The organism is Pseudomonas sp. 3JA, from assembly GCF_036961705.1.
GTDB classification, from domain to species: domain Bacteria; phylum Pseudomonadota; class Gammaproteobacteria; order Pseudomonadales; family Pseudomonadaceae; genus Aquipseudomonas; species Aquipseudomonas fluorescens_Q.
In genome coordinates this window covers 1-47,681 of the sequence record NZ_JBAMDJ010000045.1, presented here as the reverse complement: position 1 = coordinate 47,681, position 47,681 = coordinate 1, and the positions used below count along the sequence as shown (strand labels likewise).

Here is a 47,681-nt window from a genome sequence, read left to right as displayed (position 1 = left end):
ACGGAGCAATGCCTGCGTTCGGGCATGCCGAGCCCTAGCGAGGCACCGAGTGGTGGGGCTAAAGCGTTTTGCTTACTTTTGCGCTTTTCAAAAGTGAGACGCCGTCAGGGCGGAACCCTAAGTAGCCGTTACCGCAGCAACGGATATGTACCCAATCAAAAAACCAACCGCCCCGCCGGCGCATAAGGCGCAGGATCAATCACCGCCTCCCGCCCCAACATCAGGTCCGTAAACAACCGACACGAAGCCGGCGCCAACACCAACCCATTGCGATAATGCCCACAGTTCAACCACAAACCGCCAACCCCCGGCACCTCGCCGATATAGGGAATGCCCTCTGGCGACCCAGGCCGCAGCCCAGCCCAATGCCCAACCACCTCAGCCCCCGCCAGCGCCGGAATCAACTGCTGCGCCGAAGCCTTCAGGCTGTCCAGGGCAGCATCGGTCGGCGTCTTGTCGAAGCCGTCACGCTCCAGCGTACTGCCAACCAGGATATGCCCATCGCGACGCGGGATCGCATAACGCCCCTTCGCCAGGACCATGCTCGACAGAAAATCCGACGCACACTTGTACAAAATCATCTGGCCCTTGACCGGCTCGACCGGCAACTTCAGCCCCAGCGTCTTGAGCAACTCACCGCTCCAGGCACCTGCGGCCAGCACCACCTGGTCGCCACGTATCGGGCCCGCCGAACTGTCCACCCCGATAACACTCGCACCCTCGCGAATGAACCCACTGACTTCACAGTGCTCATGAACCGTGACGTTGGGCAGCGCCAGCAAGGCCGCCTTGAGGGATTTCACCAAGCGAGGATTACGCACGTTGGCCACATCGGCCATGTAGATCGCCCGGGAAAAACCAGGACCCAGTACCGGCACGGCATCATGAACAGCGGAGATATCCACAGCTCGCAGCGGGCGCCCTTCCCGCTCAGCCCAGGCCAGCGCCTCATCCTGATCGTCCAGGTCCAGCCAATACAGACCGGTGACATGCACTTGCGGATCAATCCCGGTCGCCGCGAATAAACGCTCGCCCAGCTGTGGATAAAAATCCTGCGACCAATGGGCCAGCGCCGTGACTGCTGGGCTATAGCGCCAGGGATACAACGGCGACACGATACCGCCGCCGGCCCAGGACGACTCCTGGCCGAGACTGGAACGGTCCAGCAACACCACACGCTGCCCTTCGGACGCCAGATTGAACGCCGTCAGCAGGCCAATGACTCCGCCGCCGACAATCACCACTTGCTGTTGCCTGGTCATGTTCTGATTCGACTCATAAGACAGAGGGCGCAAGGCTGCGCCCGAAAAAAGAAACTCAACGGCCCCAGCAATCCTTGGCGGTCATCCCGGCGGCGGTGTTTTCCACAGTTCGTGCGCCGGTATTGGTGATTCTGAAGTCACCGCATTTATCCGTGGCCATGGACGAGCCGCTCCTGCGCACAGCCGTCAGGATGAAGCTCTGATCCGTCAAAGTCTGGGTAATGGTATAGAAATCGTTGCCGCCGCTCAGGCCAGTCGCATCGGTGTAGCGGTTGTTCTTCGAGTAGTAGCGCTCGAGAATTTGCGCCTGCTCCGATAACAGCCCGGCAATTTCAGCCCGTCGGCCCTTTTTCATGTATTCGGTCAGGCTCGGATAGCCGACGGTGATCACGATACCGATGATCGCAATCACGATCATGATTTCGATCAAGGTGAAACCTCGGTTGGATCTGCGCATGCCTTGCCTCTTCATTGTATTTGTCGCCACATGATGCGGCGGCTGCCGCCCACGGATTTTTCCAGCAGCTCGGTGATGTTGCCGCTGGAGTCGTTGACGATCATGTTGGTGGCCCCGCTGGCGCTGACGACAGCGCTCAAGGTCGGGATTCCCCCCGTGAAGACCACTCCGCTGGAAATCGTGTCGGAGCTGTTGATCGTGCCATCGCCGTTGGTATCGAGCACCGCATAGTTGAGCATCTTACCGTTGAACGCATCCAATTCGATCAGTTTGCCGGTACCGAAGCTGGCACAAGGGTCGGTAGTGTCCACGGCGGCCGTGGTAAAGACCACGCGGCCGCTCACCAGATTGGCCGGGTTGATCACCCGCTCCCCGGTCAGCGCATTGTTGTACACCAACGGCAGGTACCAACCCTTTTTCGTCGGGTAAGCCACGTCGGTCTGGCTGGTCGTCACGAACTGCCCCGTGCTGCCCGAGAACACCCCCGTGATCGACTGGGCTTGCAGGTTCGACACGGTGATTTGCCCGGCACCGCCGGTGGCGTCCCATATCGAATAGAACCCTTGCAGGTCCTTGTTGAGTTTATCCGCCGTTTCGTTGAACTTGCCGGTGCCGAAAAACACCTGGGTACCGCCCTGCGGGTTGTCCGCCAGCAGCGGTTGAACGGTGATCGGCTGAGTCGCGCCACCGGAGGTGGTGAACAATGGCTGGCCGGCAAACGCCACCCCCCAAGCAGTCGGGGAAGTACCACTGAGGTCGAACTTCCACAGCCGCCCTCTCAAGTCGCCCCCGTACGCGGCCTGCACCACGTTCTGGGAGTTGACCCGCAGCTTGACCGACGACAAGCCATTACCGGTCTCGCTGCTGTTGATGACGATTTTCCTGATCAACGAGCCGTCGCGGATATCCACCACGTACAGCGCCGCGACACCGCTATTGCTGCCGTAGCCGTTGGAGATGAACGCCGCCCAGCGCCCATCCGCCAGGCGGGCGACTTCGGGGCGGGCGTAGGCGTAGCCCAGGTCATTGAAAGCGTTGGCGGTGTTGGCAACGGTTGGCGCACTGATTTCCCACAAGGCCCGCAACACATTGCCCGCCGTCGCATCGAACAGCTGAACCGCATAGAACGTCTTGCCCCCAGCACCAGTGCCGCCCAGGGCCACCGTCTTCCAGACACTTCCCGATTGCGTATCGAATACGCCGACCTGCCCATCCACCAAAAACTTGTGGCTCACGCCATTGACGTAGTTGGTGTCGGCAATGTTCTGCAGCGATGGCAGCACGTTCGACGGCATATAGGCATATCGTCGCGTACCGTTCGCACTGTTGATGACGCTGAAAAAACCGTCGTTGGCGTTCACCACCAGGCTGGTATTCATGTTCGCCGCCTTGGTCGTCAGATACGTGCTGTAGCTGGTGTCGTTGAGCAAATCCGCGGCGGTCTGCTCATTGGGTGAGGCCAGCACCAACGGCGAGTTGATGATGTCCCCCAGCAACACATTGCGCACCTTCAAGCCGGTTTTATTGACGCCCTTGCTCCACTCCACCAGATCGTTGCCGGTGATTCCCGTAGGCAGGTTCTGGCTGAGGCTGGTTTGCTGGACGGGTGAAAAGTTAGCGTAGGCCAGGGTGACCGGCACGTTGGTCGCGGTATTCCACGACTGATAAATCGGCGCCGTGGCGCCGGGCACAATGGCCGTGTCGGTGGTCCATTGCACCGCGGCCCTGTTGACCGTGCCTGCCGAGGTGAAGCCGAACGCGCGGATGGTGCCGCGCCAATCCTTGGGGTCATACGTGGTCTGGTAGTAACTGGAGGTGCTGGACAACGTGGCGGCATTGGTCGTGCCAGCGCCCCCGGACCCGGCCTTGGAGGTGATGTCGCTCAGGGCAGAGGCCAACGCTGAGTTGAGGCCTTCGCTGTCGGTCGCCGGATAATACTTACCCGCGCCGTAACGGGCGGCGTCGGACAGCATCGGATTGGTGACGGCAAAACCCACGGTGTAGGTATTGAGGTACTGCCGGGGAAAATCCGTGGCGTTCCAGCTCTGGCCGGTGGCGTCGGTGCCGGTGGAGCGCATGTCGATGTCGAAGGCGAACTTGGCGATGTCGTCCAGGTAAAGCGTGTCGCCCTCGCCGTTACCACTGAGATCGGCGCCATCGTTGTTGATACCATCCCAGTTCGGCAGCCGGGCCAAGCCCTGCGGGTCGTTGGTGGGGAACGTCCGGTCATAGGTGGGCAACCCGTCGGTGATCACCACGCCGAAATTTTTCTGGCAACGGTACTGGATCGGGCTGGTGTAGGTGGTCGGTGTGCTGTTGTAGTACGGTGCCATGCCCCTGAAGTAACGGGTGACTTCGTAATAGCTTTCGGCCAGCGGCGTATTCGCGACGGCACCCAGGGCGTTGATGGCATTGATCAGGGCGCTGTAGTTACTGTTGGCCTGGGTCTGGGTCACGCTGCCGCTGACCGGTGACAGGTCGCTGATGGCGCGGGCGATGTAGCCCCCGGGCCCGAAATTGCTGCTGTTGGGCGGGTTGAACGTTGCGAGGCCGATACGCAAGGCACGATTGCTGGCAACCAGGTCGTTGGAGACATCCCGTGCCACGTTGATTCGATAATCGTTGGGAATCGAGCCGGTGGTGAAATCCCGGCTCGATCCGTTGGCCAGGGTTACCAGATACGCCAGGTACTTACCGGTATAACGGGTATTGCCGCCTCCCACAGGGTCTGGCAACCGAAGGCACACCCGCCCAATGCTGGGTCGATAGAAACCGTACCAGCCAGACGAGCAGCCGCCACGCAACAGACCTACCAACAGGATGTTCGAATCTTCCAGGTCCAGCTCATACCTGTCGTTACAGTTGTTACTGGCACTGCAGGCATAAGTGCGCGTCTGCGTCGCCGCCGGATCAAACCCCGCCGCCCAGATAATGTTGTTCATGCTCCCCGAATCATCGATCAGCAGCATCACGTTCGGCGTAACCGCAGCCGCACTCAACAGCGGCGAATCCGAGGGCGTGAACGCATAGGCCGGGGCCGCCAGGTAAAGGCTGAGCAACGCGCCCCACAGCGCCTGCCTCCAATTGCGGCGCACCTTAGTACTTCGCATAAATGCTCTCCACCACGCTGCGCTGGTTATTGCCCACCACCGCCACCGCCGTGATCCGGTACAACGTCGCCGAGGTATTGACCGGCACGTTGACCGCAGCAAGCGTAGTACCGATGTTCTGCACGCCATAAAACCCGCCGGCAGCGGCAACCCAGAGCACTCCCGACGACGAATTGCGCCCCGCCGCCGTGATGGTCGCCGACTCGGCCGGCGGCGCGCATTGAGTCGCGGTGGTACAGACCGCCAGTGAATAGGTCTCGACCTGCACCGCACTCTCACCCATCCTCAACGCAGCCTCGGCGATCTGGAAGGACTGGTTGCGTTGCATGACGCTGCTGGTCATCTTTTCCTGGAGCGTGGCGCTCTGCATCGACGACAGGCCGATCAGCGTCAGCAGCAACAGGAACACCAGGCTGACCAGCAGTGCCATGCCATGCTGGCGATGCTTGAGATCCATCGAACTCATCGATCGCCCCCTCATAGAAGCCGGTTGCGCAAGGCGGCAACTACATTGAAGGTCTGCTCGCGTACCGTGTTCCTTGGATCAAAGAGCGTCAGGCTCAGGCGCACGCTGCGGATCAGTGCCGGGTCTGCCGGGTTGCCGGTGTAGCTTGACGCTGCGATGTCCGTGGCGCTGGCAGCCACGCCAAACGTCACGTCGAATGCCCGAACGTTGTCCACCAGCACCGACAGGGTCGGCGGATTGGCGGTGCCGCTGCCCAACAGCAATTGGTTGTTGTTGAAGCTGTAGACCAGCCGACGGATCGGGAAGGCCAACTGCCCCGTCGCCGGCACCCGCGCGTTCGAGTAGGCCGTCGCCGAGGTACGGCAATCGGAGACGACGGTCCAGGTCGGCGCGCTACCGCCATTCCCAATGTCCGCGGTGACCAGGGTCAACCTCCGGTTGGCGTTATCCCAACGGATTGGAGTGGTCTGGCTGGCAGCGAAACTGTTATCCGTTGAGGCATCGATGATGGTCGCCACGCAACCGAACATGCCCACCATGCGAATTTCCTGGACCATTTTGCTCAAGGCAAACCGCGCATCCTCCTGAATCACCGCGGCGGCATTCTGGCTGACGTAGGTATTTTTGGCGGCAATGAAAATCTGCACGACACCCAGCACGACGATCAGGCTGAGCACCAGCGCGATCATCAACTCAATCAGGCCGAATCCCCGGCAATGCCGGTTCATGGCGGCGTCCCCACCGGATCGACGGCGACGCGGCTGGTCAGCACAAAGCTGCGTCGCGCCTCGGCCGCGTCGGTGGTGTTGGCGGCCCGGGCGTCGTCCCAGGAAATGGTGATGGTGTAGACCCGCTGGTTCAGCGCAATGGTGCCCGTGGCTGTGGCGCCGCCGAAGGCAACGATGTTGGTCTTGAAATCGTAGAGGTCCTGGTCCCGGGCCACGTTGAGGTTCGGCGAGCTGGGCGGTGTGATGGTGTAGTCGGCGCCCGAGTTGGCGCGAATGCGGTCCAGCAGGTCGTAGGCAATGAAACTGGCCTGGCTGGTCATGCGCGAACTGTCGGTGTACTTGAGCGCATTGAGCTGGATCATCGCCGCCCCCAGCAAACCCACACCGAGGATCAGCACCGCCACCAGCACTTCGATCAGCGTCATGCCTGCCTGCGCCCTGTTACTGCAACCCTTCATCCGCAACTTCCACCCAATACGATTCGTCCATTGAGGCAAACATTCAGCGTCCGGCTCTGCGCCCCCCTTACATAATTGAAACTCACCGGTGTGGCCGGGGCCGACAACCCACCGAGGTTGTTGAAATCAATATTGCTCACCTCTGAGGTTAGCGTCAGAGTCGCGCCGCTGCTCATCGCTGGAACAACCCGCAATACAGTGGGCGACGAGCCAGTACTGTCGTACACCGTGAGTTCGCTGCTCCAGGCCGCGCCGTCGACCGTGGGGCGAATTCGAGTGGTGGTACCCCGATCGATCGCCTCCATCCGGGCAAAGTTCAGCGCCCGGCGCAAGTCATCAACCTCAGTGTCGGCCTTGGTGCTCTGCAGCGAGCCGGTGAATGACGGCACCGCCATGGTAATCAGGATCAGAAGCACGCCAAGGGCCACCAGCACCTCGATCAGCGTGAAACCTTTTGTACGAAGATCCATCGGTGCCCTCCGTTGCCGTCGGCTATACCTGCCTCTACACGCTAGAACAAACCACTGCCTGTGGCGAGGGAGCTTGCTCCCGCTCGGGCGCGTAGCGGCCGCTATTTTGGGGCTGCTGCGCAGCCCAGCGGGAGCAAGCTCCCTCGCCACAACATGCTTCCTGCAACACTGAGTGTCTTGCACTATCGCACCGTTTCATATTCTCCAGGGAGGAGATGTCATGCACCAACAGGGCTTCAGCCTCATCGAACTGCTCATGGGACTGGCGATTGCGGCAATTGTTCTGCCGTGGGCCAGCGCAAGCTATACAGCGCTGGTCGAAGCCACCGAGCGCAAAGACGCCGCGCAGTTGCTGGCCAGTGGTTTGCGCATTGCCCGCAGCGAAGCCATCACGCGCAGCCGGACCGTCGTGATCAGGGGGATAGACAACGATTGGGGCCGAGGCTGGCGCATTACCCTGGACGATAAGGAGAAGACCTTGCTGATGGAGCGCAGCGGTCGCGCGCGAGTGATAGGCAACCGGCCGGTGAAGCGTTCGGTGAGGTTCGGCAGTCAAGGGCAAGCGTTACTGCCCAGTGACGCATTCCAGGCCGGCACACTGCATGTCTGCGCCAAACGCGAGCCGGTCAGTCACCATCAAGTGGTGCTGGCGCGTAGCGGACGCATCAGCCTGCGCAGCGAGAAAGCCGAGCAGGCATTGTGCGAAAAAGGCTTAAAGCAGGGAGCGAACGCGTAGTTCCTTGGGCATGGAGAACGTGATGTTCTCCTCGCGACCGGCCAACTCATCGGCCCCGGTGGCGCCCCAGGCCTGCAATTGCTGGATCACACCGCGCACCAATACTTCCGGCGCGGAAGCGCCAGCGGTGATGCCGATGCGCTCGACTCCATCGAACCAACTGCGCTGCATGTCCTCGGCACCGTCGATCAGGTAGGCCGGGGTGTCCATGCGTTCGGCCAGTTCACGCAAGCGATTGGAATTGGAGCTGTTCGGGCTGCCGACCACCAGCACCACGTCGCACTCGTTCGCCAGTTGCTTGACGGCATCCTGACGGTTCTGAGTGGCGTAGCAGATGTCGTCCTTGCGCGGACCACCGATGGCCGGAAAGCGCGAGCGCAGGGCATCGATCACACGGCTGGTATCGTCCATGGACAAAGTGGTCTGGGTGACAAAAGCCAGGCTCTCAGGGTTGCGAACCTGCAGGGCTGCAACGTCCTCCTCGTCTTCGACCAGGTAGATCGCACCGCCGTTGCTGGCATCGTATTGGCCCATGGTGCCTTCGACTTCCGGATGGCCTTCATGACCGATCAGGATGCATTCACGACCATCACGGCTGTAGCGCGCCACTTCGATGTGCACCTTGGTCACCAATGGGCACGTCGCGTCGAAGACCTTCAGGCCGCGGCCGGCGGCTTCGGTGCGTACTGCTTGGGAAACCCCGTGGGCGCTGAAGATCACGATGACGTCGTCGGGCACCTGGTCCAGTTCCTCGACGAAAATCGCCCCACGGCTGCGCAGGTCTTCGACGACGAATTTGTTGTGGACCACTTCGTGGCGCACGTAGATCGGCGGTCCGAAGACTTCCAGGGCGCGATTGACGATTTCGATCGCCCGGTCCACACCGGCGCAGAAGCCACGGGGGTTGGCGAGTTTGATTTGCATGCTGTGCCTCGTGTCTTGCGCGCAAGAAATTGAATCAGTGCAATCCAGTGTGGGAACGAGCTCGCTCCCACACTGGATCGGGTGGCAGCAGAAGCCGCCCGTCAAATGTTAAACCGCCTTGACCTCAAGGATTTCCACTTCGAAGTTCAAGGTCTTGCCGGCCAATGGATGGTTGAAATCCACGGTCACCTGGGCGTCATCGAACGCCTTCACCACACCTGGCAGCTCGGTATTGGCCGCGTCGTTGAAGATCACCAGCAAGCCCTGGGACAGTTCCATGTCCTGGAACTGGGAGCGTGGCATGGTCTGCACGTTTTGCGGGTTGGGCTGACCAAAGGCGTTTTCTGGCGGTACGACCACGGTGCGCTTGTCGCCGGCCTTGAAGCCGAAGATCGCCGCTTCGAAGCCTGGCAGCAGGTTGCCATCACCGACCTTGAACACCGCCGGCGCCTTGTCGAAGGTGCTGTCGACGGTGTCACCGTTTTCCAGGTACAGGGCGAAGTGAAGCTTCACTTCAGTGTTTTGAGCGATACGCTGCTCAGTCATGGACGGCTTCTCCGGTTTTCTTGCTCTTGAACATGTCCAGGGCGAGCATCACCGCGCCCACGCTGATGGCACTGTCGGCAAAGTTGAACGCCGGGAAATACCAGCGGTTCTGCCAATGCACCAGGATGAAATCGATCACATGGCCCAGAGCAATCCGGTCGTAAAGATTGCCCAGTGCGCCACCGAGCACCAACGCCAGTGCCACGGCCAGCCAGGTCTCGTCGCGGCCCAGGCGTTTGAGCCAGACCACGAGCACAGCGCTGACCACGACAGCGATCAGGGCGAACAGCCAGCGCTGCCAGCCCGAGCTGTCGGCCAGGAAGCTGAACGCTGCGCCAGTGTTGTAGGCCAGGGTCCAGCTGAAGTAGTCAGGGATGACCACGATCTGCTGGTACAGGGTCAACGAGCTTTCGAAGTAGAACTTGCTGGCCTGGTCGATGACCAGTACCAGCACGCTCAACCACAGCCAGCCCAGCCGTCCGAAACGGCCCGCCGTGTTAGGCATAATGACGAACCTCACCGCTGCCGCTGATGTTGTCGACACAACGACCGCAGATCTCTGGATGCTCCGGGTTCACGCCGACGTCTTCGCGGCAGTGCCAGCAACGGGCGCACTTGGTGTGGTTCGACTTGACGATCTTGAGCTTCAAACCGCTGACCTCAGTGGTCACCGCATCGGCCGGCGCCTGCACGAAAGGCGCGACGCTAGCGGTAGAGGTGATCAGCACGAAGCGCAGTTCGTTGCCCAGTTTGGCCAGGTCGACGTCCAGGGCTTCTTCGGCGTAGAGGGTCACCTCGGCTTGCAGGTTGCCACCGACGGCCTTGGCTGCGCGCTGGATCTCCATTTCCTTGTTGACCGCTGCCTTGACCGCCATGATCCGGTCCCAGTAGGCGCGGTCCAGCTCGAAGCCCTGGGGCAACTCGGTGAGGCCTTCATACCAGGTGTTGAGCATCACCGATTCGTTACGCTCGCCCGGCAGGTATTGCCACAGCTCGTCGGCGGTGAATGCCAGGATCGGTGCGATCCAGCGCACCAGCGCCTCGCTGATGTGGAACAGCGCGGTCTGGCACGAACGACGGGCCTTGCTGTTGGCGCCGGTGGTGTACTGGCGGTCCTTGATGATGTCGAGGTAGAAACCACCGAGCTCCTGCACGCAGAAGTTGTGGATCTTGGAGTAGACGTTCCAGAAGCGGTATTCGCCGTAATGCTCCTGCAATTCGCGTTGCAGCAACAGGGTACGGTCCACGGCCCAACGGTCCAGCGCGAGCATTTCTTCGGCCGGCAGCAGGTCGGTGGCCGGGTTGAAACCGGTCAGGTTGGAAAGCAGGAAGCGCGCGGTGTTACGGATCCGCCGGTAGGCGTCCGCGCTGCGCTGCAGGATCTGCTCGGAAACGGCCATCTCGCCGGAATAGTCGGTGGACGCCACCCACAGGCGCATGATGTCGGCACCCAGGGTGTCGTTGACCTTCTGCGGCGCGATCACGTTGCCCAGAGACTTGGACATCTTGCGGCCAGACTCGTCGACGGTGAAACCGTGAGTCAGCAGCTCGCGGTACGGCGCGTGGTTGTCGATGGCGCAACCGGTCAGCAACGACGAGTGGAACCAGCCACGGTGCTGGTCCGAACCTTCCAGGTACAGGTCGGCGCGCGGGCCGCTCTCGTGGCCCATCGGGTGCGAACCGCGCAGCACGTGCCAATGGGTGGTGCCGGAGTCGAACCAGACGTCCAGGGTGTCGCTGATCTTGTCGTACAGCGGCGCTTCGTCACCCAGCAGCTCGGCGGCATCCATCTTGAACCAGGCTTCGATGCCTTCGACTTCGACGCGCTTGGCCACGGCTTCCATCAGTTCAACGGTGCGCGGGTGCAGCTCACCGCTTTCCTTGTTCAGGAAGAACGGGATCGGCACGCCCCAGTTGCGTTGGCGGGAGATGCACCAGTCTGGACGATTGGCGATCATCGAGTGCAGGCGCGCCTGGCCCCAGGCGGGCACGAACTGGGTCTCTTCGATGGCCTTGAGCGAACGCTGGCGCAGGGTGTCGCCAGTGGTGGGCTGCTTGTCCATGCCGATGAACCACTGCGCGGTGGCGCGGTAGATCAGCGGGGTCTTGTGGCGCCAGCAATGCATGTAGCTGTGTTCGATGACGGTGGTGTGCAGCAGCGCGCCGACTTCGGTCAGTTTGTCGACGATGGCCGGGTTGGCTTTCCAGATGAACTGGCCGCCAAAGAACTCCAGCGACGGCACGTACACGCCATTGCTCTGCACCGGATTGAGGATGTCGTCGTTGACCATGCCGTATTTCTTGCAGGTCACGAAGTCGTCGACGCCATAGGCCGGCGCGGAGTGAACCACGCCAGTGCCAGCGCCCAGTTCCACGTAGTCGGCCAGGTACACCGGCGACAGGCGGTCATAGAACGGGTGACGGAAATTGATCAGTTCCAGTGCCGACCCCGGGGCGGTGGCGACCACCGAGCCTTCGAGGTTGTAGCGGGCCAGGCAGGATTCGACCAGTTCTTCGGCCAGCACCAGCAGCTTGTCGCCGACATCGACCAGGGCGTAGTTGAATTCCGGGTGGACGTTCAGCGCCTGGTTGGCCGGGATGGTCCACGGGGTGGTGGTCCAGATCACGATCGACGCCGGCTTGGCCAGCTTGCCCAGGCCGAACGCGGCGGCGAGCTTGTCTTCATCAGCGACCGGGAACGCGACATCGATGGTCGAGGACTTCTTGTTCTCGTACTCGACTTCCGCCTCGGCCAGGGCCGAACCGCAATCGAAGCACCAGTTCACTGGCTTGAGGCCCTTGAACACGAAGCCGCCCTCGACGATTTTCGCCAGGGCACGGATTTCGCCGGCTTCGTTCTTGAAATCCATGGTCTTGTACGGGTTGGCGAAGTCGCCCAGCACGCCGAGGCGGATGAATTCGGACTTCTGCCCTTCGATCTGCTCGGTGGCGTAGGCACGGCACAGCTCGCGGGTCTTGTCCGCGCCCAGGTTCTTGCCGTGGGTCACTTCCACCTTGTGCTCGATCGGCAGGCCGTGGCAATCCCAGCCCGGGACATAAGGTGCATCAAAACCCGACAGGGTCTTGGAGCGGATGATCATGTCCTTGAGAATCTTGTTCAGCGCGTGACCGATGTGAATGGTGCCGTTGGCGTACGGAGGACCGTCGTGCAGGACGAACTTCGGACGATCCTTGCCAATTTCGCGCAACTTTCCGTACAGGCCAATGCTGTCCCAACGCTGCAGAATCTGTGGTTCGCGCTGAGGCAGGCCGGCCTTCATTGGGAAGGCGGTGTCCGGAAGGTTTAGCGTGGCTTTATAGTCGGTCATTTAAGGCTCTTCATTAGCGATTGGCGCTGGTTGCGACAAGGGCACGGGCGGCGGCGATATCTGCATGGATCGCCGTCTTGAGCGCCTCCAGAGAGGCAAAACGCTGCTCTTCACGCAGCTTTTGGTGGAAAACCACCGTCAAACGCCGGTCATACAGATCGCCGGCAAAATCCAGAACATGTACTTCGAGGTGGGCCTTGCCATCCCCTTGGACCGTGGGCCGTACGCCGATATTGGCGACACCGGGCCAGGTCTTGCCGTCGATCTCGACACTCACCAGGAACACCCCGGTCAGCGGCACACGACGACGCTTGAGTTGCACGTTGGCCGTCGGCGTGCCCAATTGGCGCGCCAGCTTCTGCCCGTGCAGGATCCGTCCGGCAATCCGGTACGGCCGGCCGAGCAAGCGCTCGGCCAATTCGAAGTCGGCAGCCGCCAGGGCATTGCGGACCTGGGTGCTGCTGACGCGCAGGCCATCGATCTCGACCGTCTGCGCTGCTTCGACGGTGAAGCCTTGGACGATACCGGCCTGTTGCAGGTAGTCGAAATCCCCCGAGCGGTCACAGCCGAACCGGAAATCATCGCCGACTTCCAGATGCTTTACGCCCAGACCGTCCACCAGGATCGTGTCGACGAACTCGGCGGCGCTGAGCTTGCTCAGGCGCTGGTTGAAGGCCAGGCACAGGACCCGGTCGACGCCTTCGGCGGCCAGCAATTGCAGCTTATCCCGCAACCGGGCCAGACGGGCCGGGGCGGTGTCCGGGGCGAAAAACTCCCTGGGCTGCGGCTCGAAGATCACCACGCAGCTCGGCATACCCAATTCCAGCGCACGCTCGCGCAGCCGCGCCAGGATAGCCTGGTGGCCACGGTGAACACCGTCAAAGTTGCCAATAGTGGCGACACAGCCCCGATGTTGGGGGCGCAGGTTGTGGAGGCCTCGAACCAGCTGCATAACGCGCTTCTTGCTCATAAAGTGGCCGATTATAACCACACCCGGCGGCCGACGACAGGCAACACCGCACCCCAAAGTGATCGAACCGACAAAACCACTGCCCGCCCCGGGATTATCGAGGGCTTGCCCTCAGCTCAAGGCCTTGCGGTTGAAGTCACGCAGACGGAACCCCATCAGCAGCAACATGCCGAAATACGCCACCACGCCGACAACCACCAGCGCTCCCAGGCGCAGGAAACGCGCGAGCATCTGCCCTTCGCCCCAAGCCGGCATGAAATGCATCGCCCCCAGCAAAACCGCCGACATCACCGCCACGGCCACCAGCAGCTTGAGGCCGAACTTGCCCCAGCCCGGCTGCGGCTGATACATCTTTTGCTTGCGCAGTTGATAAAACAGCAACCCGGCGTTGAGGCACGCGCCAGCGCTGATCGCCAGGGCCAGGCCGGCGTGAGCCAACGGGCCGATGAGCAACAGGTTGAACAATTGGGTCATCACCAGCGTGAAAATGGCGATTTTCACTGGCGTGCGAATGTTCTGCTGGGCATAGAACCCCGGCGCCAGCACCTTGATCACGATGATCCCGAGCAGGCCCACTGAGTAAGCAATCAGCGCACGCTGGGTCATCAGGGCGTCGAAGGCATTGAACTGACCGTACTGGAACAGCGAAACGGTCAACGGCTCGGCCAGGATCCCCAGGGCCAGGGAACAGGGCAAGACCAGCACGAAACACAGGCGCAGGCCCCAGTCGAGGATGCGCGAATATTCCTGGCGGTCCTGACTGGCGTAGGTCTTGGCCAGGGTCGGCAACAGGATCGTACCCAGGGCCACACCCAGCACGCCGGACGGCAGCTCCATCAAGCGGTCGGCGTAATACATCCACGACACCGAGCCGGCCACCAGGAACGAGGCGAAGATGGTGTTGATGATCAGGGAAATCTGGCTCACCGACACCCCGAGGATCGCCGGCAACATCTGCTTCATCACCCGCCACACGCCGCTGTCGCGCAGGTTCAGCCGTGGCAGGACCAACATGCCGATCTTTTTCAGGTGCGGCAGTTGATAGAGCAATTGCGCCAGGCCACCCACCAGCACCGCCCAGCCGAGGGCCATCACCGGCGGATCGAAGTACGGCGTCAGGAACACCGCGAACACGATCATGCTGACGTTGAGCAGGGTCGGCACAAAGGCCGGCACGGAAAAACGGTTCCAGGTATTGAGGATCGCCCCGGCCAGGGACGACAGGGAAATCAGCAATATATAAGGAAAGGTCACCCGCAGCAGGTCGGAGGTGAGCTGGAATTTTTCTGGCGTATCAGTGAAGCCCGGGGCCGTGGCCCAGATTACCCATGGCGCGGCGAGCATGCCGGCCGCCGTGACCAGCGCCAGCACCAACGTCAGCAGGCCGGTGACGTAGGCAATGAATGTGCGGGTCGCTTCGTCGCCCTTCTGGCTTTTATATTCCGCCAGGATCGGCACGAAGGCCTGGGAGAACGCCCCTTCGGCGAAGATCCGCCGCAGCAGGTTGGGCAACTTGAAGGCGATGAAGAAGGCGTCGGTGGCCATTCCGGCACCGAATATCCGTGCGATCAGTGTGTCGCGAACGAACCCCAGGACACGGGAAAGCATCGTGATAGAGCTGACGGCAGCCAACGATTTGAGCAGATTCATGAAAAGAGTATTTGCCTGTCGATAAACAGCAGGCGAACAACGCGCCCACTTGTGCGATACTCCGCGCCGCTAAACAGTGCAGAGCCAAAGCCCGCGAGTTTACAGGTCGCACGCCGGAAAGAAATCCTTCGGTGCGTTGCACCTGCCATTCAGCGGAACGCGTCACCCGCCCTTGACAAGACCTCAACTCATCGGCATGATTCGCGGCCTATTTTGTTTGCTATTTCCTAAAAAGTCTTTCGAGGAGCTCGACGGTGGCCAACACACCTTCCGCCAAAAAACGTGCAAAACAGGCTGAGAAGCGTCGCAGCCACAACGCCAGCCTGCGTTCCATGGTCCGTACCTACATCAAGAACGTAGTTAAGGCCATCGACGCAAAAGACGCTGAAAAAGCTCAAGCTGCTTACGTTCTGGCTGTGCCAGTTATCGACCGCATGGCCGATAAAGGCATCATCCACAAGAACAAGGCTGCTCGCCATAAGAGCCGTTTGAATGGCCACGTAAAGGCCCTGAACGTTGCCGCTGCTGCCTAAGCGACGCGCTCGTTAAAAAACCGACCTCAGGGTCGGTTTTTTATTGCCCGCAATTTACCCCCCTTGCGGGAGCAGTGAATCAGCTTGCCTTGATACTGAATGCACCACCACATCGCGAGCAGGCTCGCGATGGCGTCAGTGAAAACAGACATCTCCACTAAAGCCCTGCACTATTCCCCAAAATTGAAAACCACCGGCTTGGGCGGAGGACAACCACCAGGCGGCGGGAAATTCTGCACACCCGCCTCGTCGTATCCAGTGTAACAACCCACTATCTTGTCATCCTTGAAGTTCATGCGACGCTCAACCACACCCGTCGGGTAGTAGTAGACCGTCTCACCTTCGCGCCTGGCGTACGAGTAGTCCTTGTATTCGCGCCCCTCGACCGTTATCAGGCGAAAGCCCTGCTTGGCTTCAGAGTACTTCAACCGGCCATCGGGGTAGTACTCGTTGTGAGTCACGCGATCATCAGGCCCCAACAGCACCTCCCGGACCTTGCGCCCCTCCCGGGTGTGGCGGGCACTTTGCTCATTACCGAACAGGTAATCACTCTCCGAGTCGAAATGCCCGTTATTGAAAGCCCCGCGCTGCTTGCCGCAAAGCTTGATACGGGTGTATTTCCCATCAGGCACGTAGCAATAGTTCCTGTCCGCTATCAACACCCCAGTCGCATCAAATGACTGCACGTTACCAATGGGCTCATCCCCCTCGTACGTTGCCACCGTATCGGGCTGACCATTGGGGTGATAGAGACGCAAGGCGCCCTCTCGCGAACCATGGCGCCACGAGATATCCGAAAGCAGCACGGCACCGTCATCGGTGTAGGTCAGCGCCCGCCCCTCGATCTGGCCGTTGGCATAGCTGGCCGAATAGTTGAGCTTGCCATTGGCCGCGTAGGTTTCTCTCAATCCATCCAGGACACCCGCGCGGTAGTGCTCGACGAGCCGCAACACACCTGCGGCATCCACTTCGCGCAATTCGCCGTGCTTCTTGTCGGCAACAAAATCCACAACCTGGACACCACCGCCGTCCATTCTCAAGGTCCAACGGCCTTCCCGGACGCCCTGCGCATAACGCCCCTCACCCCAGGGCATTATCCAGTCTCCGTGCTGCTGCCCCGCCACGAAATCGCCGCGCTGGACAACCTCACCATGACGCATGCGCTCGGAAGGCCCGTCGAGATCACCATGTTTGTAAGTATCGAAGCCGGACATCTGCTCCTCATCGTCACGCGCCTCGATCGTCCAGCGCCCCTCATAGAAATCGTCGACGATCATGCCCTTGGAAACCGCACCCCCATCACTGACGAGCCACGGCCCCTGGCGCAGTCCATCCACATAGGCGCCGGTGGACGCGTAGCCCGACTCGTCGAACTCCGCCCACTGGCCCGACCTCTTGCCCTGGACATAAGCACCCAGCGCCCAGAGCCGCCCATTACCCAAGACTGCCCAGGCCCCATCCTCGGAGCCCTGGTACACCGCTGGATCGGTTTCCCAGGCCATCCTGCTGACACGATAGGCAGAGCCCACATCCTCGTCCCGAGGCGGCACGCGCGCATAAGTCAGCGTGAGCCAGCGCCCTTCGCGCTGCTGGAAAGTCTTTTTGTAGGTGTCGCGATGAGGGTCCTCTGGCGGTTGCCCCACTGACGCCGGGACACCGTCGACGCCGAAGTACCCCACCAGCGTGCCACCCGCAGGCTCCAGCGTGTCGAACTCGGCGATACCGGTCTTGGGCAACACGGCGCTGTAATCGTAGGGCGGCAACTTGCCCAGCTCTTTCTGGACCAGCGCAGCAGTGAGGACCTTGCGATCAGCGGCGATACGATCCAATACCGGCTGCAATGTCTCGAGCCGGCGATACCCGCCGGCGAACGGCACGAACCGATAACCCTGAAGAGCGTACCGCCCCTTTGCCCGTGACAGCACGACCAACGTCTGGAGATCACTGTCGAGGCTGGCGTAGAACACCGACTCGACACTCGCATCGCCATACCTGTCGAGCACTTGCGGGACGCCATCCGGGGAATCACACAGGCATGAGTAGCCTACGACACCCTCGGCTTCGCGGATAAATGCCAGCGTCGCCCCACTCTCCTGGGAAGTTTTTATCAGCGGATGGGCCAGGGGTTTTTCGCTATAAAACGGCTCGGCCAAAGCCCCGACGGACACCGAACAACCCAATATAAACAGCAGCAAAAACGCACGCATACGAATCCCTTCGCGCCAAAAGCACAACACATCCATGGAGATAAAAAAGCGAGCCGATCGGCTCGCCCGTCATTCGCTACTTAACGCCAAGGCAAGATCGGAATCGCCGTCACCGCGTTCTGCGGGCTGCCCTCGATCACGCGATCGCTGTAGACCAGGTACACCAGCGTATTGCGTTTCTTGTCGAGGAATCGCACCACCTGCATGGTCTTGAACACCAGCGAAGTGCGCTCACGGAACACCTCTTCGCCGTCCTTGAGCTCACCCTTGAAGCTGATAGGCCCGACCTGGCGGCAGGCGATGGACGCCTCGGCGCGATCCTCGGCCAAGCCCAGGCCACCCTTCACGCCGCCGGTCTTGGCCCGCGACAGGTAACAGGTCACGCCATCCACCTTGGGATCGTCGAACGCCTCGACCACGATCCGATCGTTCGGCCCGACAAACTTGAACACCGTCGACACTTGGCCAATTTCTTCGGCCGAAGCCAGCAGCGGCACAGCCAGCAGCAAGCCGATCAATCCTTTTGCCAAACCCATGATTTTTCCTTAGACGAGGATCAGGTTGTCACGGTGAACCAACTCGGGCTCCGCCATGTAACCCAACAGACCGACAATCGCATCAGACGACTGACCGATGATTTTCTGTGCTTCCAGGGCGCTGTAGTTGGCCAGGCCACGGGCGATCTCGCGACCATCCGGGGCCACGCACACGACCATTTCGCCCCGACGGAAACTGCCTTGTACCAACTTCACGCCCACCGGCAGCAAGCTTTTGTTGCCTTGGGACAGGGCCACCACCGCACCAGCATCCAGTACCAAGGTGCCACGAGTCTGCAGATGCCCAGCCAGCCACTGCTTGCGCGCCGCCAACATGCCACGCTCTGGCGAGAGCAAGGTGCCGATGCGCTCGCCAGCTTTCAGGCGGTCCAGCACCCGCTCCAAGCGCCCACCCACGATGATGGTGTGAGCCCCGGACCGCGCCGCCAGACGCGCAGCGCGCAGCTTGGTCTGCATGCCACCACGACCCAGCGCACCACCCGTGCCACCCGCCACCGCGTCCAGCGCCGGATCGTCGGCACGGGCTTCGTAGATCAGCTTGGCGTCGGGATTGTTACGCGGATCGGCATCGAACATGCCATCGCGATCCGTGAGGATCACCAGCAGATCCGCCTCCACCAGGTTCGCCACCAGCGCGGCCAGGGTGTCGTTATCGCCGAAACGGATCTCGTCGGTGACCACCGTGTCGTTCTCGTTGATCACCGGGATGACTTTCAGCTCCACCAGCGCGCGCAAGGTGCTGCGGGCATTGAGGTAGCGCTTGCGGTCGGACAGGTCATCGTGGGTCAGCAGGATCTGCGCCGTATGGCGACCGTGCTCGGCGAAGCTTGATTCCCAAGCCTGCACCAGGCCCATCTGGCCGATGGCGGCGGCAGCCTGCAGCTCATGCATCGCGCTGGGTCGCGACGTCCAGCCCAGGCGGCTCATACCGGCGGCTACAGCCCCGGAAGAGACCAATACCAGCTCGACGCCAGCCTCATGCAAGGCCACCATCTGCTCGACCCACACCGCCATTGCCTGGCGATCCAGGCCCTTGCCATCCGCCGTCAGCAGTGCGCTGCCGATCTTCACGACCCAGCGCTGCGCACCCGTCACCTTGCTCCGCATCATCTTCAACCTTTGCCAGCGAACGGCGCGACCCAGCGCCGCCCATGGGATTATTCGTATTTGCGTTTTACAGATACCAAAACGCCGCTCGAATGAGCGGCGCCTTGGAAACCGGCTGGATGCGATGATAACACCGCGCCGAAACACTTGAACCTGTGGGAGCGAGCTTGCTCGCGATTGCATGGGGCCAGCAATTATTGATACCGGCGTCACACCGCTATCGCAAGCAAGCTAGCCCCCACAGGCCTTGACTTCAACTGAGCAGCATCAGTCGCGAACGTAGATGATTTCCGGACCGTCTTCGTCATCCACATCTTCTTCGTCCCAATCGTCGTCACCAATGTCATGGACCGACTTGACACCACTGCGACGCAGGGCACGCTGGTCGTCCAGCGCCTGCAACTGGGCACGGGCCTCGTCTTCGATGCGCTGGTCGAGCTCGGCGAGCTCTTCCTTGTACGCCGGGTCATTGGCCAGGCGGTCGGCGCGATCTTCCAGATAACGCATGATGTCGTGACACAGGCGCTCGGTGCCCTCTTTGGCGATGGCCGAGATCACGTAGACCGGACCTTCCCACTCCAGGCGATCGACGATTTCCTTGACCCGCTCCTCATGCTCTTCTTCAAGGATCTGGTCGCACTTGTTCAGCACCAGCCAACGGTCGCGCTCGGCCAGGGCCGGGCTGAACTTGGTCAGTTCGTTGACGATGACTTCGGCGGCATCGGCAGCATCGGTTTCATCCAGCGGCGCCATGTCCACGAGGTGCAACAACAGACGGGTACGGGACAAGTGCTTGAGGAAACGAATCCCCAGGCCTGCACCCTCGGAAGCCCCTTCGATCAACCCTGGAATGTCGGCGATTACAAAACTCTTCCAGCGGTCGACGCTGACCACGCCCAGGTTCGGCACCAGGGTGGTGAACGGGTAATCGGCCACTTTCGGCTTGGCCGCCGACACCGAGCGAATGAAGGTACTTTTACCGGCGTTCGGCAAACCCAGCAGACCCACGTCGGCCAACACTTTCATTTCCAGCTTCAGGTCACGCTGCTCGCCTGGCTTGCCTGGCGTGGTCTGGCGCGGCGCACGGTTGGTACTGGATTTGAAACGGGTGTTGCCCAGGCCGTGCCAGCCGCCATGGGCGACCAGCAGACGCTGGCCAGCCTTGGTCAGGTCGCCAATCACTTCCTGGGTGGCCGAATCGATCACCGTGGTGCCGACCGGCACGCGCAGGATCAGGTCTTCGCCCTTCTTGCCGGTGCAGTCAGTGCTGCCGCCGTTGGAGCCACGCTCGGCATCGAAGTGCCGGGTGTAACGGTAGTCCACCAGGGTGTTGAGGTTTTCGTCGGCGAGCATGTAGATCGAGCCACCATCGCCCCCATCACCGCCGTTAGGGCCACCATTTTCAATGAACTTTTCCCGACGGAAACTCATGCAACCATTGCCGCCGTCGCCGGCCTTTACTCGAATCGATACTTCATCAACAAACTTCATGACACACGCCTCTCGCCATACGGACGAGCCAAAAAAACAAGACATAAGACTCTTGCAAAAATGAGCGCAGCGACCTGATGACACGCCCCAACCGCAGCGCCGACAGCCCATACAAACAGTTTTGCAAGAGACTCACCCCACAAACGAAAAAGCCCCGTCGCAAGACAGGGCTTTTCCAGCGGTCTCGCAATTAAGCTGCGATAACGCTTACGTAACGACGACCGAAGGCGCCTTTTACTTCGAACTTGATCACGCCTTCGACTTTAGCGAAGAGGGTGTGATCCTTACCCATGCCCACGCCGTAGCCAGCGTGGAATTGGGTGCCGCGCTGACGCACGATGATGTTGCCTGCTTTGATAGCCTGGCCGCCATACATCTTCACGCCAAGGCGTTTGGCTTCTGAGTCGCGACCGTTACGGGTACTACCACCAGCTTTTTTGTGTGCCATGAGTTCAATTCTCCTAGTGAGGAATTAGGCTGAAATTAAGCCTGAATACCGGTGATTTTGATCTCGGTGTACCACTGGCGGTGGCCCATACGCTTCATGTGGTGCTTACGGCGACGGAACTTGATGATGCGGACTTTATCGTGACGACCTTGGGAGATCACTTCAGCCACAACGGTAGCGCCAGCAACGACTGGAGCGCCGATATTCACGTCATCGCCATTGGCGACCAACAGAACGCGATCAAAAGTCACGGATTCGCCGGTAGCGATTTCCAGTTTTTCGATCTTCAGGTATTCACCTGGGGCGACCTTGTATTGCTTGCCACCAGTAACAATTACTGCGTACGACATGGTATTTCTCCGATAATCCTGCTCACCCAGCGCTTTATAAGAAGAGGTATTGGCTGGCATGGCTGCATGGGCTGGAAGGCCCGGATGCAATTGCGTAAGGCAGGTGCTGCCCAGGAAGTTCAGGGTGCGCGATTGTACGCAAGCCGCGAGAGCCTTGCAAGTAGCCGTCTATCGCGCCTTGACACCTGCGGACGTGGGTCCTAGCATGCCGCGCAACCCTTCTGGAGCACCTGTCGCTGATGCAACCCCAAGCTTTCTACCGCGCGGTGGCGGACGATTTTAGCGCCGTCGACGGCATCATCAAGAAGCAGCTGACTTCCCGCGTGCCTCTGGTATCGAAAATCGGCGACTACATCACTTCGGCCGGCGGTAAACGCCTGCGTCCTTTATTGGTGCTGCTGTGCGGCAAGGCCCTGGGTCGCGAAGGCGATGACATGCGCCTGCTGGCCGCCACCATCGAATTCCTGCACACCGCGACCCTGCTCCACGACGACGTGGTCGACATGTCCGGCATGCGCCGTGGCCGTTCGACCGCCAACGCCATGTGGGGTAACGCCCCCAGCGTATTGGTGGGCGACTTCCTCTATTCGCGCTCATTCGAAATGATGGTCGAGCTGGGCTCGATGCCGGTGATGAAGATCCTGTCCCAGGCCACGCGCATCATCGCCGAGGGCGAAGTGCTGCAGCTGTCCAAGGTACGCGATGCCAGCACCACCGAAGAAACCTACATGGAAGTCATCCGCGGCAAGACCGCGATGCTCTTCGAAGCCTCGACCCACAGCGCCGCCGCCCTGGCCGGTGCCAGCGCCGAGCAGAGCGAAGCGCTGCGCACCTTCGGCGACCACTTGGGCGTGGCCTTCCAACTGGTGGACGATCTGCTCGACTACAAGGGCGATGCAGAAACCCTGGGCAAGAACGTCGGCGACGACCTGGCCGAAGGCAAGCCGACCCTGCCGCTGATCTACACCATGCGCGAGGGCACGCCTGAACAGGCAGCACTGGTTCGCCAGGCGATCCAGAAAGGCGGGATCGAAGACCTGGAAAGCATCCGTGTCGCGGTCGAAGCATCCGGTTCGCTGGAGTACACCGCGAAACTGGCCCGGGACTACGTTGCCCGCGCGATCAAATGCCTCGACGCCCTGCCGGCCAGCGAATACCGCGATGCGCTGGTGGAGCTGAGCGAGTTTGCGGTCGCCCGTACCCACTGATACAAGGTTTTCCTGTGGCGAGGGAGCTTGCTCCCGCTGGGCTGCGCAGCAGCCCCTTCAAAAGTATCCACGGTCGCTACGCAACCGAGCGGGAGCAAGCTCCCTCGCCACAGGACGGCGAACTCCCATTCCAGCCACAAAACCCTATATAATGTGCGCCCTTTTGCCCTCCTGATACCCAAGGAACCTTAGTGAGCACGTTGCCTCCCTGCCCGAAATGCAATTCCGAATACACTTACGAAGACGGTACTCAACTGGTCTGCCCGGAGTGTGCCCACGAATGGTCCGCCAGCGGCGAAGCTGAAACAGTGTCCGACGATACCGTGAAGAAAGATTCGGTCGGCAACGTCCTGCAGGACGGCGATACCATCACCGTGATCAAGGACCTCAAGGTCAAGGGCACGTCGCTGGTGGTCAAGGTCGGCACCAAGGTCAAGAACATCCGCCTGTGCGAGGGTGACCACGACATCGACTGCAAGATCGACGGCATCGGCCCTATGAAACTCAAGTCCGAGTTCGTAAGAAAAGTCTGATACTGCTGTATTCCATCCCATACCCCGCGTGTGGGATGGAGCTTCGCCCTCTCCGCTTCGCCCCCATTTCTCGGACGTTAGCCAACTGCCAGGCGTTCTGAGCTGCCATAACCCACCGTCAGAAAAACAATCGCAACACCAATAGAGACTTGCTATTTAGCGAATAAGAATTATTCTCATCGAACCCATCAAGGAGATGAGAACCATGACTTATTTGATCGATGCCTGGCTGGACCGCCCACATCCCTATCTCAGGATTCTGCATCGGGAAACCGGGGAAGTCTGTGCGGTGCTTGAAGAAGAAGCCTTGAACGAGCTGCAGGACCAGGGGGATCTGGACCTCAACAGCCTCAATTCCAGTGAACCGTTGGTGCTCAAGGAACTGGTGCGCAATCTGTTCCTGTTCTGCTACGCCCGGGCATTGCGCCCGACGGGTGATTTCAGTGGCAGGTTCCACGGATGAGCAAAAATAACCTGTGGGAGCCGAGCTTGCTCGCGATGGCGGTGTGTCAGTAACGACAATGTCGACTGGCTGTCCGCTTTCGCGAGCAAGCTCGCTCCCACAGTTTTTTGTCCGGCTGTAAAACCGGACAGGGTCTTACAGTACGTCCAACAACTCGACGTCAAACACCAGCACGCTGTGCGGTGGAATGCTGCCAACGCCTTGAGCGCCGTAAGCCAGTTCGCTCGGCACGTACAGGCGCCATTTGCTGCCGGCATTCATCAGTTGCAGGGCTTCGGTCCAGCCTGGGATCACGCCGCCAACCGGGAATTCGGCTGGCTGGCCACGATCGTAGGAGCTGTCGAACACAGTGCCGTCGATCAGGGTGCCGTGGTAATGGGTACGCACCTGGTCTTCACGGGTCGGCTTGGCGCCTTCACCTTGGGTCAGCACTTCGAATTGCAGGCCGGAAGCCAGGGTGGTGATGCCTTCACGCTTGGCGTTTTCGGCCAGGAACGCACGGCCTTCGCCAGCGGCAGCTTCAGCCTTGGCAGCGGCTTCGGCTTGCATGATTTCACGAATGACCTTGAAGCTGGCGGACATCTCGTCCTGGCCCACGCGGCTTGGCTTGCCGGCGAACGCGTCGGTCAGGCCGGCCAGGATGGCGTCCAGGCTCACGCCCGGTGGCGGGTTGTCGCGCAGTTGGTCGCCCAACTGACGGCCAATGCCGTAGCTGACGCGGGTTTCGTCGGTGGACAGGTTAACTTCGGACATGATGCTGCTCCGCTGTGCGGACGGCTCGAGAGTTGCCGTGGGTGACACAGCGCCTCCCGGAGCGCCCGGAACCAAAAGGGCGAGCAGACTAGCACAGATGCCACCGCGGGTGACGAGCCCCTACGTCAAAGCAAGCCGCCAGAAACGACAACGCCCGCCTGCAATTCTACAGGCGGGCGTTGCGCCAGCGTGGAGAACGGACCTCAGTGCTTGGTCAGTTTGTCCAGGTAGCCCATGGCGAATGCCGAGACCACGAAAGTCATGTGAATGATCACGTACCACATCAGATGCTCGGGATCGACGTTCTTGGCATCCATGAAAATGCGCAACAGGTGGATGGAGGAAATGGCCACGATCGAGGCCGCGACTTTCATCTTCAGCGATGAAGAGTCCATGGTGCCCAGCCAGTTGAGCTTTTCCTTGTCGTCGCCGATGTCCAGCTGCGAGACGAAGTTCTCGTAGCCGGAAATCATCACCATCACCAGTAGCCCGCCCACCAGCGCCATGTCGATCAACGACAGCAGTACCAGGATCAGGTCCGACTCGGCCATGGAAAACACGTTGGGGATGACGTGAAAGACTTCCTGGAAGAACTTCAGCGCCAGGGCCAGCAAACCCAGGGACAACCCGAAGTAGATCGGCGCCAGCAGCCAACGGGAGGCGTACATTGCGTTTTCGATAAAGCGTTCCATTGAATCTCACACCAGGGATGAAAAATCGCGGCGAGTATATCAGCCACGACCGGCCCCACAAACGCCGGGACCGTCCCAGGTCCCTGCTCTTGTGTCAAAATTTTACTGCCGATGCCCGTGCGGTGACGGCCTTCAATGCAGCGGACGAAACTCGAAGCCGCCGACGTTGCGACAACGGCCTCCATTGATTTCACGCAGTTGGGCTTGCATGTGCAGGGACCATATCTGCGGGTCATCGGCCAGCTCGTAGCCGTGCAGCGTCAGGCTTTGCACAATGGTATCGAGGATGGATTCGGCGGCAGTCGGGCCGGGAAATGGCCCTTGGGCCTTGATGGCAGAAGGTTGTTCACCGGCCATTCCGGCGGCGAAGAGCAAGGTCCACATACCGGTATCTCCCGCCAGGGGGCGGATGGCGCATTCGATACGGGTGACAAGACCCAGGCATTGACGAGTGAGGCAAAGGTTGCGCGACATGGCGGCGCCCCTCGGTAGATCCGGTATTCAGCCCCGGGAGGAGGCTGTTTCGATCCGATGATGACTCTCGTTATCCTTGAGCTGAGGATAGAAGAAAAGTTCCGGTCGCAAGGGTTTTCGAGACCAGAATGCGCCGAGCGGTCATAGTGTGAATATTGACGCCAAAGTGGTGGCGTTTTTTTAGAAATAACCCACAAAACAGTGTGGGAACGAGCTTGCTCGCGATTGTGGTGTGACAGTCGAGAAAACCGTGACTGAAACTCCGCAATCGCGAGCAAGCTCGCTCCCACAGGAGGTCTTGCTGCGGTCAGGAAAACATCAAGCCGGCTTGGCCTCCGTCAATGCCTGCTGTGCCAATTCCTTTTCCGCTTCCTTGATGTCGTCTTCGCTGATCATTTCCGCGATCACCCGTAGCCGCTCCACCACCCGGGCATTGACGCTGCCCTCGGGGAACTCGCCGTTTTCGTCCGGCTCGCCAGCAGGCTCGCCCACCAACAGGCTCAGGGCTTCGTCGGCCTGGCGCACCGCATAGACATGGAACTGCCCGGCGCGCACGGCGGCCAGCACTTTCTCGTCGAGCATCAGGGTCGCGACGTTGGCCTGGGGAATGATCGCCCCCTGCTCACCGGTCAACCCGCGGGCTTCACAGAGGCGGAAGAAGCCTTCGATCTTCTCGTTGACCCCGCCCACCGCCTGCACTTCACCGAACTGGTTGATCGAGCCGGTAATGGCGAAGCACTGCTTGAGCGGCGTCTTCGACAGGGCCGAGATCAGCGTACACGCCTCGCCCAGGGACGCGCTGTCGCCGTCCACGTAACCGTAGGACTGCTCCAGCGCAATGCTGGCCGAGATCGCCAGCGGGAATTCCTGGGCATAACGACTGCCCAGGTAGCCGGTAAGAATCATCACGCCCTTGGAGTGGATCGGCTGGCCGAGGTTGACCTCCCGCTCGATGTCGACGATGCCGCTGCCGCCCGGGTACACCGTGGCGGAAATCCGCGCGGGTACACCAAACGCAGAGTCGCCGACCTCGAGTACTGTCAGCCCGTTGCATTTGCCCACGGCCGCACCGGCGGTGTCGATCAGGATGATCCCCGCGAGCATGTCGTCGAGGATTCGCGCCGAGACACGCCCGGTACGGGTGGCCTTGGCCTTGAGGGCGCGCTCGATATGACCGGCGTCGGTCATCTCGTCACCGGCCAGTTGGCGAATGAAATCCGCCTCGCTGACCAGTTGGAACAGATCACCGATACGCGCCGACAAGCGCCCCTGGTGTTCGGCCAGACGCGCACTGTAGGTCGCCAGGCGCGCCACCGCGTCGGCAGTCAGCGGCGCCATGCCCTCCTCCGAAGTGCGGGTCTTGAGCAACTGGGCGAACTGCTCCAGGCTCTCGTCGCCCATCGGGATGTCTTCGTCGAAATCCACCAGCACGCGAAACATTTCCTGGAAATCCGGATCCAGGTCCTGCAAAGCGTAGTAGAGCTGGCGGGCGCCGATGATCACGACCTTGACCTGCAGCGGAATGTGCTGCGGCGTCAGGGTCACGGTGGCCACGCGCCCCAGTTCCCCCAGCGGCGATTCCATTTTCAGCTTGCGCGATTGCAGGGCGCGCTTGAGCGCATCCCACACGAACGGCTCACCGAGCATTTTTTCCGCTTCGAGAATCAGGAAACCGCCGTTGGCCCGGTGCAAGGCGCCCGGACGCAACTGCCGGTACGTGGTGTAGAGCGCGCCCTGGTCGGTGCTGTATTCGATGCGGCCGAACAGGTTGTCGTAGGTCGGGTGCGGCTCGAACACCACCGGCGCGCCGCCACTGAACGGATGCCCGACCACCAGGCTCGGCGCGTACTGTTCCTCCAGCAGCTTGCGGGCGATGGCGTCGGTCTTGCTGTCGTCCACCAATTGCTCGACCACAGTCTTGAGCAGATAGACCTGCATGGCCTGCAGGTAGCCGCAGACCGCAGCGTTCTCCGCGTATTTCTCCGACAGTGGCGCCAGCAACGGTTGCAGGGCCAGGGTGATGGTTTCTTCGTTGAGCTGGCGCAACTGGTTGCTGGACTCGCGCTTCCACTGTGGCAGGCTGGCAAGCTCTTCGTTCAAACGCTCTTCCAGGCCCGAGATGTCCTCATGGAAACGCTCGCGCTCGGCTTCCGGCAACTGGGCGAATTCAGCTTCATCCAGGGCCTTGCCTTCGCTCATTGGCGTGAAGGCGATGTTGCTGCTGTCACGGTACAGCGCGACATCCTTCTCCAGCGCCAGGCGCTCGATCACATCCAAGGCGCGGTCATAGCGCTGATTGAAGGCGCGGTCGATGGCACTTTTCTTCTGCTGGTAGGACGGGTGCTCGAATACCGCCGGGAACGTCGCCAGCAAGTTGTCGATCAGGCCGTTGATGTCGGCGATGAAAGCACCGGCCGTACCTGACGGCAGTTCCAGGGCACGGGGTTCGCGGGGCTCATCGAAGTTGTTGACGTAGACCCAGTCCGCCGGGGTCTGCAGGCGCTTGCCTTCGGCCTTGAGGTAGCGTTTGACGAACGAAAACCGGCCAGTGCCGGGCTCACCCATGACGAATACGTTGTAACCGGGGCGCGGCATGGCCACGCCGAACTGCAAGGCTTCGACCGCACGTTCCTGGCCAAGCACACCGCGGAAGGGCTCCAGATCATTGGTGGTAGAGAAGCTGAACTGTTCAGCGGAAAACGGACGGGTCAGCGCTTCGGGCGCTAGACGCAAGCTGGCAGCAACAGGATCAGGCATCGGGCTTCCTTACATCAGGCGGGGCAGATAGCGGCATTCTGGCGCCGCCTGTACCTGACTGGCAAGGAGCGCCTCTGCCCAAAGCATAGTCAAAGGGGAAACCGCGGTCGGGGCCCGGTAGACAGGCGATCTTCCAGTGATGTTTTTGCAAAATGTCACGGAACCCTCAGATCGTGCCTAAACTCCAAACTGCGCGGCTGGAACAATAACCGGCCCACTGGCAGCTGTAGGGGCCAGACCCTGTCCATCGGTATGCACATAAAGAGAACATAGCTATGAAACGGATTCTTCTCGGTACTCTCTTCACCGCTGTATCCATCAACGCCATGGCTCAGGCGCCGGGCGGCCCGGATTGCGGCTGGGGCAACATGCTGTTCGAAGGTCAGCGTGGCACTCCGGCACACTTCCTGGCATCCACCACCAACGGCACTTCCGGTAACGCTACCTTCGGCATGACATCCGGCACCAACGGTTGCTCGACAAACGCGGCACTGACCTACGGCGGCAAGTCCTGGCTGGCCATGAATGGCATGATGAACGAGCTGTCCGAAGACATGGCCAAGGGTCAAGGCGAAGCGCTGACCACCTATGCCGTGGTACTGGGCGTAGCGCCGGAAGATCGCGCACACTTCTCCGCCGTTACCCACGAGCACTTCCAGCAGATCTTCAGCAAGGCTGACGTGACGGCGGAAGATGTGCATACCAACACCCTGGCCGTGCTGAAAAGCGATCCTCGCCTGGCCAAGTACGCCACTCAAGCTTAAGCTCGACACCACTCGCTCCTCTCGGGGAGCGGGTTTTCTTTCTGGGGCCCCTTCGGTCTTTGTTTTTTCGCCTTTCCAAGTAGCCGACTATGCTCAAACGCCTTGCCTGGCTGGCGCTCTGTGTGTGCGCCCCGCTGTCCGCCGCGCCTCATGTCGACCCTCAACGTTTGCAGCAACTGGCCAATGACCGCTTCTGGATTTCCCTGGGCCACTACGAAACCGCCAAGCTCGGCGGTTGGCGCAGCTATATCAGCGACAAGCAATTCTTCCTCGCGCCCGATGGCAACGAACATCCCGAGCGTGAACTGAGTGCCACGCTAAAAGCCCTGTACGGCCCGGCCAGCGCCGGCCAGCAGCATGCCCAGTGCGTGTACCCGGCGCGAACGCGCTGGCTCAAGGCCCAGCTCAATCTGACGGATCTGCCGGCCGTTGACTGCAGCGACTTCAACCAATGGTTCAAGGACGTCTCGCCCCACAGCGCGGTGATGATCTTCCCCGCCGCGTATCTGAACAGCCCGTCCTCGATGTTCGGCCACACCCTGCTGCGCATCGACCAGGCCGATGTGCAAAGCGACAAGACCGCCCTGCTCAGCTATGCGATCAATTTCGGCGCCTACATCGAAGGCTCGGACAACAGCATCCTCTATGCCTGGAAGGGCCTGATGGGCGGCTATCCCGGCCTGTTCGCCCTGGTGCCCTACCAGGAAAAACTCTCCGAGTACCGTAGCCTGGAGAACCGCGACCTGTGGGAATACCGCCTGAACCTGAGCCAGGCGGAAACCGAGCGCATGGTCGAGCACGTCTGGGAACTCAAGCAGATTCAGTTCGACTATTTTTTCTTCGACGAAAACTGCTCCTATCGCCTGCTCGAATTGCTGCAAGTGGCTCGCCCCAGCCTGCGCCTGACCGAACAATTCCCGCTGACTGCGATTCCCACCGACACCGTCAAGGCCGTGAAAGAAGCCGGCCTGGTGGAAAGCATCCAGTATCGACCGTCCCGTGAACGGGAACTGCTCAGCCGCGCCGAACCGCTCAGCGACGAAGAACAGCAATGGGTACTCAAAGCCAGCGCCGACCAGCAGCAACTGCAAGCCCCCGGCTTCAAGGCGTTGCCGCGCGAACGCCAGGCGCTGATCATCGATGCGGCCTATCGCCTGGAGCGCTATCGCGCCAACGGCCAGGAGCGCGACCCACAACGCGCCCAGCGCAGTTTCGAACTGTTGCGGGCGATCAACCAAAACCCTGCGCCGGAGCTCGATATCCCGCAACCGGGCCTTCCCGAGGACGGTCACCAATCGCGCACCTGGCAGGCTGGCCTCGGCACGCGGGGCGACCGGGCGTTCGGCGAGTATGGCTTGCGCATGGCCTATCACGATCTCAACGACAACGCCGAGAGCTTCCCCTTGGGCGCACAGATCGAAATCCTGCAATTGAAACTGCGCCAGTACGAAGGCAATGACTGGCAGGTGCAACAACTGGACCTGGCGACCATTCGCTCCCTGACCCCACGCAACGAGTTGCTGCAACCGCTGTCCTGGCAGGTCACCGGCGGCCTGGAGCGGGTGCCAGGCAAACACGACGACGAAACCTTGGTCAGCCACGTCAACGGCGGCGCAGGTGGCACCTGGGCGCTGGGGGACGAGGTGCTGGGCTTTGCCCTGGGCACGGTGCGGGTCGAGCACAACAATGACTTCGCCCAGTTCATCGCTCCGGCCGCCGGTTTCAACAGCGGCGTGTTGTGGAAAAACCCGCTGGGCAACCTGAGCCTGGAGGCCAAGGGTGATTATTTCGTCAACGGCGAAGTGCGCCGCAGCCTGAGCCTGAACCAGCAATGGGAGCTGTCCCGCAACCTCGGCCTGCGCCTGAGTGCCCAGCGGGAGTTCAGCCAATTGGCCTCGCCGGAGAACGAAGTGATGCTTGAGGTGAAGTGGTATCACTATTGATATCTGAGCCAGAGAGAGGATCAAGGCCCAATCCCAGGTCGAATGGCAGGCGCGTTTCCGGGCTCGTTTCGAAGTCAGCCAAAATCAAGTAGATTGGCCCGGATCAACCTTTAATCGGAATTGAATGCTGCGATGCTTGATTATCTGCACATGAAAAACGTGGGGCCTGCTCCTGAGCTCGAAGTTAACTGGGCGCCACGAATCAATCTGATTACAGGTGACAATGGACTGGGCAAAAGCTTTTTGCTGGACCTGGCCTGGTGGGCGCTGACGCGCACTTGGGCCAATACGCCAGCCCTGCCTGTAAACCCCGGCAAGTCCTCCATTGAATACGTTGTAAAAGGTAAATCCGGCGTCGCCCAGCCTGTGGTATCGACCTACAAGCGGGAAGACAACTCCTGGCCTCTGAAACAAAGTCGTCCCACCATGCCCGGCATCGTGGTTTACGTACGCATCGACGGCGGCTTTTCCGTATGGGATCCGGCCCGCAATTACTGGCGCTCCGATAAGGATCGACCCGCCGCATATCACTTTTCCGCCGACGACGTATGGGATGGCCTCGATGTCAATGGGCAAAGGGTCTGTGAAGGCCTGGAGCGCGACTGGGTCAACTGGCAAAACGGTCGAAAACCCCAATTCGAAGCGTTGGAAAACGCATTGCGCGACCTCTCCCCCGCCAGTGAACCGTTATGCGTCGGGGCACCCAGACGAGTCTACCTGGGCGAGGGTCGAGAACGACCGACACTTACCATCGGCAATCAGAACGTTCCGGTCGCGCTGGCCTCTGCGGGCGTAAGACGCATCTTGGGGCTGGCCTATTTTCTCGTGTGGGCCTGGTATGAGCACCAGGCAGCGGCCGCACTGCTCGACAAAAAGCCCGAGCGCCGGTTTGTCATCCTGTTCGACGAACCCGAGACTCATTTACATCCAAGGTGGCAGCGCACGCTGATGCCCAGTTTGTTGCAAGCTATCAAGACCTTGCGCGGGAACCACGGTGCCGCTCCCCCCCAACTCCTGATTGCCACGCACTCCCCCCTTGTCGCCGCCTCCCTTGAACCGGTATTCGATGCAGAACAGGACGATCAGATTCAATTGTCGATCCAGGACCAGAAGGTCACGCTGACACAAGGACACTGGGCAGCCCAGGGTGACGCCAGCAGTTGGTTGGTCTCTGACACGTTCGGGCTGGAACAGGCGCGCTCGCTGGAGGCAGAAAAAGCCATCGAGGCCGCCGAAGCATTCATGCGTGGCGAGAAGCAACTGCCTGAAGGACTCAAGACCGAGCCTCCATCCATAAGGCGCTGCAAAAGCTGCTTCCGGCCCATGATGAGTTCTGGCCACGCTGGCTGATCGAGAGCGGCCTCCTGAAGCTCAATGGCGAGGGCCATCAATGATCCCGGTGACCAGGCCAAAGGAACCCGCCGATTTTGATAAAGACGTCAGAACGCCGGGAAAACAATGGCTCACTGACAATCCGGGCGCTCCTCGTCCCTCGCCGCTCTGGAACAAATGCTCGCGAGAGCTGGCCGATCATTACGCAAACCTGTGTGCCTACGCGGCCATGCTTGACCCTACCGGCGGAACGGTCGATCACTACCTCAGCTACAAGCACTACCCGGGCCTGACCTACGAATGGAGCAATTACCGCTTCGCCTCCGGCACGCTGAATTCCAGCAAGAAAACGGCTGATGACACGGTGCTCGATCCCCATGACGTGGGCCCAGGCTGGTTCGAAATCATTTTGCCGTCGCTTCAGATGCGCACCACGACGGCGGTTCCTGCGGCTTATCGCGAAAAAGCCGAGTACACACTCAAGCGACTCAAATTGCGTGATGGTGAGCGCGTCATTCGCTGGCGCCAGAGTTGGTACAACATGTACAAACAAAAAAAGCTGACGCTCGAAGGACTCCGTGAAGTGGCGCCGCTGATTGCCGATGCCGTTGAAAAAGCCGCCCTATGAAGGCGGCCTCATTTATCTGCAACCGCAGATTTTTTGATCATTCTTTCACCTCCCGCCTACAACTGCGCTTCTAAACTCTCCTGGTAAGGCCGCCAATGCGGCAGGGAGACAGGCATGTGGCGTGCGGTAGCGGTATTGAGTGTGATGTTGCTGGTCAGCGGCTGTGAAACCACCCACGAAGACCTGATCGCCCGAGGTTATCCACCGGCGTTCGCCGACGGCTACGACGACGGCTGTAGCAGCGGCCGGCAAGCGGCCGGGGTGATCACCGGCCAGTTCAGAAAAGACGTGCCGCGCTATCTCAAGGACCCGCGCTACGCCGAAGGCTGGAGCGATGGTTTCCGTCAGTGTCAGGCCATGCGCGAAAGCGAGGAGCGTGACGCCTATCGCGAACGTCACTGGGATGAACGTGAACGGGCCTGGCAACAGCAGAAAGACCAGGATGCCGCCCGGGCCTATCGCTCGCCGTAAGTCGCGCACAGACATTCATCGAAACCAAAAGCCTGCGACCATGGCCCAAACTCCAATAGAGGAGAACACCATGAGTCGCGCTTTCGTCAACGAAGACAACGCCGCAGCCCAGGCCGATCAACCGGTCGAACGCCAGGTCAGTGCGCAGCCCAATTACGTGACACCGTCCGGGTTTGCCCAGTTGCAGGCCCGCGTCGCCCAGTTGCAGGCACTGCATGGCCAGCACGCAGCCAAAGGCGACCAGGCAGACAAACAGCGCATCGCCGACATTGAACGGGACCTGCGCTATTTCAATCAGCGCTTGCAAAGCGCCCAGGTCGTCGTGCCGACATCAACGGATCAGGTGCGGATCGGGCATTGGGTGACCTTCGTCGATGAGCATGATCACGAGCAGCGGGTGCAATTGGTGGGTGAAGACCAAGCTGATGCGGCCAGTGGACTGATCAACTGGGGTTCGCCGCTGGGGCGAGCGTTGCTGGGGGCGAAGGTGGGGGATGAGGTGATCTGGGAGCGACCGATGGGCAATCTCGCCATTGAAGTCATTGCAATAGCACTTGATTAACGAACTGAGCGAGCAGCACTTGTTAGTACCATGAGAAAACACTTAAACCTTTCCTGCAGACTCGAACAAGAGCAATAAAGCCTCTAGCGCTAGAGCGTCGCAACAGTAACAACATACCTGTAGCAACATGTAACTGCAACATAAGGTCATAACGACAAGTTGGTGCTTAATCGGCAGCGTGCTATTGTTTTTCCCGCACCAAAACAGGTGCGTAACAACAGAGGAGAAACACGATGAGCGAACACATACTGGCAATGTCCGGTGACTTCGATGGTGACTTCAAGTCCTACCAACTCGTCAGTCGCGGCATTGAGTCAGCAGCGCTGACCATTGTCGAATGTGGCACCGCAGAGTGCACCGCCATTTTGTGCTAATCCCACTTTCAAGGTCGACCTGCACAGGGCGACTTTGATATCCCTAATCCCATTCATAGACAACTTCATTTGACATCCTACAGTTCGGATACAGTGATTGGCATCCGATTGGCCGCAGGCCGCTGTACGCGATATTCAATAACTGATGAGGAAATATCATGAGCGAAAAAATCCTGAACATGTCCGGTGACTTCTATCTCGAGTTCAACGCCTACCAAGCGCCCGCCAACAACATCGCGGGCATGCTGGCAACGACGATGGAATGCAACACCTTTGGAACTTGCACCAATATTGGATGCTCGACACTCGGGTGTTAATCCCGCTTAATCGACGTCGAAACAGGCAACACCTATAAACATAGAGCAGGCATTGCCTGCTCTATCCATGTCAGGAGCTATGGCATGCTTGTTAACGCTTTGAAGTTGGATCAGCGAGGAAAGTACCGGTACGCTTCAGACGGCGATATCGCTCTTTTTGAAAACAACCTGACCCGCCTGCATGCCGATGATCAAACCGTGCTGGATCACTTTGGCCTGAACAGGGAACAACTGGTCTCGTATATCAAGGAACCCGTCAATCAGCAGCCCTTGCCCGCCACAGGCGAAGACGCCTTGAATACGTTGAAAGAGAAATTGATTCATCTCGACAGCGTGAATGTCGACATGAAACAAGGCTCAAGCAACAAGGACAATTTTTATTGGTTTGGCTATCGCTTTTTTCTTTATTTCATCGATACGTTCAAGGCAGATGCGCGCTATTCGAATGCGTCAAGGCACATTGATGAACCCGCCTTGTTTGCCAGCCTTGAACGCTATGTCCTGGCCCGGGTTGGACGCACCTCGGAACAAAGCCTGGTCCATTATTTGAATACACGGATTGCGGACGGCGATGACATTGACCTGGAAGGATTCAATCACCTTCTACGCACGTTGCCGCTGCTGAAGTTTTTCGAATCCTACCCAGTGCTGGCGACATTGCTATTTGACCTACTGGAAGACACCCTCCATTTTCTTTATACGGTCATTCATAACTTTGCCGACGACGCTGAATGGTTGGACACAGCGTTTTCGATCCCCTCGCGGAAAATCGACGCTATTGAGCTCGGCCTGGGCGACCCTCACGGTCGTGGCGAAACGGTCTGCCAAGTCAATATCGGCACCACGGCATTGGTCTACAAGCCAAGGGCAAGCCGGGAGGCACTGTTTTTCTATGGCCTTCTTGGCCAACTGCATGAGTGGACAGGCGCAGATTGTTTTTCTATCCATACGCCCAAAATCCTCAGCCGCGAACGGCACAGCTGGGTAGAAAAAGTCGAGAACCTCCCTTGCGATAGCGAAACAGACATTGGGCTGTTCTATCAAAAAATGGGGGCACAAATAGCCGTCATCCATGGATTGAATGGCATCGACTTTCACTACGAAAATATTATTGCGTGCGGCAACAGCCCGGTCATGATTGACCTCGAGTGTTTGTTCACGGCTTCCACCAGCGACCTGCTCACTGACCTGCCCGCAGGTTGCGCACTGTCCAATAGTTTTAAATTGGTCCAGCAGTCAATCTGCTCCAGCGGCTTCGTACCCTTTTCACAACAGCCCAATAACGACCAGAGCGGTCTGACCCGGCAAGCGCTATTCATCTCGACCCGCCATTCCCTGATTGGCGACGGTGGCTTTTACCATCTGCGTAAAGTCGAATTCGAACACCACCTGATGCAAAAGCATTTGCCGCTTTTGCAGGGTGAGCGCAAGGGACCTGAGGCTTATAAAAAAGAACTTTTCCAAGGCTTTGAAAAGGCCTATGGCGAACTGATGGTTCATCGGCGCGCGATCATGCAGATGCTTGAACAATCCGCAGGGGAACTGTCAACCCGGGTGTTGCTCAAAAACTCTCAGCGCTACGCTGATTTTATCGGGCTGATCCGCCACCCTCGCTTTATGCAGAATATGCTCGACCGGGAACTTCTGCTCGCCACCCTGTGGGAAGACCTGAAAGAACCCTATCGGGAAAAGGGCATTCCCCGCTATGAAATAGCCGACCTGCAACGATCCAGTATCCCGTGCTTTACCATGCCGCTGAACGGCAGCTATTTCACGAGCGCACAGGGTGAAACAATTGAAATGGCAGCCGTGGAACCACCGGTAAAAAGCTGCCTACAAAAAATAGCCAACCTGTCCCGCAAAGACTGGGCCTTACAACGCACCTTACTCGAAATCTGTCTGTTCCCAGAACCGAACGGACATCCCCCTTCCCCTATTCCGCAGACGCTGGCGAACCTTGAAACAGCGCCCCTGGCGGACCGACTCGACGCGCTACAGACCATCAGCGCCCGCCTCGAGGAGCTGGCGGTAGTGGGCATGACGGAAGATGTAAGCTGGCTGTCTTTCCATACGCACCCCACGACACAGAGAAAATACCCGTCGCCCATGGATCACGGGCTGTACTCCGGGATCGCCGGGATTGGCTTGTTTTATCTGGGCCTGTTCAAGGTGAGCGGCGAACCGCACTGTCTGTCGCGCATGGATCAAGTGCTGCACTCACTGGAACAACGCTTCGGCTTTTTCAAAACCGATTTGACGGTCAGTGCTTATCACGGGCTGGGGGCTTATCTCTATCTGCTCATCAATCGTCGCCAGGTCACTGGAGACGCCAAGCATGATGAAAAAATTGCCGGCCTGCTGCGCCAACTGATTGAAGTCCCTCCTGAAGACTATGATTTCGACTTCCTCGGAGGCTGTTGTGGGGCTGTGACCCTGCTGGCCAATATCCATGCATTGTCTGCACAGGAGGACGTGCTGCCAGCCATCCAACGCATGGTTGGCTACATCAAGGATCAAGTCCTGATTGAAGATGGCCAACTGCTGCGGCGCGATGATCGCTCGGTCATTTTGACAGGCTTGTCCCACGGCCTCTCGGGGGTCATCCATGCCCTGTGTAAAGCCTATGACGTGACCGGCGATGCGACCCTGGTGCCCTTGGCCATCCAGGTGCTCGAAGGCGAAAACCGCTTGAGCCGGGACGGTTTCTGGCTGGACCTGCGAAACCTCGGCCCGGCGGACCATACGTCCAAGTGGTGCCACGGCGACGGCGGTATCCTTATCGCCAGGCGACAGCTCATGGCATCGATGGGGGACGCGCTGGACGACGCGGCCAGGCAGACCGTGCTCGACGATATACAGCGATGCGAGAACAATCTCTGGCAGCACGGTTTCGGCGAGGGCTACAACCTTTGCCACGGCGATTTCGGCAATCTGATCTGTCTGCATGACCTGTATCGGCATTCGGATAATCCCGAAGGCATGAGCAGGGTCAGAAAGACACTCGACGAAATCGCCCGGCAGTTTTTCGAGGGACCATGGCTCGACAACGATCGGGTACCCGACGTCAGCCTGTTGACTGGAATCACGGGGGCGGGTTATGCCTTGCTGTACGAGATGGACCCGACCCTCCCCAACATTCTCTCCCTTGAATTCGCGGTGCCGGCGTAACCCCCATAAAAAACGGAGCCCGAAGGCTCCGTTTTTTCATGCAACCAACCGACTCAGGCCAGTTTTTTGTGCCGTACGCGGTGCGGCTGGGCAGCCGCTTCGCCGAGGCGCTTCTTGCGATCGGCTTCGTACTCGGTGTAGTTGCCTTCGAAGAACACCGCTTGCGAATCGTCTTCGTATGCCAGGATGTGGGTCGCCACGCGGTCGAGGAACCACCGATCGTGGGAGATCACAATGGCGGCGCCCGGGAAGTCCAGCAAGGCTTCTTCCAGGGAACGCAAGGTTTCGACGTCGAGGTCGTTGGACGGTTCGTCGAGCAGCAGGACGTTGCCGCCCTCCTTCAAGGTCAACGCCAGGTGCAAGCGACCGCGCTCACCACCGGACAAGTCCTTGACGAACTTCTGCTGGTCGCCGCCCTTGAAGTTGAAACGGCCCACATAAGTGCGCGACGGGATTTCATAGTTGCCGATGCGGATCTGGTCGGAACCGTCGGAGATCTGCTGGAACACGGTCTTGCTGCCGTCCAGGTCTTCGCGGCTCTGGTCGACGCAGGCCAGTTGCACGGTTTCACCGATTTCGATGCTGCCCGAATCCGGCGTTTCCTTGCCCATCAGCATGCGGAACAGCGTGGATTTACCCGCACCGTTACCGCCGATCACGCCGACGATGGCGCCCTTGGGCATGGAGAACGACAGGTTGTCGATCAGCACGCGATCGCCATAACCCTTGGTGACGTTCTTGAACTCGATGACCTTGTCACCCAGGCGCGGACCGGCCGGGATGTAGATCTCGTTGGTTTCGCTGCGCTTCTGGAATTCCTGGGATTGCATTTCCTCGAAGCGTTGCAGACGTGCCTTGGATTTGGACTGGCGGGCCTTGGCGCCTTTGCGCACCCACTCCAGTTCTTCCTTCATGGCTTTTTCATGGGCCGACTGCTGCTTGGATTCCTGGGCCAGACGATCGGACTTGGCTTCCAGCCAGCCCGAATAGTTGCCCTCGTATGGAATGCCTGCGCCACGGTCGAGTTCGAGGATCCAGCCGGCGACGTTGTCCAGGAAGTAACGGTCGTGCGTGATCGCAACCACGGTGCCTGGGAAGTCATGCAGGAAGTGTTCGAGCCAGGCGACGGAATCGGCGTCCAGGTGGTTGGTCGGTTCATCGAGCAGCAGCATGTCCGGGGCCGACAGCAACAGGCGGCACAGGGCCACGCGGCGCTTCTCACCACCAGACAGGTGTTCGACCTTCGCGTCCCAGGCCGGCAGGCGCAGCGCATCGGCGGCGACTTCCAGCTGGCGATCCAGGTTGTGGCCGTCGCTGGCCTGCAGGATCGCTTCGAGCTTGGCCTGTTCGGCGGCCAGCTTGTCGAAGTCGGCATCCGGATCGGCGTAGGCGGCATAGACCTCGTCGAGGCGCGCCTGGGCGTCCTTGATCACGCTGACCGCTTCCTCGACCACTTCACGGACGGTCTTGGTCGGATCCAGCTGAGGCTCCTGGGGCAGGTAGCCGATGTTCAGGTCCGGCATCGGGCGGGCTTCGCCGTCGAATTCGTTATCGACGCCGGCCATGATTTTCAGCAGCGTGGATTTACCCGAACCGTTGAGACCCAGTACGCCGATCTTGGCGCCGGGGAAGAAGGACAGTGAAATATTTTTCAGGATTTCCCGCTTCGGCGGAACAACTTTGCTCAGCCGATGCATGGTAAAGACGTATTGAGCCATGGTGAACCTAGCGTCAGTGACAGGTGAAAAGAACGAGCCAGGCCATGCGCGGCACCGGCACTTGACGGTCATCAATGCCTGCGCGCGGATAGAGCCTGGGAATCTGGAGCTGGAACGCTCTTGTTTGACCGGCAAAGCTACCTCAACCGTCGGTCAAGGTCCAGCCGCCAAGGGCTGGCACTTTGCCACAAGTCAAGGCATGCTAGCCGCCCTTCGGGCGTCCGGCTTATAGTGCACGTCGCGCCAGTCCAGCAAACTGCAGGATTACAGCTTGTCCAACGTCACTCCGCCCCTGTCCCCTCGCGCACCCGCAGTCGTGCCCGGCTCGCCCCTGCGCGGGACATTGAAGAGCGCACTGGCCACGCTGGTGTTGCTGTTGCTCGGCTTGCTGTTCTGGCAATTGCTCGACCAACTGCGCGAAACCCAACAGCAACAACGCCAATACACCATCGACTACACCGCTGATCTCGCCGCGCAAGTCAGCCTGAACATGGCCCTGAACGCGCAAATCGCCCTCAACCTGCTACCGATCGTCGAACAACCCCAAACGGGCGACGAACAGCGGGCCCTGGTGCGCAAACTCCAGCAATCGCTCCCCGAATTGCGCAGCCTGGTCCTGCTGAGCCCCTCCGGCCGAGTGCTCAGTGACAGCGACGCCGACAGCCACGACGCCGACTACCTGGGCGAACTGGTGCGGCGCAGCCGGGCCCAGGCCCATTATTTCAGCAATGCCGAAGACGGCTCCGTGGTGCACCTATTGTTGCACCAGGCCAGCGGTAGCAGCCGTGGCTACTGGGCCCTGCGCCTGAGCCCGAACTTTTTCTCCACCCTGACCAAGCAGGCCGATATGGGGCTGCGCCCGCTGTGGCTGGTAGAAAACCGTCTCAACCAGCAAATCATCAGCCGCGACGAAAGCCTGCCCTCGAGCAGCCCTACCCATTTGTCCCCGGATGACCTGGAGAACACCGTACTGACCGTGCCCTTGAGCAGCAGCGACTGGCAACTGCGGGGGCTGTTCGACCGCCGCCAGGTGATCGAACAACTGCTGCCGGCCTTCATCGGCAAATGCCTGCTGGGCCTGGCGTTTTCGTTGTTGCCGGTGATTGCGCTCTTGAACATGCGCCGACGTCAGCGGCAGTTGCATGAAGGTCGGCGGCGCTACCAGGATATTTTCGAAGGCACTGGCGTGGCCTTGTGCGTGCTCGACCTGTCGGGGCTCAAAGCTTTTTTTGAGCGGGCCGGCCTGCACACGGGCGATCAATTGCGCGCATGGACAAAAACCCCCCATCAACTCGAGCAATTGCGCCAGGAAGTTCACGTCACCGAAGTCAACCAGATGGCGTTGAAACTGCTCAATGTCGATTCCTGCGATCAGGCCTGGCAACTGCTGGTCGGCAAGGGTACGCAGGACAACAACCCCGTCGGCTCGAAGCTGCTCGAGGCGCTGCTCGATCAACACAAGCAACTGGAGCTGGAAATCAAGCTCCAGGACGCCCATGGCCGCGACCAGCACCTGTGGCTGGTGCTGCGCCTGCCGGAAAAACAGCAAGACCATAACGCGGTCATCCTGAGCATCAGCGACATCACCAGCCGCAAGCTGATCGAGCTCTCGCTGCTCGAACGCGAGGGTTTCTGGTCCGACGTGGTGCGCACCGTGCCGGATCATCTCTATGTGCAGGACGTCATCAGTCAGCGGATGATTTTCAGCAACCACCACCTGGGCCAGACCCTGGGGTACGACCGCACCGAACTGCACCAGATGGGCGAGTACTTCTGGGAAATCCTGCTGCACAGCGACGATGCCGATCACTACCACAGCCTGCGCCAGGCACAGCGGCGGGGCGGGTACACGCAATTGTTGCAATGCCAACTGCGCTTTCGCCACCGCAATGGCAAATGGCGCTGCTTCGACATCCGCGAGCAGGCCCTGGCCCGGGACCGGGATAACCAGGTGACACGAATCATCGGCGTGGCCAAGGACGTCACCGAGCAGATCGAGGCCAGTGAATCGCTGCGTGACAGCGAACAACGCTACCGGATGCTCGCCGAAAGCATCAGCGACGTGATTTTCTCCACCGACAACAAGCTTTCGCTCAACTACGTCAGCCCGTCGGTGCAAGCGGTGCTGGGCTACACCGCCGACTGGATCTTCCAGAACGGCTGGCAATCGATCATCGCCAATCCGCAACAACTGACCGGCATCTACAGCCTGATGGACCGGGTCAGCAAGGCCCTCGACAAGCCCGATCAACTGGCCGAGCTACGCAACCAGATGCAGACCCAGTTGTTCCTGTTCGACTGCCTGCGTGCCGATGGGCGCAAGATTCCCATCGAGCTGCGACTGGTACTGGTGTGGGATGAACACGGCGCGTTCGAAGGCGTGCTCGGCGTCGGTCGCGACATCAGCCAGCAGCGTCGCGCTGAAAAAGACCTGCGCATGGCCGCTACGGTCTTCGAACACTCGACCTCGGCGATCCTGATCACCGACCCGGCCGGCTACATTGTCCAGGCCAACGAAGCCTTCAGTCGCGTCAGCGGTTATGCCGTGTCGCAAGTGCTGGACCAGTTGCCCAACATGCTGACCGTGGACGAACAGCAGGAAGCCCACTTGCGCTACGTGCTCAAGCAGCTGCAACAGCACAGCACCTGGGAAGGCGAAGTCTGGCTCAAGCGCCGCAATGGCGAGCATTACCCAGCGTGGGTCGGCATTACGGCCGTGCTGGATGACGAAGGTGACCTGGCCAGCTATGTGTGCTTCTTCAGCGACATCAGCGAGCGCAAGGCCAGCGAGCAGCGCATTCATCGCCTGGCCTATTACGACGCCCTGACTCACCTGCCCAACCGCACGCTGTTCCAGGATCGCCTGCACACCGCACTGCAATCGGCTGACCGGCAGAAGACCTGGGTCGTGCTGATGTTCCTCGACCTGGACCGTTTCAAGCCGATCAACGACTCCCTGGGCCATGCCGCCGGCGATCGGATGCTCAAGGAAATGGCCACGCGCCTGCTCGGCTGCGTCGCCGACGACGACACTGTGGCACGCATGGGTGGCGATGAATTCACCCTGCTGCTGCAACCACGCGCCAGCCGCGAAATGGCGCTGAACCGGGCAATCAACGTAGCCGAGCAGATCCTCGCCAGCCTGGTGCGGCCCTTCGTGCTCGAAGGCCGGGAGTTCTTCGTCACCGCCAGTATCGGTATCGCCCTGAGCCCCCAGGACGGCAACGAACTGAGCCAATTGATGAAGAACGCCGACACAGCCATGTATCACGCCAAGGAGCGGGGCAAGAACAACTTCCAGTTCTATCAGGCCGACATGAACGCCAGCGCCCTGGAGCGCCTGGAGCTGGAAAGCGACCTGCGCCACGCCCTGGAACAGAACGAGTTCGTGCTGTATTACCAACCGCAGTTCAGCGGCGATGGCAAACGTTTGACCGGTGCCGAAGCCCTGCTGCGCTGGCGCCATCCGCGACGCGGATTGGTGCCGCCAGGGGATTTCATCCCGGTACTCGAAGAACTCGGCTTGGTGGTGGACGTCGGCGACTGGGTCATCACCGAGGCCTGTCGGCAGCTCAGGACATGGCACCAGGCCAAGGTCCGGGTGCCGAAGGTCTCGGTCAACATTTCGGCCCGGCAGTTCTCCGACGGCCAGTTGGGCACGCGCATCGCCAATATCCTGCGCAGCACCGGCCTGCCGCCGGCCTGCCTGGAGCTGGAACTGACGGAAAGTATCCTGATGCGCGAAGTCAGCGAGGCGATGCAGATCCTGGCCGGGCTGAAAAACCTGGGCCTGAGCATCGCCGTCGATGACTTCGGCACCGGTTATTCGTCGCTCAACTACCTCAAGCAATTCCCCATCGACGTGCTGAAGATCGACCGCACCTTCGTCGACGGCCTCCCGTCCGGCGAGCAGGATGCGCAGATCGCCCGTGCGATCATCGCCATGGCCCACAGCCTCAACCTGGCGGTGATCGCCGAGGGTGTCGAGACCCATGAGCAACTGGACTTCCTGCGCGAGCACGGCTGCGACGAAGTCCAGGGCTACCTGTTCGGCCGGCCGATGCCGGCCAATCGGTTCGAAGCGCAGTTCAGCAATGATGCGTTGTTCATGCTCGACTGAAATCTTGTGGTGGCTGGGCGGGCCTCTTCGCGAGCAAGCCCGCTCCCACAGGGAAACGCATTTCAAAATGTGGGAGCGGGCTTGCTCGCGAAGGTGCCAGTCCGGGCATCGCTGAGTTCTGAGTGAAACCCATTCGTCCGCGACATGACGCCCTTTCATATGCCTTCCAAAACCGGTTGAGGTAGAATGCCCCCCTTTTCTGCCCCCGATCCTTGAGGACCGCCATGTTCAGCCGTGATTTGACTATTGCCAAGTACGACGCCGATCTCTTTGCCGCCATGGAGCAAGAAGCTCAGCGCCAGGAAGAGCACATTGAGCTGATCGCTTCGGAAAACTACACCAGCCCCGCGGTGATGGAAGCTCAAGGCTCGGTACTGACCAACAAGTACGCCGAAGGCTACCCAGGCAAGCGTTACTACGGTGGTTGCGAGTACGTCGACGTGGTCGAGCAACTGGCCATCGACCGCGCCAAGCAACTGTTCGGCGCCGATTACGCCAACGTCCAGCCGCACGCAGGCTCCCAAGCCAACTCCGCCGTGTACTTGGCGCTGCTGTCGGCCGGTGACACCATCCTGGGCATGAGCCTGGCCCACGGCGGTCACCTGACCCACGGTGCCAGCGTTTCCTCCTCCGGCAAGCTGTACAACGCCGTCCAGTACGGCATCGACGGCAACGGCCTGATCGACTACGACGAAGTCGAGCGCTTGGCCCTCGAGCACAAGCCGAAAATGATCGTGGCCGGTTTCTCCGCCTACTCCCAGGTCCTCGACTTCCCGCGTTTCCGCGAGATTGCCGACAAGGTCGGTGCCTACCTGTTCGTCGACATGGCTCACGTAGCGGGCCTGGTCGCCGCTGGCGTCTACCCGAACCCGGTGCCATTCGCCGACGTGGTCACCACCACCACCCACAAGACCCTGCGCGGTCCACGTGGCGGCCTGATCCTGGCACGCGCCAATGCCGACATCGAGAAGAAGCTGAACTCCGCCGTCTTCCCGGGCGCCCAGGGTGGCCCGCTGGAGCACGTGATCGCGGCCAAGGCGATCTGTTTCAAGGAAGCCCTGCAACCTGAGTTCAAGGCTTACCAGCAACAAGTGGTGAAGAATGCCAAGGCCATGGCAGGCGTGTTCATCGAGCGCGGCTTCGACGTGGTGTCCGGCGGTACTGAAAACCACCTGTTCCTGCTCTCGCTGATCAAGCAAGAGATCTCCGGCAAAGACGCCGACGCGGCGCTGGGCAAGGCGTTCATCACCGTCAACAAGAACTCGGTGCCAAACGACCCACGCTCTCCGTTCGTCACCTCGGGTCTGCGCTTCGGCACCCCGGCCGTGACCACTCGCGGTTTCAAGGAAGCCGAGTGCAAGGAACTGGCTGGCTGGATCTGCGACATCCTGGCGGACCTGAACAACGAAGCGGTCATCGACGCCGTGCGTGAGAAGGTCAAGGCTATTTGCAAGAAGCTGCCGGTGTACGGCGCTTAATCAGCCCGTCAGACCGTAGCCAAAAGGCCTGCCTCTTTGAGGCGGGCCTTTTTTATGGGCTGTTAAAAAGTTAACGCCAACTTACCCATTCATCCCTACACCATTCACTGGTTGTTATCGCACTTAACTTTCTGCAATACAGATAATACCACCCACCCCCAACAAACTAATAAGATCCCATCCGCTCCATCTCATACTTACTAACTCAACACAGGATTCAATTATCACATGGACAGTGAAAAATCTTTTCATGCAACACTTCGCATGTTTGATGCCCACGTCAATCTACTTGAAACGCTGCATGGTAAACCTGCGATGGCGACCGTCAGTTCATTCAGCGGCGGATTCTTTACCGGCAAACCGCAAACCCATGATCACTCGCATTTGCTCGGCATGCGCGCCGAAGCCCAGGGCACGGCCTCTACCCAATTGATGCTGCATTTCCGGCCTACGCCCAATGGCTACATCCTGACCCTGAAAAACCCCGGGGAATACTACAACAGGCTGATTAGCAAGAGTTGGCTTGAAGTACTTGGTGCAGTACATCCAAACACTGCCAACCCGACGCGTTTCATCCTGGTCGATCAACAGCACAACATCATCACTCGGAAAAACATCAACACCCAGCACACTCCCCTCTCACTCATGACCGCAACCCATAAATATGTCGGGGGATTAAGAGTGCCTGGCTCGCCGTATCTCTATCTGGCCGAGACCGAAGAAAAATCAAAGATAACTTTTATCTTAAGCCTACACTAAGGCATGTAAATCTCGTAAAAGACAAATTACCAGATAGCTCTTGTGGCGCAGGATATTCCCTCGCCACAAGGCTCTACGGTGGGCAGTTTCTCCTTCAACAACTCACCTTGGGCAAGTTGAAAGCCACAGGCAGCGGAAGATCAAAGCAGGATGGCATCGAAGCCTGCACGGATTTTCTCTTCGGGCAGTTCGTCGGCGATGAATACGATCACGCTTTCCCGGGGTTCATCCGGAGCCCATTCGGTGTCCCAATCGAAACCGTACAGTTTCAGTACCCCCTGGAATACCAGTCGACGGGGTTCGCCGGCGATGTTCAGCACACCTTTGTAGCGCAACAATTGCTTGCCGTGCTCTTCCAGCAACTGGTTCATGAACTCGCTGAGCTTTTCGATATCCAGTGGTTTGTCAGTGCGCAGCACGAGGCTGCTGATCCGATCGCCCGTGGTGGCCTTGCCGACCGGCCGCAAGCTGAACCCTGCGCCCAGGTCCGCATTGAGATTGAAGCCACGGATATCGAGCAGTTCGGCCAGGTCGATCTTGCCGTGTTCCACCACCCTGATAGGCGCTCGCCGATTGATGCGCGTCAAGCGCTCACCAAGGGCTTGGACCTGGGCTGCGTCCACCAGATCGGTTTTGCTCAAGAGCAGGCGGTCGGCAAATCCAACCTGGGCCTGGGCGATGGCCTGGGTCAGGTGGACATCGGCATGAGCAGCATCCACCAGGGTCAGGATCCCATCGAGGATGTAACGCTCGCGCAGGTCCTCATCGATGAAAAACGCCTGGGCCACCGGCGCTGGGTCGGCCAGTCCGGTGCACTCGATGACCAGGCGATCGAAGGCAATCTCGCCGCTGTCCAGCCGCTCGAGCAACAGATACAGGGCCTTGGTCAGGTCGGTGTGGATGGTGCAGCACACGCAACCGTTGGCCAGGGTCATGACTTGCACCGGCTCGTCACCCAGCAGTTGGGTGTCGATACCGGCATCGCTGAATTCGTTCTCGATCACGGCGATTTTCAGGCCGTGTTCGGCCTTGAGCAGATGGCGCAACAGCGTGGTCTTGCCGGCGCCGAGGAAGCCGCTGAGGATGGTGACCGGGATGGGAGAGGACAAACTGAATCTCCTTGATGCCTGAAAGGGAAGCGGTTTTGTGGGAGCGAGCCTGCACGCGAAGGCGTCGGGTCAGTTGACATCGATGCTACTGACCCACCGCCATCGCGGGCAAGTCCACTCCCACATGGGTTTGAGGCTACCTCAACTCAACAGCACTTGGGCCCACCCTTGCCACCGTAACCAACAGCGGATTCAAGCCAGACAACTACCCTTTGGCGAGGGAGCTTGCTCCCGCTCGGCTGCGCAGCAGTCGCAAAAC

The 47,681-nt window shown here is 59.9% G+C and carries 42 protein-coding genes; 17 read left to right on the top strand and 25 right to left on the bottom strand.

What is annotated here, in order from left to right:
- Positions 1 to 155: 155 nt before the first annotated feature.
- The 7 genes from thiO to V7773_RS26015 are packed head-to-tail and all read right to left on the bottom strand — an operon-like array spanning position 156 to position 6,951.
- Positions 156 to 1,262 (bottom strand): glycine oxidase ThiO, encoded by a 1,107-nt coding sequence (thiO, locus tag V7773_RS26045; protein WP_336076005.1) that lies wholly within the window; start codon positions 1,260 to 1,262, stop codon positions 156 to 158.
- Between the two features lie 55 nt (positions 1,263 to 1,317).
- Positions 1,318 to 1,719, bottom strand: coding sequence for a type IV pilin protein (locus V7773_RS26040; protein ID WP_336076003.1), 402 nt, complete (start codon positions 1,717 to 1,719; stop codon positions 1,318 to 1,320).
- 11 nt (positions 1,720 to 1,730) lie between these two features.
- Positions 1,731 to 4,829 carry a pilus assembly protein gene (locus V7773_RS26035; RefSeq protein WP_336076002.1) on the bottom strand — a complete coding sequence of 1,033 codons (3,099 nt, stop codon included), beginning with the start codon at positions 4,827 to 4,829 and terminating at the stop codon, positions 1,731 to 1,733.
- A complete protein-coding gene (locus tag V7773_RS26030) occupies positions 4,816 to 5,286 on the bottom strand; it encodes a pilus assembly PilX family protein (protein WP_371856188.1) in 471 nt (156 codons plus the stop codon). The genes V7773_RS26035 and V7773_RS26030 overlap by 14 nt, the downstream gene beginning before the upstream one ends.
- Before the next feature lie 20 nt (positions 5,287 to 5,306).
- Positions 5,307 to 6,023 carry a PilW family protein gene (locus V7773_RS26025; RefSeq protein ID WP_336076000.1) on the bottom strand — a complete coding sequence of 239 codons (717 nt, stop codon included), beginning with the start codon at positions 6,021 to 6,023 and terminating at the stop codon, positions 5,307 to 5,309.
- Positions 6,020 to 6,481, bottom strand: coding sequence for a type IV pilus modification protein PilV (pilV, locus tag V7773_RS26020; RefSeq protein WP_072346127.1), 462 nt, complete (start codon positions 6,479 to 6,481; stop codon positions 6,020 to 6,022). The genes V7773_RS26025 and pilV overlap by 4 nt, the downstream gene beginning before the upstream one ends.
- Complete coding sequence (locus V7773_RS26015; protein WP_092348406.1) at positions 6,478 to 6,951, bottom strand: GspH/FimT family pseudopilin; 474 nt, start codon at positions 6,949 to 6,951, stop codon at positions 6,478 to 6,480. Before V7773_RS26015 ends, pilV begins: the two co-directional genes overlap by 4 nt.
- A 220-nt stretch (positions 6,952 to 7,171) precedes the next feature.
- Here V7773_RS26015 and V7773_RS26010 point away from each other — a divergent pair, with 220 nt between their 5' ends.
- A complete protein-coding gene (locus tag V7773_RS26010) occupies positions 7,172 to 7,687 on the top strand; it encodes a GspH/FimT family pseudopilin (RefSeq protein WP_092150609.1) in 516 nt (171 codons plus the stop codon).
- Here the strand turns inward: V7773_RS26010 and ispH are convergent.
- The 6 genes from ispH to murJ form a co-directional block, all read right to left on the bottom strand.
- Positions 7,664 to 8,611 (bottom strand): 4-hydroxy-3-methylbut-2-enyl diphosphate reductase, encoded by a 948-nt coding sequence (gene ispH, locus V7773_RS26005; RefSeq protein ID WP_265030379.1) that lies wholly within the window; start codon positions 8,609 to 8,611, stop codon positions 7,664 to 7,666. The two genes, V7773_RS26010 and ispH, sit on opposite strands and share 24 nt — an antisense overlap.
- Before the next feature lie 108 nt (positions 8,612 to 8,719).
- A complete protein-coding gene (fkpB, locus tag V7773_RS26000) occupies positions 8,720 to 9,157 on the bottom strand; it encodes an FKBP-type peptidyl-prolyl cis-trans isomerase (RefSeq protein WP_063324306.1) in 438 nt (145 codons plus the stop codon).
- Complete coding sequence (gene lspA, locus V7773_RS25995) at positions 9,150 to 9,662, bottom strand: signal peptidase II (protein ID WP_063324305.1); 513 nt, start codon at positions 9,660 to 9,662, stop codon at positions 9,150 to 9,152. Before lspA ends, fkpB begins: the two co-directional genes overlap by 8 nt.
- Positions 9,655 to 12,486: an isoleucine--tRNA ligase gene (ileS, locus tag V7773_RS25990; RefSeq protein WP_336075996.1), complete on the bottom strand. Its 2,832-nt coding sequence runs from the start codon at positions 12,484 to 12,486 to the stop codon at positions 9,655 to 9,657. Before ileS ends, lspA begins: the two co-directional genes overlap by 8 nt.
- Before the next feature lie 13 nt (positions 12,487 to 12,499).
- Positions 12,500 to 13,438, bottom strand: coding sequence for a bifunctional riboflavin kinase/FAD synthetase (ribF, locus tag V7773_RS25985; RefSeq protein ID WP_336075994.1), 939 nt, complete (start codon positions 13,436 to 13,438; stop codon positions 12,500 to 12,502).
- A gap of 129 nt (positions 13,439 to 13,567) precedes the next feature.
- A complete protein-coding gene (murJ, locus tag V7773_RS25980) occupies positions 13,568 to 15,106 on the bottom strand; it encodes a murein biosynthesis integral membrane protein MurJ (RefSeq protein WP_092225282.1) in 1,539 nt (512 codons plus the stop codon).
- Between the two features lie 254 nt (positions 15,107 to 15,360).
- Here murJ and rpsT point away from each other — a divergent pair, with 254 nt between their 5' ends.
- On the top strand, positions 15,361 to 15,639 hold the full coding sequence (gene rpsT, locus V7773_RS25975; protein ID WP_003185593.1) for a 30S ribosomal protein S20: 279 nt from the start codon (positions 15,361 to 15,363) through the stop codon (positions 15,637 to 15,639).
- Positions 15,640 to 15,809: 170 nt separating this feature from the next.
- On the opposite strand, the gene V7773_RS25970 is transcribed toward rpsT, so the two are convergent.
- From V7773_RS25970 to rplU, 6 genes are all read right to left on the bottom strand, one after another.
- Positions 15,810 to 17,846: a toxin-antitoxin system YwqK family antitoxin gene (locus tag V7773_RS25970; protein WP_336075993.1), complete on the bottom strand. Its 2,037-nt coding sequence runs from the start codon at positions 17,844 to 17,846 to the stop codon at positions 15,810 to 15,812.
- Between the two features lie 80 nt (positions 17,847 to 17,926).
- Positions 17,927 to 18,382 (bottom strand): CreA family protein, encoded by a 456-nt coding sequence (locus tag V7773_RS25965; protein ID WP_003205733.1) that lies wholly within the window; start codon positions 18,380 to 18,382, stop codon positions 17,927 to 17,929.
- A 9-nt stretch (positions 18,383 to 18,391) separates the two neighbouring features.
- Complete coding sequence (gene proB / locus V7773_RS25960; protein WP_063324300.1) at positions 18,392 to 19,510, bottom strand: glutamate 5-kinase; 1,119 nt, start codon at positions 19,508 to 19,510, stop codon at positions 18,392 to 18,394.
- A gap of 267 nt (positions 19,511 to 19,777) precedes the next feature.
- A complete protein-coding gene (gene cgtA, locus V7773_RS25955) occupies positions 19,778 to 21,001 on the bottom strand; it encodes an Obg family GTPase CgtA (RefSeq protein WP_060740551.1) in 1,224 nt (407 codons plus the stop codon).
- A 190-nt stretch (positions 21,002 to 21,191) separates the two neighbouring features.
- The gene (gene rpmA, locus V7773_RS25950) at positions 21,192 to 21,449 is read right to left on the bottom strand and encodes a 50S ribosomal protein L27 (protein WP_003205738.1); all 258 of its coding nucleotides are present in this window, start codon (positions 21,447 to 21,449) and stop codon (positions 21,192 to 21,194) included.
- Positions 21,450 to 21,484: 35 nt separating this feature from the next.
- On the bottom strand, positions 21,485 to 21,799 hold the full coding sequence (rplU, locus tag V7773_RS25945; protein WP_003176051.1) for a 50S ribosomal protein L21: 315 nt from the start codon (positions 21,797 to 21,799) through the stop codon (positions 21,485 to 21,487).
- A gap of 239 nt (positions 21,800 to 22,038) precedes the next feature.
- Here rplU and V7773_RS25940 point away from each other — a divergent pair, with 239 nt between their 5' ends.
- The 3 genes from V7773_RS25940 (at position 22,039) to V7773_RS25930 (ending at position 24,003) form a co-directional block, all read left to right on the top strand.
- On the top strand, positions 22,039 to 23,007 hold the full coding sequence (locus V7773_RS25940) for a polyprenyl synthetase family protein (protein ID WP_072346139.1): 969 nt from the start codon (positions 22,039 to 22,041) through the stop codon (positions 23,005 to 23,007).
- Positions 23,008 to 23,198: 191 nt separating this feature from the next.
- On the top strand, positions 23,199 to 23,540 hold the full coding sequence (locus tag V7773_RS25935) for a zinc ribbon domain-containing protein YjdM (protein WP_063324298.1): 342 nt from the start codon (positions 23,199 to 23,201) through the stop codon (positions 23,538 to 23,540).
- A 205-nt stretch (positions 23,541 to 23,745) separates the two neighbouring features.
- Positions 23,746 to 24,003 (top strand): PA4570 family protein, encoded by a 258-nt coding sequence (locus V7773_RS25930; RefSeq protein WP_003205743.1) that lies wholly within the window; start codon positions 23,746 to 23,748, stop codon positions 24,001 to 24,003.
- A 135-nt stretch (positions 24,004 to 24,138) separates the two neighbouring features.
- On the opposite strand, the gene V7773_RS25925 is transcribed toward V7773_RS25930, so the two are convergent.
- The 4 genes from V7773_RS25925 to V7773_RS25910 all read right to left on the bottom strand — a co-directional run bounded on the left by V7773_RS25925 (position 24,139) and on the right by V7773_RS25910 (position 28,679).
- Positions 24,139 to 24,756 carry an FKBP-type peptidyl-prolyl cis-trans isomerase gene (locus V7773_RS25925; protein ID WP_003205746.1) on the bottom strand — a complete coding sequence of 206 codons (618 nt, stop codon included), beginning with the start codon at positions 24,754 to 24,756 and terminating at the stop codon, positions 24,139 to 24,141.
- A gap of 203 nt (positions 24,757 to 24,959) precedes the next feature.
- A complete protein-coding gene (locus tag V7773_RS25920; RefSeq protein WP_003205748.1) occupies positions 24,960 to 25,448 on the bottom strand; it encodes a TIGR00645 family protein in 489 nt (162 codons plus the stop codon).
- 132 nt (positions 25,449 to 25,580) lie between these two features.
- Complete coding sequence (locus V7773_RS25915; protein WP_013694243.1) at positions 25,581 to 25,922, bottom strand: PA4575 family protein; 342 nt, start codon at positions 25,920 to 25,922, stop codon at positions 25,581 to 25,583.
- A 318-nt stretch (positions 25,923 to 26,240) separates the two neighbouring features.
- A complete protein-coding gene (locus V7773_RS25910) occupies positions 26,241 to 28,679 on the bottom strand; it encodes a Lon protease family protein (protein ID WP_063324297.1) in 2,439 nt (812 codons plus the stop codon).
- 275 nt (positions 28,680 to 28,954) lie between these two features.
- Between V7773_RS25910 and V7773_RS25905 the strand changes: the two genes are divergently transcribed.
- The 9 genes from V7773_RS25905 (at position 28,955) to lanM (ending at position 38,238) form a co-directional block, all read left to right on the top strand.
- On the top strand, positions 28,955 to 29,443 hold the full coding sequence (locus V7773_RS25905; protein WP_003185616.1) for a DUF3015 domain-containing protein: 489 nt from the start codon (positions 28,955 to 28,957) through the stop codon (positions 29,441 to 29,443).
- An 89-nt stretch (positions 29,444 to 29,532) separates the two neighbouring features.
- On the top strand, positions 29,533 to 31,386 hold the full coding sequence (locus tag V7773_RS25900; RefSeq protein ID WP_092150620.1) for an Lnb N-terminal periplasmic domain-containing protein: 1,854 nt from the start codon (positions 29,533 to 29,535) through the stop codon (positions 31,384 to 31,386).
- A 132-nt stretch (positions 31,387 to 31,518) separates the two neighbouring features.
- Positions 31,519 to 32,736 (top strand): AAA family ATPase, encoded by a 1,218-nt coding sequence (locus V7773_RS25895; RefSeq protein WP_336075987.1) that lies wholly within the window; start codon positions 31,519 to 31,521, stop codon positions 32,734 to 32,736.
- A gap of 40 nt (positions 32,737 to 32,776) precedes the next feature.
- Positions 32,777 to 33,346 carry a hypothetical protein gene (locus V7773_RS25890; protein WP_336075986.1) on the top strand — a complete coding sequence of 190 codons (570 nt, stop codon included), beginning with the start codon at positions 32,777 to 32,779 and terminating at the stop codon, positions 33,344 to 33,346.
- A gap of 114 nt (positions 33,347 to 33,460) precedes the next feature.
- Complete coding sequence (locus V7773_RS25885; RefSeq protein ID WP_063324292.1) at positions 33,461 to 33,817, top strand: hypothetical protein; 357 nt, start codon at positions 33,461 to 33,463, stop codon at positions 33,815 to 33,817.
- 70 nt (positions 33,818 to 33,887) lie between these two features.
- A complete protein-coding gene (locus V7773_RS25880; protein WP_336075985.1) occupies positions 33,888 to 34,379 on the top strand; it encodes a GreA/GreB family elongation factor in 492 nt (163 codons plus the stop codon).
- A gap of 233 nt (positions 34,380 to 34,612) precedes the next feature.
- Entirely contained in the window at positions 34,613 to 34,753 is a 141-nt protein-coding gene (locus tag V7773_RS25875; protein WP_170845994.1) for a hypothetical protein, read from the top strand.
- A gap of 158 nt (positions 34,754 to 34,911) precedes the next feature.
- Complete coding sequence (locus V7773_RS25870; protein ID WP_283554275.1) at positions 34,912 to 35,070, top strand: hypothetical protein; 159 nt, start codon at positions 34,912 to 34,914, stop codon at positions 35,068 to 35,070.
- Between the two features lie 84 nt (positions 35,071 to 35,154).
- Positions 35,155 to 38,238: a type 2 lanthipeptide synthetase LanM gene (gene lanM, locus V7773_RS25865; RefSeq protein ID WP_336075984.1), complete on the top strand. Its 3,084-nt coding sequence runs from the start codon at positions 35,155 to 35,157 to the stop codon at positions 38,236 to 38,238.
- A 53-nt stretch (positions 38,239 to 38,291) separates the two neighbouring features.
- Here lanM and ettA read toward each other — a convergent pair whose 3' ends face one another.
- Positions 38,292 to 39,956 (bottom strand): energy-dependent translational throttle protein EttA, encoded by a 1,665-nt coding sequence (gene ettA / locus V7773_RS25860; RefSeq protein ID WP_030140297.1) that lies wholly within the window; start codon positions 39,954 to 39,956, stop codon positions 38,292 to 38,294.
- 271 nt (positions 39,957 to 40,227) lie between these two features.
- Between ettA and V7773_RS25855 the strand changes: the two genes are divergently transcribed.
- From V7773_RS25855 to V7773_RS25845, 3 genes are all read left to right on the top strand, one after another.
- A complete protein-coding gene (locus V7773_RS25855; RefSeq protein ID WP_336075983.1) occupies positions 40,228 to 44,076 on the top strand; it encodes a sensor domain-containing protein in 3,849 nt (1,282 codons plus the stop codon).
- 224 nt (positions 44,077 to 44,300) lie between these two features.
- A complete protein-coding gene (glyA, locus tag V7773_RS25850; protein WP_072347783.1) occupies positions 44,301 to 45,554 on the top strand; it encodes a serine hydroxymethyltransferase in 1,254 nt (417 codons plus the stop codon).
- A gap of 228 nt (positions 45,555 to 45,782) precedes the next feature.
- Entirely contained in the window at positions 45,783 to 46,313 is a 531-nt protein-coding gene (locus tag V7773_RS25845; protein WP_063324287.1) for a hypothetical protein, read from the top strand.
- 140 nt (positions 46,314 to 46,453) lie between these two features.
- Here V7773_RS25845 and yjiA read toward each other — a convergent pair whose 3' ends face one another.
- Positions 46,454 to 47,422, bottom strand: a complete 969-nt coding sequence (gene yjiA, locus V7773_RS25840; RefSeq protein ID WP_336075982.1) for a GTPase — start codon at positions 47,420 to 47,422, stop codon at positions 46,454 to 46,456.
- Between the last annotated feature and the right edge of the window lie 259 nt (positions 47,423 to 47,681).

Coding starts and splice junctions, on each gene's coding strand:
- thiO (WP_336076005.1), bottom strand. CDS start 1,262: ATGACCAGGCAACAGCAAGTGGTGATTGTCGGCGGCGGAGTCATTGGC.
- V7773_RS26040 (WP_336076003.1), bottom strand. CDS start 1,719: ATGCGCAGATCCAACCGAGGTTTCACCTTGATCGAAATCATGATCGTG.
- V7773_RS26035 (WP_336076002.1), bottom strand. CDS start 4,829: ATGCGAAGTACTAAGGTGCGCCGCAATTGGAGGCAGGCGCTGTGGGGC.
- V7773_RS26030 (WP_371856188.1), bottom strand. CDS start 5,286: ATGGATCTCAAGCATCGCCAGCATGGCATGGCACTGCTGGTCAGCCTG.
- V7773_RS26025 (WP_336076000.1), bottom strand. CDS start 6,023: ATGAACCGGCATTGCCGGGGATTCGGCCTGATTGAGTTGATGATCGCG.
- pilV (WP_072346127.1), bottom strand. CDS start 6,481: ATGAAGGGTTGCAGTAACAGGGCGCAGGCAGGCATGACGCTGATCGAA.
- V7773_RS26015 (WP_092348406.1), bottom strand. CDS start 6,951: ATGGATCTTCGTACAAAAGGTTTCACGCTGATCGAGGTGCTGGTGGCC.
- V7773_RS26010 (WP_092150609.1), top strand. CDS start 7,172: ATGCACCAACAGGGCTTCAGCCTCATCGAACTGCTCATGGGACTGGCG.
- ispH (WP_265030379.1), bottom strand. CDS start 8,611: ATGCAAATCAAACTCGCCAACCCCCGTGGCTTCTGCGCCGGTGTGGAC.
- fkpB (WP_063324306.1), bottom strand. CDS start 9,157: ATGACTGAGCAGCGTATCGCTCAAAACACTGAAGTGAAGCTTCACTTC.
- lspA (WP_063324305.1), bottom strand. CDS start 9,662: ATGCCTAACACGGCGGGCCGTTTCGGACGGCTGGGCTGGCTGTGGTTG.
- ileS (WP_336075996.1), bottom strand. CDS start 12,486: ATGACCGACTATAAAGCCACGCTAAACCTTCCGGACACCGCCTTCCCA.
- ribF (WP_336075994.1), bottom strand. CDS start 13,438: ATGCAGCTGGTTCGAGGCCTCCACAACCTGCGCCCCCAACATCGGGGC.
- murJ (WP_092225282.1), bottom strand. CDS start 15,106: ATGAATCTGCTCAAATCGTTGGCTGCCGTCAGCTCTATCACGATGCTT.
- V7773_RS25970 (WP_336075993.1), bottom strand. CDS start 17,846: ATGCGTGCGTTTTTGCTGCTGTTTATATTGGGTTGTTCGGTGTCCGTC.
- V7773_RS25965 (WP_003205733.1), bottom strand. CDS start 18,382: ATGGGTTTGGCAAAAGGATTGATCGGCTTGCTGCTGGCTGTGCCGCTG.
- proB (WP_063324300.1), bottom strand. CDS start 19,510: ATGCGGAGCAAGGTGACGGGTGCGCAGCGCTGGGTCGTGAAGATCGGC.
- cgtA (WP_060740551.1), bottom strand. CDS start 21,001: ATGAAGTTTGTTGATGAAGTATCGATTCGAGTAAAGGCCGGCGACGGC.
- rpmA (WP_003205738.1), bottom strand. CDS start 21,449: ATGGCACACAAAAAAGCTGGTGGTAGTACCCGTAACGGTCGCGACTCA.
- rplU (WP_003176051.1), bottom strand. CDS start 21,799: ATGTCGTACGCAGTAATTGTTACTGGTGGCAAGCAATACAAGGTCGCC.
- V7773_RS25940 (WP_072346139.1), top strand. CDS start 22,039: ATGCAACCCCAAGCTTTCTACCGCGCGGTGGCGGACGATTTTAGCGCC.
- V7773_RS25930 (WP_003205743.1), top strand. CDS start 23,746: ATGACTTATTTGATCGATGCCTGGCTGGACCGCCCACATCCCTATCTC.
- V7773_RS25925 (WP_003205746.1), bottom strand. CDS start 24,756: ATGTCCGAAGTTAACCTGTCCACCGACGAAACCCGCGTCAGCTACGGC.
- V7773_RS25920 (WP_003205748.1), bottom strand. CDS start 25,448: ATGGAACGCTTTATCGAAAACGCAATGTACGCCTCCCGTTGGCTGCTG.
- V7773_RS25915 (WP_013694243.1), bottom strand. CDS start 25,922: ATGTCGCGCAACCTTTGCCTCACTCGTCAATGCCTGGGTCTTGTCACC.
- V7773_RS25910 (WP_063324297.1), bottom strand. CDS start 28,679: ATGCCTGATCCTGTTGCTGCCAGCTTGCGTCTAGCGCCCGAAGCGCTG.
- V7773_RS25905 (WP_003185616.1), top strand. CDS start 28,955: ATGAAACGGATTCTTCTCGGTACTCTCTTCACCGCTGTATCCATCAAC.
- V7773_RS25900 (WP_092150620.1), top strand. CDS start 29,533: ATGCTCAAACGCCTTGCCTGGCTGGCGCTCTGTGTGTGCGCCCCGCTG.
- V7773_RS25895 (WP_336075987.1), top strand. CDS start 31,519: ATGCTTGATTATCTGCACATGAAAAACGTGGGGCCTGCTCCTGAGCTC.
- V7773_RS25890 (WP_336075986.1), top strand. CDS start 32,777: ATGATCCCGGTGACCAGGCCAAAGGAACCCGCCGATTTTGATAAAGAC.
- V7773_RS25885 (WP_063324292.1), top strand. CDS start 33,461: ATGTGGCGTGCGGTAGCGGTATTGAGTGTGATGTTGCTGGTCAGCGGC.
- V7773_RS25880 (WP_336075985.1), top strand. CDS start 33,888: ATGAGTCGCGCTTTCGTCAACGAAGACAACGCCGCAGCCCAGGCCGAT.
- V7773_RS25875 (WP_170845994.1), top strand. CDS start 34,613: ATGAGCGAACACATACTGGCAATGTCCGGTGACTTCGATGGTGACTTC.
- V7773_RS25870 (WP_283554275.1), top strand. CDS start 34,912: ATGAGCGAAAAAATCCTGAACATGTCCGGTGACTTCTATCTCGAGTTC.
- lanM (WP_336075984.1), top strand. CDS start 35,155: ATGCTTGTTAACGCTTTGAAGTTGGATCAGCGAGGAAAGTACCGGTAC.
- ettA (WP_030140297.1), bottom strand. CDS start 39,956: ATGGCTCAATACGTCTTTACCATGCATCGGCTGAGCAAAGTTGTTCCG.
- glyA (WP_072347783.1), top strand. CDS start 44,301: ATGTTCAGCCGTGATTTGACTATTGCCAAGTACGACGCCGATCTCTTT.
- V7773_RS25845 (WP_063324287.1), top strand. CDS start 45,783: ATGGACAGTGAAAAATCTTTTCATGCAACACTTCGCATGTTTGATGCC.